The sequence below is a fragment of the Streptomyces sp. NPDC045846 genome (assembly GCF_056431605.1).
This window is the reverse complement of the sequence record NZ_JBWKKJ010000004.1, coordinates 566,299-622,426: the sequence shown is the minus strand read 5'-3', so window position 1 is coordinate 622,426 and position 56,128 is coordinate 566,299. Positions and strand designations below refer to the sequence as shown.

At 72.6% G+C, this 56,128-nt stretch carries 50 protein-coding genes and 4 tRNA genes (1 of these 54 cut by a window edge); 28 read left to right on the top strand and 26 right to left on the bottom strand.

Translation table 11 applies throughout. The features are described from left to right. Positions 1 to 97 precede the first annotated feature (97 nt). Positions 98 to 676 carry an HhH-GPD-type base excision DNA repair protein gene (locus AC07F3_RS15035; RefSeq protein WP_479114026.1) on the top strand — a complete coding sequence of 193 codons (579 nt, stop codon included), beginning with the start codon at positions 98 to 100 and terminating at the stop codon, positions 674 to 676. 449 nt (positions 677 to 1,125) lie between these two features. On the opposite strand, the gene AC07F3_RS15030 is transcribed toward AC07F3_RS15035, so the two are convergent. Continuing rightward, positions 1,126 to 2,868: a helicase HerA-like domain-containing protein gene (locus tag AC07F3_RS15030; RefSeq protein WP_479114024.1), complete on the bottom strand. Its 1,743-nt coding sequence runs from the start codon at positions 2,866 to 2,868 to the stop codon at positions 1,126 to 1,128. Positions 2,869 to 2,964: 96 nt separating this feature from the next. On the opposite strand from AC07F3_RS15030, the gene AC07F3_RS15025 reads away from it, so the two are divergent. Both AC07F3_RS15025 and AC07F3_RS15020 read left to right on the top strand, forming a co-directional pair. Then, positions 2,965 to 3,261 (top strand): type II toxin-antitoxin system VapB family antitoxin, encoded by a 297-nt coding sequence (locus AC07F3_RS15025; RefSeq protein ID WP_114038767.1) that lies wholly within the window; start codon positions 2,965 to 2,967, stop codon positions 3,259 to 3,261. A 113-nt stretch (positions 3,262 to 3,374) separates the two neighbouring features. Continuing rightward, a complete protein-coding gene (locus AC07F3_RS15020) occupies positions 3,375 to 4,001 on the top strand; it encodes a LytR C-terminal domain-containing protein (RefSeq protein ID WP_479114023.1) in 627 nt (208 codons plus the stop codon). A gap of 16 nt (positions 4,002 to 4,017) precedes the next feature. On the opposite strand, the gene upp is transcribed toward AC07F3_RS15020, so the two are convergent. Continuing rightward, positions 4,018 to 4,653 (bottom strand): uracil phosphoribosyltransferase, encoded by a 636-nt coding sequence (gene upp, locus AC07F3_RS15015; protein WP_114038765.1) that lies wholly within the window; start codon positions 4,651 to 4,653, stop codon positions 4,018 to 4,020. A 123-nt stretch (positions 4,654 to 4,776) separates the two neighbouring features. Here upp and AC07F3_RS15010 point away from each other — a divergent pair, with 123 nt between their 5' ends. The 9 genes from AC07F3_RS15010 (at position 4,777) to AC07F3_RS14970 (ending at position 10,301) form a co-directional block, all read left to right on the top strand. Then, on the top strand, positions 4,777 to 4,956 hold the full coding sequence (locus AC07F3_RS15010; protein ID WP_114038764.1) for a hypothetical protein: 180 nt from the start codon (positions 4,777 to 4,779) through the stop codon (positions 4,954 to 4,956). A 183-nt stretch (positions 4,957 to 5,139) separates the two neighbouring features. Beyond that, a complete protein-coding gene (locus tag AC07F3_RS15005; RefSeq protein WP_479114021.1) occupies positions 5,140 to 5,721 on the top strand; it encodes a tRNA adenosine deaminase-associated protein in 582 nt (193 codons plus the stop codon). Between the two features lie 44 nt (positions 5,722 to 5,765). Next, complete coding sequence (gene tadA, locus AC07F3_RS15000; protein ID WP_479114019.1) at positions 5,766 to 6,194, top strand: tRNA adenosine(34) deaminase TadA; 429 nt, start codon at positions 5,766 to 5,768, stop codon at positions 6,192 to 6,194. Between the two features lie 58 nt (positions 6,195 to 6,252). Next, a tRNA-Ser gene (locus AC07F3_RS14995) sits at positions 6,253 to 6,337 on the top strand. Between the two features lie 444 nt (positions 6,338 to 6,781). Continuing rightward, positions 6,782 to 6,943 (top strand): hypothetical protein, encoded by a 162-nt coding sequence (locus AC07F3_RS14990; protein ID WP_189389838.1) that lies wholly within the window; start codon positions 6,782 to 6,784, stop codon positions 6,941 to 6,943. A gap of 46 nt (positions 6,944 to 6,989) precedes the next feature. Next, on the top strand, positions 6,990 to 7,283 hold the full coding sequence (locus AC07F3_RS14985; protein WP_479114016.1) for a Dabb family protein: 294 nt from the start codon (positions 6,990 to 6,992) through the stop codon (positions 7,281 to 7,283). 240 nt (positions 7,284 to 7,523) lie between these two features. Next, entirely contained in the window at positions 7,524 to 8,399 is an 876-nt protein-coding gene (locus AC07F3_RS14980; RefSeq protein ID WP_479114015.1) for an RNA polymerase sigma factor SigF, read from the top strand. Positions 8,400 to 8,655: 256 nt separating this feature from the next. Continuing rightward, positions 8,656 to 9,507 carry an RNA polymerase sigma factor SigF gene (locus AC07F3_RS14975; RefSeq protein ID WP_479114014.1) on the top strand — a complete coding sequence of 284 codons (852 nt, stop codon included), beginning with the start codon at positions 8,656 to 8,658 and terminating at the stop codon, positions 9,505 to 9,507. A gap of 56 nt (positions 9,508 to 9,563) precedes the next feature. Next, on the top strand, positions 9,564 to 10,301 hold the full coding sequence (locus AC07F3_RS14970) for a hypothetical protein (protein WP_479114013.1): 738 nt from the start codon (positions 9,564 to 9,566) through the stop codon (positions 10,299 to 10,301). A gap of 279 nt (positions 10,302 to 10,580) precedes the next feature. On the opposite strand, the gene AC07F3_RS14965 is transcribed toward AC07F3_RS14970, so the two are convergent. Beyond that, complete coding sequence (locus AC07F3_RS14965) at positions 10,581 to 10,799, bottom strand: hypothetical protein (RefSeq protein ID WP_479114011.1); 219 nt, start codon at positions 10,797 to 10,799, stop codon at positions 10,581 to 10,583. A 235-nt stretch (positions 10,800 to 11,034) separates the two neighbouring features. Here AC07F3_RS14965 and AC07F3_RS14960 point away from each other — a divergent pair, with 235 nt between their 5' ends. The 3 genes from AC07F3_RS14960 (at position 11,035) to AC07F3_RS14950 (ending at position 15,032) form a co-directional block, all read left to right on the top strand. Continuing rightward, positions 11,035 to 11,529, top strand: coding sequence for a MarR family winged helix-turn-helix transcriptional regulator (locus AC07F3_RS14960; RefSeq protein WP_479114009.1), 495 nt, complete (start codon positions 11,035 to 11,037; stop codon positions 11,527 to 11,529). 129 nt (positions 11,530 to 11,658) lie between these two features. Then, positions 11,659 to 14,028, top strand: a complete 2,370-nt coding sequence (locus tag AC07F3_RS14955) for an MFS transporter (protein WP_479114065.1) — start codon at positions 11,659 to 11,661, stop codon at positions 14,026 to 14,028. A gap of 185 nt (positions 14,029 to 14,213) precedes the next feature. After that, positions 14,214 to 15,032 (top strand): YceI family protein, encoded by an 819-nt coding sequence (locus tag AC07F3_RS14950; RefSeq protein ID WP_479114007.1) that lies wholly within the window; start codon positions 14,214 to 14,216, stop codon positions 15,030 to 15,032. Positions 15,033 to 15,772: 740 nt separating this feature from the next. On the opposite strand, the gene AC07F3_RS14945 is transcribed toward AC07F3_RS14950, so the two are convergent. From AC07F3_RS14945 to AC07F3_RS14895, 11 genes are all read right to left on the bottom strand, one after another. Continuing rightward, positions 15,773 to 16,558: a TetR/AcrR family transcriptional regulator gene (locus AC07F3_RS14945; RefSeq protein ID WP_479114005.1), complete on the bottom strand. Its 786-nt coding sequence runs from the start codon at positions 16,556 to 16,558 to the stop codon at positions 15,773 to 15,775. A gap of 105 nt (positions 16,559 to 16,663) precedes the next feature. Further along, positions 16,664 to 18,175: an MFS transporter gene (locus AC07F3_RS14940; RefSeq protein ID WP_479114003.1), complete on the bottom strand. Its 1,512-nt coding sequence runs from the start codon at positions 18,173 to 18,175 to the stop codon at positions 16,664 to 16,666. 480 nt (positions 18,176 to 18,655) lie between these two features. Next, positions 18,656 to 20,761, bottom strand: a complete 2,106-nt coding sequence (locus tag AC07F3_RS14935) for an ArnT family glycosyltransferase (RefSeq protein WP_479114001.1) — start codon at positions 20,759 to 20,761, stop codon at positions 18,656 to 18,658. After that, on the bottom strand, positions 20,758 to 22,077 hold the full coding sequence (locus tag AC07F3_RS14930; RefSeq protein WP_479114000.1) for a bifunctional glycosyltransferase family 2/GtrA family protein: 1,320 nt from the start codon (positions 22,075 to 22,077) through the stop codon (positions 20,758 to 20,760). Before AC07F3_RS14930 ends, AC07F3_RS14935 begins: the two co-directional genes overlap by 4 nt. Positions 22,078 to 22,249: 172 nt before the next feature. Beyond that, on the bottom strand, positions 22,250 to 23,803 hold the full coding sequence (locus AC07F3_RS14925) for a sensor histidine kinase (protein ID WP_479113998.1): 1,554 nt from the start codon (positions 23,801 to 23,803) through the stop codon (positions 22,250 to 22,252). 6 nt (positions 23,804 to 23,809) lie between these two features. Continuing rightward, entirely contained in the window at positions 23,810 to 24,550 is a 741-nt protein-coding gene (locus AC07F3_RS14920) for a response regulator transcription factor (RefSeq protein ID WP_479113996.1), read from the bottom strand. A 90-nt stretch (positions 24,551 to 24,640) separates the two neighbouring features. Then, a complete protein-coding gene (locus AC07F3_RS14915; protein WP_479114063.1) occupies positions 24,641 to 25,480 on the bottom strand; it encodes an amidohydrolase family protein in 840 nt (279 codons plus the stop codon). Positions 25,481 to 25,595: 115 nt separating this feature from the next. Continuing rightward, entirely contained in the window at positions 25,596 to 25,946 is a 351-nt protein-coding gene (locus AC07F3_RS14910; RefSeq protein ID WP_479113994.1) for an antibiotic biosynthesis monooxygenase family protein, read from the bottom strand. Positions 25,947 to 26,067: 121 nt separating this feature from the next. Continuing rightward, entirely contained in the window at positions 26,068 to 26,943 is an 876-nt protein-coding gene (locus AC07F3_RS14905; protein ID WP_479113992.1) for a DUF2797 domain-containing protein, read from the bottom strand. Between the two features lie 88 nt (positions 26,944 to 27,031). Then, a tRNA-Arg gene (locus AC07F3_RS14900) sits at positions 27,032 to 27,104 on the bottom strand. A gap of 378 nt (positions 27,105 to 27,482) precedes the next feature. Further along, positions 27,483 to 27,576, bottom strand: a tRNA-Ser gene (locus tag AC07F3_RS14895). A gap of 225 nt (positions 27,577 to 27,801) precedes the next feature. Here AC07F3_RS14895 and AC07F3_RS14890 point away from each other — a divergent pair. After that, on the top strand, positions 27,802 to 28,239 hold the full coding sequence (locus tag AC07F3_RS14890) for an SSI family serine proteinase inhibitor (RefSeq protein WP_479113990.1): 438 nt from the start codon (positions 27,802 to 27,804) through the stop codon (positions 28,237 to 28,239). 151 nt (positions 28,240 to 28,390) lie between these two features. After that, positions 28,391 to 32,713, top strand: a complete 4,323-nt coding sequence (locus AC07F3_RS14885) for a response regulator (protein ID WP_479113988.1) — start codon at positions 28,391 to 28,393, stop codon at positions 32,711 to 32,713. Between the two features lie 228 nt (positions 32,714 to 32,941). On the opposite strand, the gene AC07F3_RS14880 is transcribed toward AC07F3_RS14885, so the two are convergent. From AC07F3_RS14880 to AC07F3_RS14840, 9 genes are all read right to left on the bottom strand, one after another. Continuing rightward, positions 32,942 to 34,597, bottom strand: coding sequence for a long-chain fatty acid--CoA ligase (locus tag AC07F3_RS14880; protein ID WP_479113986.1), 1,656 nt, complete (start codon positions 34,595 to 34,597; stop codon positions 32,942 to 32,944). A gap of 202 nt (positions 34,598 to 34,799) precedes the next feature. Continuing rightward, positions 34,800 to 35,345 carry a SigE family RNA polymerase sigma factor gene (locus AC07F3_RS14875; RefSeq protein ID WP_479113984.1) on the bottom strand — a complete coding sequence of 182 codons (546 nt, stop codon included), beginning with the start codon at positions 35,343 to 35,345 and terminating at the stop codon, positions 34,800 to 34,802. A 244-nt stretch (positions 35,346 to 35,589) separates the two neighbouring features. After that, positions 35,590 to 36,438, bottom strand: a complete 849-nt coding sequence (locus AC07F3_RS14870) for a DUF1906 domain-containing protein (protein WP_479113982.1) — start codon at positions 36,436 to 36,438, stop codon at positions 35,590 to 35,592. Positions 36,439 to 36,672: 234 nt separating this feature from the next. Beyond that, complete coding sequence (locus AC07F3_RS14865; RefSeq protein WP_479113980.1) at positions 36,673 to 37,839, bottom strand: lipid-transfer protein; 1,167 nt, start codon at positions 37,837 to 37,839, stop codon at positions 36,673 to 36,675. Next, complete coding sequence (locus AC07F3_RS14860) at positions 37,836 to 38,288, bottom strand: MaoC family dehydratase (protein ID WP_479113978.1); 453 nt, start codon at positions 38,286 to 38,288, stop codon at positions 37,836 to 37,838. Before AC07F3_RS14860 ends, AC07F3_RS14865 begins: the two co-directional genes overlap by 4 nt. Beyond that, positions 38,285 to 39,442 carry an acyl-CoA dehydrogenase family protein gene (locus AC07F3_RS14855; protein WP_479113976.1) on the bottom strand — a complete coding sequence of 386 codons (1,158 nt, stop codon included), beginning with the start codon at positions 39,440 to 39,442 and terminating at the stop codon, positions 38,285 to 38,287. Before AC07F3_RS14855 ends, AC07F3_RS14860 begins: the two co-directional genes overlap by 4 nt. Further along, a complete protein-coding gene (locus AC07F3_RS14850) occupies positions 39,442 to 40,449 on the bottom strand; it encodes a bifunctional MaoC family dehydratase N-terminal/OB-fold nucleic acid binding domain-containing protein (RefSeq protein WP_479113975.1) in 1,008 nt (335 codons plus the stop codon). Before AC07F3_RS14850 ends, AC07F3_RS14855 begins: the two co-directional genes overlap by 1 nt. Next, positions 40,446 to 41,609 (bottom strand): acyl-CoA dehydrogenase family protein, encoded by a 1,164-nt coding sequence (locus AC07F3_RS14845; RefSeq protein WP_479113973.1) that lies wholly within the window; start codon positions 41,607 to 41,609, stop codon positions 40,446 to 40,448. The genes AC07F3_RS14850 and AC07F3_RS14845 overlap by 4 nt, the downstream gene beginning before the upstream one ends. Positions 41,610 to 41,829: 220 nt before the next feature. Then, complete coding sequence (locus AC07F3_RS14840) at positions 41,830 to 42,141, bottom strand: hypothetical protein (RefSeq protein ID WP_479113972.1); 312 nt, start codon at positions 42,139 to 42,141, stop codon at positions 41,830 to 41,832. A gap of 489 nt (positions 42,142 to 42,630) precedes the next feature. Here AC07F3_RS14840 and AC07F3_RS14835 point away from each other — a divergent pair, with 489 nt between their 5' ends. Beyond that, positions 42,631 to 43,497: a bifunctional DNA primase/polymerase gene (locus tag AC07F3_RS14835; protein ID WP_479113970.1), complete on the top strand. Its 867-nt coding sequence runs from the start codon at positions 42,631 to 42,633 to the stop codon at positions 43,495 to 43,497. A 480-nt stretch (positions 43,498 to 43,977) separates the two neighbouring features. Here the strand turns inward: AC07F3_RS14835 and AC07F3_RS14830 are convergent, their stop codons facing one another. From AC07F3_RS14830 to AC07F3_RS14820, 3 genes are all read right to left on the bottom strand, one after another. Next, a complete protein-coding gene (locus tag AC07F3_RS14830) occupies positions 43,978 to 44,838 on the bottom strand; it encodes a helix-turn-helix domain-containing protein (protein WP_479113968.1) in 861 nt (286 codons plus the stop codon). Between the two features lie 658 nt (positions 44,839 to 45,496). Further along, a tRNA-Ser gene (locus AC07F3_RS14825) sits at positions 45,497 to 45,583 on the bottom strand. Between the two features lie 220 nt (positions 45,584 to 45,803). After that, positions 45,804 to 46,787 carry a hypothetical protein gene (locus tag AC07F3_RS14820; protein WP_479113966.1) on the bottom strand — a complete coding sequence of 328 codons (984 nt, stop codon included), beginning with the start codon at positions 46,785 to 46,787 and terminating at the stop codon, positions 45,804 to 45,806. 239 nt (positions 46,788 to 47,026) lie between these two features. Here AC07F3_RS14820 and AC07F3_RS14815 point away from each other — a divergent pair, with 239 nt between their 5' ends. From AC07F3_RS14815 to AC07F3_RS14770, 10 genes are all read left to right on the top strand, one after another. After that, positions 47,027 to 47,224, top strand: a complete 198-nt coding sequence (locus AC07F3_RS14815) for a hypothetical protein (RefSeq protein WP_479113964.1) — start codon at positions 47,027 to 47,029, stop codon at positions 47,222 to 47,224. Between the two features lie 237 nt (positions 47,225 to 47,461). Further along, complete coding sequence (locus AC07F3_RS14810) at positions 47,462 to 48,430, top strand: 2-dehydropantoate 2-reductase (protein ID WP_479113962.1); 969 nt, start codon at positions 47,462 to 47,464, stop codon at positions 48,428 to 48,430. 1 nt (position 48,431) lies between these two features. After that, positions 48,432 to 49,547 (top strand): NAD(P)/FAD-dependent oxidoreductase, encoded by a 1,116-nt coding sequence (locus AC07F3_RS14805; protein WP_479113960.1) that lies wholly within the window; start codon positions 48,432 to 48,434, stop codon positions 49,545 to 49,547. Between the two features lie 14 nt (positions 49,548 to 49,561). Next, a complete protein-coding gene (locus tag AC07F3_RS14800; protein WP_479113959.1) occupies positions 49,562 to 49,858 on the top strand; it encodes a 2Fe-2S iron-sulfur cluster-binding protein in 297 nt (98 codons plus the stop codon). A 47-nt stretch (positions 49,859 to 49,905) separates the two neighbouring features. Further along, on the top strand, positions 49,906 to 50,670 hold the full coding sequence (locus AC07F3_RS14795; RefSeq protein WP_479113957.1) for a hypothetical protein: 765 nt from the start codon (positions 49,906 to 49,908) through the stop codon (positions 50,668 to 50,670). Between the two features lie 97 nt (positions 50,671 to 50,767). Beyond that, on the top strand, positions 50,768 to 52,126 hold the full coding sequence (locus AC07F3_RS14790) for an ATP-grasp domain-containing protein (RefSeq protein ID WP_479113955.1): 1,359 nt from the start codon (positions 50,768 to 50,770) through the stop codon (positions 52,124 to 52,126). Between the two features lie 36 nt (positions 52,127 to 52,162). Next, a complete protein-coding gene (locus tag AC07F3_RS14785) occupies positions 52,163 to 53,512 on the top strand; it encodes an ATP-grasp domain-containing protein (RefSeq protein WP_479113953.1) in 1,350 nt (449 codons plus the stop codon). Further along, the gene (locus tag AC07F3_RS14780) at positions 53,509 to 54,789 is read left to right on the top strand and encodes an ATP-grasp domain-containing protein (protein WP_479113951.1); all 1,281 of its coding nucleotides are present in this window, start codon (positions 53,509 to 53,511) and stop codon (positions 54,787 to 54,789) included. The genes AC07F3_RS14785 and AC07F3_RS14780 overlap by 4 nt, the downstream gene beginning before the upstream one ends. Continuing rightward, positions 54,786 to 55,880: an LLM class flavin-dependent oxidoreductase gene (locus AC07F3_RS14775; protein WP_479113950.1), complete on the top strand. Its 1,095-nt coding sequence runs from the start codon at positions 54,786 to 54,788 to the stop codon at positions 55,878 to 55,880. The genes AC07F3_RS14780 and AC07F3_RS14775 overlap by 4 nt, the downstream gene beginning before the upstream one ends. Then, on the top strand, positions 55,877 to 56,128 hold the 5' portion of the coding sequence (locus tag AC07F3_RS14770; protein WP_479113948.1) for an MFS transporter. The gene runs 1,005 nt beyond the window's last position; only the first 252 of its 1,257 coding nucleotides appear in the window; its start codon is at positions 55,877 to 55,879; its stop codon lies off the right edge, out of view. The genes AC07F3_RS14775 and AC07F3_RS14770 overlap by 4 nt, the downstream gene beginning before the upstream one ends.

Below are 56,128 nucleotides of genomic sequence, written 5' to 3'. Positions count from 1 at the left end.
GAACGGGGTTATCCAGGACGGCTCCGATGCCGTGATCACACCAGCCACGACAAGATCATCTCACCTGTGACCTGCAGTTACGGGACAAGTCTTAGACATGAACACAACCCTTCGGCTCGCCCAGCAGCCCGAGGCCGACGAGCTGCTCGGCCGCAGCCCGCTGGCCGCCCTGGTCGGCATGCTGCTCGACCAGCAGGTCCCGATGGAATGGGCGTTCTCCGGCCCGTACACGATCGCCCAGCGCATGCGGGTGGACGATCTCGACGCCGGGGCCATCGCCGCGTACGACCCGGAGGCCTTCGCCGAGCTCCTCAAGGAGAAGCCGGCCGTCCACCGCTACCCGGGGTCCATGGCCAAGCGGATCCAGCAGCTGTGCCAGTTCCTGGTGGAGGAGTACGGGGGTGACGCGGCCGGGGTCTGGACGGGTGTGACCTCCGGGGCCGAGCTCCTGGCCCGGCTCCAGGCGCTGCCCGGCTTCGGCGAGCAGAAGGCGAAGATCTTCCTCGCGCTCCTGGGCAAGCAGCTCGGGGTCCGCCCCTCGGGGTGGCGCGAGGCCGCGGGGCCGTACGGCGAGCCGGACTGCTTCCGGTCGGTGGCCGACATCACGGGGCCGGAGTCTCTGACGAAGGTGCGGGCGTACAAGCAGGGGGTGAAGGCGGCGAAGCCGCCCAAGTAAACCCGGGGTGCCCTGGGCAACCCGGGCGGTTGAAGGGTTCCTGGGGGCTGCGCCCCCAGACCCCCTTCCCGGGGCTCCGCCCCGGACCCCGTTCGCGCCTTGAGGGCGCTCGTCCTCAAACGCCGGACGGGCTGGGTATGCCAGCGACCTCCCTGCCATTGGCCAGCCCCGGCCAAGGAGCAACCCCGCAGGGGCGCGGGGAACTGCGCGAGCAACCACACGCACCCCGCAGACAAAAGCGCATCTCAGGCCGCCCGAGAAAGCACACGCACTCGCCCACACCGCCCAAAGGCCGAGGCGCGTTCCAAGGGATGCGAGGAAACCGCGAGACCAGCCACACACCACCCACGGGCAAAAACGCATTCAGGGACGCGAGGAACCGCGCAAACAGCCCCCACCCCCAGGGTGAAACCTCCGGCACACCCCCGCGGCGGGGTGGGGCCGGGGGGCTACCTTCGGCGGGTTCCGAAGAGTGAGCGGGAGATCTCGCGGCCGAGCTGCGTCCCCACGGACCTCGCCAGCGAGCGGAAGATCCCGCTGCTCACCACCTGCTCCGCCAGCGACGCGTCCTTCTTCGGGTGGGCGGCGGGACCCTTTCCGGGGGCGGGGTGGTCGAGGGCGGCCGTCACCGCCTGGGCCTGCCTCGCCTGCTCCGCCGCGGACAGCTTCTCGAAGGCCGATTCGCGGTCGACCGGCTCCGCGTAACGACCGTACAGGAGCGAGGACTTGACGGCCTGGTCGAGCGCGGCCGGGTCGATGGGCGCCATCAGGGACCGCGGCGCGCGCAGCCTCGTCGCGGCGACCGGGGTCGGGGCGCCGTTCTCGCTCAGTACGGTGACGACGGCCTCGCCCGTGCCGAGCCCCGTGAGGAGTTCTTCGAGGTCGTAGGGGGAGCGCGGGAAGGTCCGTACCGTCGCCTTCAGGGCCTTGGCGTCGTCCGGGGTGAAGGCCCGCAGCGCGTGCTGGACGCGGTTGCCGAGCTGGGCGAGGACGTCGCCGGGGACGTCCTTGGGGGTCTGGGTGACGAAGAAGACGCCGACGCCCTTGGAGCGGATCAGCCGCACGGTCTGGGTGATCGACTCCAGGAACGCCTTCGAGGCACCGTTGAACAGCAGGTGCGCCTCGTCGAAGAAGAAGACGAGCCGGGGCCGGTCCACGTCCCCGACCTCGGGCAGTTTCTGGAAGAGGTCGGCGAGCAGCCACATCAGGAACGTGGAGAAGAGCTGGGGTTTGTCCTGGACGGCGGGCAGTTCGAGGACCGACACCAGGCCCCGGCCGTCCGGCGCGAGCCGCGTCAGTTCGCTCGTGTCGAACTCCGGCTCTCCGAAGAACGATTCCGCTCCCTGCTGCTCGAACGCGGTGACCGATCGCAGGATCACCCCGGCCGTCGCCGGGGACAGGCCGCCGATCTGTTTGAGTTCCGCCTTTCCCACGTCGGAGACGAGGAATCCGACGACCGCCTTGAGGTCCTTCAGGTCGTACAGCTCGAGGCCCTTGGTGTCGGCGTAGTGGAAGATCAGCCCCAGCGACTGCTCCTGGGTCTGGTTGAGCTGGAGCACCTTCGACAGGAGTACGGGTCCGAAACTCGTGACCGTGGCGCGCAGCGGGATGCCGGGGCCGATGCCGCCGAGCCCGTAGAACTCGCAGGGGAATCCCTCCGCCTCCCAGTCCTGGCCGACCTGTGCGGAGCGTTCGGCCACCTTGTCGCCGGGCTTGCCCGGGGCCGAGATCCCGGACACGTCGCCCTTCACGTCGGCGAGGAAGACCGGCACGCCGTTGGCGGAGAGCTGTTCGGCGATGAGCTGGAGGGTCTTGGTCTTGCCGGTGCCGGTGGCCCCGGCGACCAGGCCGTGCCGGTTGAGCATGGACAGGGGGATGCGGATCGGCGCGTCCGGCAGGCACTGGCCGTCCCACAGGAGGGCGCCCAGTTCCAGCGCGGGGCCGGTGAAGGCGTATCCGGCGGCGATGTCGGCGGCGGGCGGCGGCAGCGGTGCGGCGGCCGAGGTGGGCGCGGCAGCCGAGGCAGACTCGGCGAAAGGGGCTGACGCGGCGGCCGGCGCGGGCGCGGCGGCGGGGACGGGGGGCGTGGACGTTTCGGCGGGCGCCGGTGCGGGATCCGTCGCTCCGCTTACGTCCGGCCCGGCGCCGCCCGCGGGCCCGGGCGCGGCCGCCGTCTGGTCGCTGTCGGTCATGACCGGCCCCCTGCGTCGGGTTTCCTGCGTTTTGCCCAGGATTGCACTCGTGCTCCATGGCTGCGCCCGGAGCCGGTGGCCCGGTAGGCTTTCCGTGTGATCTTCAAGCGCATCGGAAGTTCCCGGCCGTACCCCGACCACGGCCGGGAGAGCACGCGGCAGTGGGCGGACGTGGCGCCGCGCCCGGTCCGGCTCGATCAGCTCGTGACCACCAAGGGTCAGCTCGACCTGGAGACCCTCCTCGCCGAGGACTCCACGTTCTACGGCGACCTCTTCGCGCACGTCGTGAAGTGGCAGGGCGACCTCTACCTGGAGGACGGGCTGCACCGGGCGGTACGGGCGGCGCTCCAGCAGCGCCAGGTCCTGCACGCCCGTGTACTCGAAATGGACTGAGTCCGACAGCCGGGTGAGCCTTTCGGACCCTTTGAGGCGCATACGGGCGCACACGCGCGCCAACCGTTGATCATTTAGTAGGCATCGTCCCGGGTCGGCACTACCCTGCGCCTATGAGCATGCTCACTCCCCCCGGCATGGGCGGAAAGTACCGCATCAAGGGTGACGCGTACCCGCGGATGCGACGTCCCCGTAAGCGCGGCCGACTGGTCCTCGCGCTCGTCGGCGCGGTCGTGGCCCTCGGCCTGATCGGCTGGGGGACGATCCAGCTCATCGACGTGTTCGGGGGTGGCGGCGGCAAGGCCAAGGCCTCCGCCGGGCACCAGAAGGACTGCCCGTCGCCAGTGGCGTCGGGCGCGCCGCAGGCGCTGCCCAAGCCCGCGCAGATCACCGTCAACGTCTACAACGCGACCCCGCGCGGTGGCCTCGCCAAGTCGGTGGCCGACGAGCTGAAGAAGCGCGGCTTCGCGATCGGCAAGGTCGGCAACGCGCCCGCCGAGTACGACAAGAAGGTCCCGGGCAACGGGGTGCTGCTCGGCGCCCCCACGGCGACCCGCGGCCCCTTCTCCGTGCTGGGCGCACAGCTCAAGGGCGCGGCCCAGAAGACCGACAAGCGCGACACGCCGGACGTCGACCTGATCCTGGGCACCACGTTCGCCGACCTGAACACGCCGAAGGACGCGGACACGGCCCTGGCCGCCCTGGCCAAGCCCGCACCCGCGCCCTCGGGGAAGTGCTGAGAACGGTTCGGGAGAGCTAGTCGGCGGTGCCGTACATCCGGTCGCCCGCGTCGCCCAGGCCCGGCACGATGTAGCCGTGCTCGTTGAGGCGCTCGTCGACCGAGGCGGTCACCACGGTCACCGGCGTGCCCGCCAGCTCGCGCTCCATGACCTCGACGCCCTCGGGGGCGGCGAGCAGCACCACGGCGGTCACGTCGTCGGCGCCGCGCTTGATGAGCTCGCGGATCGCCGCGACCAGCGTGCCGCCGGTCGCCAGCATCGGGTCGAGCACGTACACCTGACGGCCGGAGAGGTCCTCGGGCATCCGGGTCGCGTACGTGGAGGCCTCCAGGGTCTCCTCGTTGCGGATCATGCCGAGGAAGCCCACCTCGGCGGTCGGCAGCAGGCGCACCATGCCGTCGAGCATGCCGAGACCGGCCCGCAGGATCGGGACCACCAGCGGACGCGGGTACGAGAGCTTCACGCCCGTCGTCGGCGTCACCGGGGTCTCGATGTCCACCTGCTCGGTGCGCACGTCCCGGGTGGCCTCGTAGGCGAGCAGGGTGACCAGCTCGTCGGCGAGCCGCCGGAAGGTCGGGGAGTCGGTGCGCTTGTCGCGCAGCGTGGTGAGCTTGTGCGCCACGAGAGGGTGGTCGACGACATGGATCCGCATGACGTCCACAGTAACCGGGGCGTAGCGGCCCCGCGTCCCACCTGTTGTCGGTTCACGCTGGCGTCAAGCGCCCGAACGGGGGGAAGGTGGGAGGCAGGAACCGACCCGGGGCGGTGTGAGCCAATGCCGGACGAGCACGACGCGGAGCGACAACCGGAGAGCGACGCGGAGCGGCGGCGACGGCGCGCCCAGTTCCTGCGTGAGCTGCACGAGGCGAAGGCGCTGCGCGACCGGGTCCAGCCCCGGCGCGCCCGCGCGGCCCGTATGCGCCAGGCCATGCGCATGCGAACCTTCCGCTGGTGACCCGTGAATCCGGCGCTCTGGGGCCGGGATCGCGGCGATCGGGAAGCGTGACCGCGGCGGCCCGGAACCCGTGAAGACGGCGACCGGAAAAACGCAACCGCGGAAGAACTCTCGCAACCGCGGTGTTTTCTGCCACGATTCCGAATGAAGCCACAGCCGGGGGGACCCCCAACCGGCACGCCTATGACCAGTGGGAGAGTCACGGTGTACTTCGCCGCACTGCTCGCGCGCACCGAAGACGGGTGGGAAGCGAGCGACACAGAGCTCGACGATGTGGAGACGCTGTCCGATCTGGCCGATCTGGCCCGGGAAGCAGCCGCCGACGGGGCCGACGACACGGTGCTCGTCTTCATCGAGCAGGAGGACGCCTGGTTCGGCGTCGTCCGCGTCGACGGCGAGGAGGACCCCCGCGTCTTCGTCTCCAACGCCGCCGTCGCAGCCCGCTCCTCGTACGGGGCCATGCTCACCGACGAACTGCTCGGCCACGACCAGGACGACGAGGAGGACGAGCTGGACACCCTTGACCTCGACGGCACGGAGGACGGATACGACGACGAAGGGGACGAGGCGGTCGACGTCGCGGAGGAGCCGGACGGCGGGGACGACCCGTCGGACAGCGCCGTGCCGGCCGGGCCGCTCGGCGAGAGCGCGATCCTCGCCGACCTCGGGGTGAGCGAGCGCCGGCTCCTCGCCCTCGACGGCGACGCCCTCGTGACGATCGCGGACGCGCTGGGCGCCGCCGAGGTCCTGGAGGCCGTCCGCTAGTGCTCCACCCGCACGATCCCGTACGCGACCGATGGGCGGAGCCGATGCGCTCCGCCCTGGCCGGGGCGGTCCAGGCCGAGTCGGCCGGCGATGTGCCGGTCGGCGCGGTCGTGCTCGCCCCGGACGGCTCCCTGCTGGCGTCCGGGCACAACGAGCGCGAGGCGACCGGCGATCCGACCGCGCACGCGGAGGTCCTCGCGATCCGGCGCGCTGCCCGCAGTACCGGCGCGTGGCGGCTGACCGGCTGCACGCTCGTCGTCACCCTGGAGCCGTGCGTGATGTGCGCGGGCGCCATCGTGCAGTCCCGGATCGACCGGGTCGTCTACGGGGCCCGCGACGAGAAGGCGGGCGCGGCCGGTTCGCTGTGGGACCTCGTGCGCGACCAGCGGCTCAACCACCGTCCCGAAGTGGTCTCCGGCGTCCTCGAAGAGGAGTGTTCGGCACAGCTGACGGCCTTCTTCCGGCAGCGGTGACCCAGCTCTCGCCGAACCGATTTCAAACCACGGCCCACCTTGGGCTAAGCTCTCTCTCGGTAGCGTGTCCGAGCGGCCGAAGGAGCTCGCCTCGAAAGCGAGTGTGGGGAAACTCACCGAGGGTTCAAATCCCTCCGCTACCGCTTCAGAAGGGCCCCGACAGTGTCGGGGCCCTTCTCGCGTGCCGGGTCCGCCGCGCGCCCGTGGCTACGAAAGCCCGGGCGGATACGAAGAAGCCCCGGTCGGGGGGATGACCGGGGCTTCGACGTAGGGACGGGGGGAGCGGCATCGGGGGGACAAGCCGCTCCCCCCGACGAGAACAGAACCTGCAAGTCCTGCGCCGCAGTCAGGGGGGAAGCTCGCGGCGCGGACCCCGCAGTGAGGTCCTGTTCCTCGCCCACCGCATTCCTGCCAGATGTGGTGGGCTCAGGAACCATCCTGCTCCCGCGTCACGTGCGTACCGTCGAGCAAAGGGCCCCGATCGCCGGGCCCTTGGTCCCTAAAGGCCGGGTGAGGACCGGCGGGGCGGCGGTTAGACTCACCCGACCGCACAGGGTGGCGCCGTCGCCGGGGAGGGGCAAGGCACAGTGGACGTCAAGAAGGTCCTGCTCTACATCGCCGTGGTCTTCGTGCTCTACACGATCATCACGTCGCCGGTGCAGGCCGCCGGGATGGTCCAGACCGGGTTCGAGGGCATATCGAGCGCGGCCAAGGGCGTCGGCCAGTTCATGACCAACCTGGTTCGCTGAGCCGCTCGGCCCGCACCCCGTCGTAGCCGTAGTCGTAGGAGAGTTCATGATCCGCCACCTGGTCCTGTTCAAGCTCAACGAGGGCGTCGAGCGCGACGACGAGCGCGTCGTCGCCGGCGTGAAGGCCTTCGAGGAGCTCGACGGGCTCGTTCCCGAGATCGAGTTCTGGGAGTGCGCCTGGAACATCACCGACCGGCCGATCGCGTACGACTTCGCCATCAACTCCGCCGTGGCGGACGCCGACGCGCTCAAGCGGTACATCGAGCACCCGGCGCACCAGGCCGCGGCCGGCCAGTGGCGCGAGTTCGCCACCTGGGTGATCGCCGACTACCCGTTCTGATCCGTACGCGCGCGATCCGGCCCGCGGCCCGGGCCGCGGGCGACGTGGCCCCGCACCTGAGAGGTGCGGGGCTTTTCCATGCCCCGGCCGCCCTCGAACGAGGTCGCCCCACAGGGGCCATCTGCCCCAACTTGCCCTCAACACGTGGTTATACGGTGCTTGCACACAGTGGACATGTCTTGTGATGCTATGACCGCTTTTGACGGATGAGTTGACCGAGGACTAAGGGGTGGCGTGACCGTGCCGGCCAGTACTACGCCTCAGGTGCCGCCCCAGAACGAGCCCCAGGACGCCCCCGAAGTGCCCGCCCAGGAATCCTCGGAGGGCCCCAGGGGCCCCGTCAGAACCTCCACCAGGGGTGCGGACACCCGCGCCCTCACCCAGGTGCTGTTCGGCCAGCTCAAGGGGCTCACGCCCGGCACCCCGGAACACGGCCGCGTGCGCGGCGCGCTGATCGAGGCGAACCTGCCGCTGGTGCGGTACGCGGCCGCCCGGTTCCGCAGCCGCAACGAGCCCATGGAGGACGTCGTCCAGGTCGGCACGATCGGGCTGATCAACGCGATCGACCGGTTCGACCCGGACCGCGGCGTGCAGTTCCCCACCTTCGCGATGCCCACCGTCGTGGGCGAGATCAAGCGGTACTTCCGCGACAACGTGCGCACCGTCCACGTCCCCAGGCGCCTGCACGAACTGTGGGTGCAGGTGAACGGCGCCACCGAGGACCTGACGACCCTGCACGGCCGCTCCCCCACCACCGCCGAGATCGCCGAGCGGCTCAGGATCGGCGAGGACGAGGTGCTCGCCTGCATCGAGGCGGGCCGCTCGTACCACGCGACCTCCCTCGAAGCCGCCCAGGAGGGCGACGGGCTGCCCGGGCTGCTCGACCGGCTCGGTTATGAGGATCCCGCGCTCGCCGGTGTCGAACACCGCGATCTGGTCCGCCATCTGCTCGTACAACTGCCCGAACGGGAACAGCGGATCTTGATGCTCCGCTATTACAGCAATCTGACGCAGTCCCAGATCAGTCAGGAATTGGGAGTGTCGCAGATGCATGTGTCAAGGCTCCTGGCCAGGAGCTTCGCCCGACTTCGATCCGCAAATCGAATCGAGGCATAACCGGATCGAGTGATCCGGGCTCCCCTCCCGGTCCGGCAAAAAATTTCTGACCGAAAAACCCCACACCCCCTGTTTCCTGCACGTACTCGGACCCCTCTTGTCGACATGTCACTACAGCGTGTTGCCGACATGTGACATTCTGCGGAAACCGCGTTTGCCGGGGCTCCGCCTCCGGTATTCAGGTGGAGGCTGCTTCCTCCGATGGTCGTGGCCCGACGCGACCGTCCGCGACCGCCGCAACTTCAAGGGGGTTGGCATGTCCGCAGAACAGGGCAGCTCGAAGGTGCTCACGCTCACCAAGAGCGCACCCGTACCGACCGTGCGCCGACACGCCGCAAGCACCGCAGCCATCGACACCCGCACGCTGTCCCGCTCCCTGTTCCTGCGCCTCGCCACGCTGGACGACGACAGCCCGGAGCGTACGTACGTACGCGACACCCTCATCGAGCTCAACCTGCCGCTCGTGCGGTACGCGGCCGCCCGGTTCCGCAGCCGCAACGAGCCGATGGAGGACATCGTCCAGGTCGGCACGATCGGGCTCATCAAGGCGATCGACCGGTTCGACTGCGAACGGGGCGTGGAATTCCCGACGTTCGCGATGCCCACGGTCGTCGGCGAGATCAAGCGGTTCTTCCGCGACACCTCCTGGTCGGTGCGGGTGCCGCGCCGCCTCCAGGAGCTGCGGCTCGCCCTCACCAAGGCCAGCGACGAGCTCGCCCAGAAGCTCGACCGCTCGCCGACCGTCCCCGAACTGGCCGCCGTCCTCGGCGTGTCCGAGGAGGACGTGGTCGACGGGCTCGCGGTCGGCAACGCCTACACCGCCTCGTCGCTCGACTCGCCCGCCACCGAGGACGACGGCGGCGAGGGCTCGCTCGCGGACCGGCTCGGCTACGAGGACACGGCGCTCGAAGGCGTCGAGTACCGCGAGTCGCTCAAGCCGCTGCTGGCCAAACTCCCGCCCAGGGAACGGCAGATCATCATGCTCCGCTTCTTCGCGAACATGACCCAGTCGCAGATCGGCGAGGAGGTCGGCATCTCGCAGATGCACGTCTCGCGCCTGCTCACCCGCACGCTGGCGCAGCTCCGCGAAGGCCTCATCTCGGACTGAGGCCCAACCCGGCTCGCACCCTGGTTAATTGACGCACCGTCAGCCACACTGGCGCGATGCGACGACGTGCTGCGCTCATCGGCGTTCCGGCGGTGCTGGTCCTGGGCCTGGGCGGCGCCCTCGCGGCCTGCTGCGACGGGGGCGGGCGGCCGGGGTACGTAGCGGTCGGCGCCGCGGGCACCGGGCCCTCGGCCCCGGACCGGGCGGTGCCGCCCCAGGGGGCGGTGCGCCTGGTCCCGCTGGACGGTTCGGCCGCGCCCCCACCGTCCGGCCCCTCGGGCACGTCGGCCGGTACGCCTTCGACGCCGCCCACTCCCGGAAGCCCGGCCGGGCAGCCACCCGCCGCCCCGGTGTCGTCAGGGCGGCCCAACCCCCCTGCCCCGCCCGGCCATTCACCCTCGACGGGCTCTCCGGGCACGCCGGGAGCTCCCGCCTCCCCCAGCACCCCGCCCAGCACACCCTCCGGCTCCACCGGACCCGCGCCGGGGCCCGCGGAGCTCAGCCTCGGGGCGCCCAGCCGCGCGGCGGGGGATCACCGGTGGTGCGAGAACGTGACCGTCCCGTTCCGCAACAGCGGGGGTACGGCGGTGAAGTCGGGCACCGTGGTGTTCGCGACGCACATCATCGGGCTGCTCGGGGTGGACTGGGCGACCATCACGACGAGCCAGGCACTGCCGGTGCCGATTGCGGCGGGGGCGAGTGGGGCGCGGACGTTCGGGGTGTGTGTGGATGCGTGGCGGGTGCCGTTGGGGATGCATGTGGAGACGCGGTCCGTGACGGCCAGTTGGGGGTAGGGGGCTTTGACTTCCCCACCCCGCCCCTTCCCGAGACCCTCCGGGGGTTGGGGGAAGGGAAGGCGTCTCTTCCGGGGCTCCGCCCCAAACCCCGGCGGGGGCTGCGCCCCCTGCACCCCGCCACGCGAACCTCCGGGCGTGAGGGAGGCCGACCCGTCAGGCTCTGCCCGGACCCTGCGAACGCTGCGTGTCCTGCACCCCGTGACCCTCAGGACAGAGGGAAGGGAGCCGATCCGGGGCCGGGAGGGGAGTTCGTCTGGCGGGCTTGTGGTGGGGTGGTCAGCCCAGGGCCAGCCAGGCCACCGCTGCGAGGATCGCGAGGACCGCGATCACTCCGACGATCAGGCCGACGCGCGGGCCGGCCGGGGTCGCGGCCGGGGTTGCTGCCTGGCGGCCCTGCGGCGCGCCCTCGTCTACGAAGGCGCGGAACATCTGCGTGGAGCCCGCCGGGTCGTAGTTGCCCTCGGGACCCTGGGGTGCGTGGGGGTTGTGTGCCATGGGGCAGGACCCTAGCGAAGATGGGGATCGGGCCCAACCCCCGCCCCCGCGAGAGGGCGTTCACGGCAGGCCCCGAGACGTTCGGAGAGCGGGGCCGCACCGCCCCCACCTGCGGCTTGGGTTTCCATATGCGAAGGCTTTGCGTTTCCTTTGCCGCCGAGGCTCCGATTTAGTTTGCCTTCGGCAACCAACAATCTTATGGTTGCCCTAAGCAACAAGATGTCGGGAGGTGTCCATGGCCGCGCAGAGCCTCTACGAGGAGCTGGCCCGCCAGCTCAGCGCCATCGGTGCCGTCAAGCGTGGCCTCGCGCGGATCCTGCCGCCCGAGTGCCCGGCCGGCTCGGCCGCCGTGCTCACCCTCCTGGAGCGCCACGGCGAGATGCGGATCAGCAGACTCGCCGAACTCCTCGCGGTGGACATGTCGGTGACGAGCCGTCATGTCGCGCACGTCGCGCAGCGGGGCTGGATCGAGAGGTCCGCCGACCCCGCCGACAAGCGCTCGCGGATCCTGCGGCTCACCCCCGCGGGCCAGGCCATGATCGACGATCTCGGGCTGCGCACCACGGAGATGTTCGCGCACACCCTGCGGGACTGGTCCGACGACGAGGTCGGACAGCTCAACACGATGCTGGCGCGCCTGCGCGACTCCTTCGGGGACTGCCGGGCACCCCACCTCCGGACTCCGGAGGCCCCCGAGGCGCGGGCTCCCGGAGCCCGTACACCCGCTTAGCAACACACCCGTACACCTGCCCAACAGACGTACAAGACAAGGAACTTCATGGCTACGACCACACCGGCCGGTGTGCGGGGCGGCCACGCCAAGCACGGAGGGCACGCGCCCTCCGGCGACGGCGCGCCGATGTCTCACCGGCAGATCATGGAGGCGTTGTCCGGGCTGCTGCTCGGCATGTTCGTCGCCATCCTGTCCTCGACGATCGTCTCCAACGCCCTGCCGCACATCATCAACGACCTGGGCGGCGGCCAGTCCGCCTACACCTGGGTCGTGACGGCCTCGCTGCTCGCGATGACCGCGACCACCCCGCTGTGGGGCAAGCTCTCGGACCTCTTCAGCAAGAAGCTGCTGGTCCAGATAGCCCTGGTCATCTACGTGTCCGGCTCGATCGTGGCCGGTCTCTCGCAGAGCTCGGGCATGCTCATCGCCTGCCGCGTGGTCCAGGGCGTCGGCGTCGGCGGTCTCTCCGCGCTCGCCCAGATCATCATGGCCGCCATGATCTCGCCACGTGAGCGCGGTCGTTACAGCGGCTACCTCGGTGCCACGTTCGCGGTTGCGACGGTCGGCGGACCGCTGCTCGGCGGCCTGATCACCGACACCGACTGGCTCGGCTGGCGCTGGTGCTTCTACGTCGGCGTGCCGTTCGCGGTCATCGCGCTCATCGTGCTCCAGAAGACCCTGAAGCTCCCCGTCGTGAAGCGGGACGTCAAGGTCGACTGGACCGGCGCCTTCCTGATCAGCGCCGCGGTCTCGCTGCTCCTGGTCTGGGTGACCTTCGCGGGCAACAAGTACGACTGGATCTCGTGGCAGACGTACGCCATGGTCGGCGGCTCGATCGTGCTCGGCGCGCTGTTCGTGTTCGCCGAGTCGAAGGCCAGCGAGCCGATCATCCCGCTGCGCCTCTTCCGCAACCGCACCATCACCCTGGCCTCGCTCGCCTCGCTCTTCGTGGGCGTCGCGATGTTCGCGGGCACGGTCTTCTTCTCCCAGTACTTCCAGCTGGCGCGCGGCAAGACGCCGACCATGTCCGGTGTCATGACGATCCCGATGATCGGCGGACTGTTCATCGCGTCCACCGTCTCCGGGCAGGTCATCACCAAGACCGGCAAGTGGAAGGCGTGGCTGGTCAGCGGCGGTGTGCTGGTGACGGCGGGCCTCGGTCTGCTCGGCACGATGCGCTACGACACCCCGTACTGGCACCTCGCCATCTACATGGCGCTGATGGGCCTCGGCATCGGCATGATGATGCAGAACCTGGTCCTGTGCACCCAGAACCAGGTCTCCCCGGCCGACCTCGGCTCCGCCTCCTCCGTCGTCGTCTTCTTCCGCTCCCTCGGTGGTGCGGTCGGCGTCTCGGCGCTCGGCGCGGTCATGGCCAACCGGGTCACCCACTACGTCACCGACGGCCTCACCGCGCTCGGCCCGCAGGGCGCCGCGGCGGCCAAGAGCAGCAGCGGCTCCGGCACCATCCCGGACCTGGCCACGCTGCCCGCGCCGATCCGCACCGTCATCGAGAGCGCGTACGGCCACGGGGTCGGCGACGTGTTCCTGTACGCGGCGCCGTGCGCGCTGCTCGCCTTCCTGATCACGCTGTTCATCAAGGAGATCCCGCTGCGGACCCGTGCGGTGGGCGCGGACGGGGCCGAGGAGGCCCCCGCCCCGGCTCCCGCGCAGGTTCCCGCCCCGGCGGCGGTCGCGGCCCCGGTGGCCACCGAGGCGCCGGTCCTGGACGGCATTCCGGTACGCGGCACGGTGCGCGCGGCCGAAGGGGCGCCGGTCGCCTCCGCGGCCGTCACCCTCATCTCGCTCGGCGGCAGCCAGCTCGGCCGCGCGGTGGCGGGGCCCGACGGCGGGTACCTGCTCGCGGCGCCGGGCGCCGGTTCGTACGTCCTGATCGCGGCCGCCGACGGCTTCCAGCCGCAGGCCTCGACCGTGGTCGTGGGCGCCGAGGCGCTCGCGTACGACATCCTCCTGTCCGGCACCAGCGGTCTGACGGGCGCGGTGAAGGCGGCCGAGACCGGGGCGCCCGTCGAGGGCGCGATGGTGATCGTGACCGATGTGCGCGGTGACCTGCTGGCCACCGGGAAGTCGGGCGCTGCGGGCGAGTTCACCTTCGGTGAGCTGGTCCCGGGCCAGGTCACGGTGGCGGTCAACGCGGACGGCTTCCGCCCGCTGGCGCTGCCGGTGGAGATCGCGGGTTACGGCGTGACCCGTGTCGAGGCCGCGCTCCAGGCCGGTGCGCTGGTCCAGGGCACGATCCGGGGCGGCGCCGACCGCCGCCCGCTGGCCGACGCGCGGGTCACGCTGCTCGACGCGGCGGGCAACGTGGTCGCGGGCGCGACGACGGGCGACGACGGCGCGTACGCCTTCGCCGACCTGAACGCCGGCGAGTACACGCTGATCGCGACCGGCTACCCGCCGGTGGCCGGTTCGCTGACCGTGACCGGCCGCGGCGTGGACGGCCACGACGTCGAACTCGCCCACCCGGGCGAGTAGTTGGGGGGCGCCCGGCCGGGCGCCCCCGCAGACCCCCGGACGCGGCCCGCTTCGAGCGGAGGCGGTCGCGCCCGGCGTGGAAATGGGCCCCGGGGATGGGGCGGCGGGCAGGGGACGGCCGGCCGTCCCGCCCCCGGGGCCCGGCCTTTGCACTTGGCCTTTTGCACTTGAGGAGAGAAAACGGGATGGGACTGCGGGCACAGGTACGGACGCGCGACGGCTGGGCGGTCTCGCACGCCGTGGTGACGATGACCGACATGACCGGCACGCAGGTGCTGCGCGCCTCGGCGGCCGAGGACGGCTCGGTGTCGGCGGACGCGGCGCTCGCGCCGGGCCCGTACACGGTGATCGTGACGGCTGTCGGGTACGCCCCCGCCGCCTCCACCGCGCTGGTGACGGCGAGCGGCCGGGCCGAGGTCGGCACGGTGGTGCTGGCCAGGCAGGGCGGCGTCGAGCTTCCGCCGCCGGGGCCCTGGACGATCGACCCGGCGCACTCGTCGGTCGGCGCGGTCGCCCAGCACCTGGGCATCTCCAGCGTGCACGGCCGGTTCGGGGAGTTCGGCGGGCGCATCGAGATCGCCGAGGACCTGGAGAAGTCGCGGGTGGAGGCGGTCATCGGCGCGGCCTCCATCGACACGGGCAACGCGATGCGCGACGGGCATCTGAAGTCCCCGGACTTCCTGGACGTCGAGCGCTTCCCGGAGATCACCTACCGCAGCACGGACCTGGTCCCGGCCGGGCCGGACCGCTGGACGGTACGGGGTGGGCTGTCGCTGCACGGCGTCCTGCGCGAGGTCGACCTCGACCTCACCTACCTGGGTACGGGGCCGGATCCGTGGGGCGGGGTGCGGGCGGCGTACCGGGCGACGGCGGAGCTGCGGCGTGAGGACTTCGCGATGTCCTACAACCAGGTTCTGCAGGCGGGGATCTCGGCGATCGGCACGACGCTGCGGGTCGAACTGGACATCCAGACCGTCCAGGGCGAAACCCTGCCAACCCTCTGACCCCGGCGCACCCCCGGCCCCCTGGCCCGCGCCCCCTGCGGCGCGCGGGGGGCCACTCGCGCAGTTCCCCGCGCCCCTGGCAGGACCGTGCTGGCCAGCATGGACATCCTCAGCAGTAGGGTGCTGGCCCACGCTGGCGACCTCAGCCCGTCCGGCGACTTCAGCAATACGGTGCTGGACCACGCTGACATCCTCAGCCCGTCCGGCGATTGAGGACGAGCGCCGTTCAGGCGCGAACGGGGTCTGGGGCAGAGCCCCAGGGCCCCTGCGGACCGTGCTGGGTCGCTCGCGCAGTTCCCCGCGCCCCTGGCAGGATCGTGCTGGCCGGCATGGACACCTCAGCCCGGTCCCCGCGCCCCTGGCAGCGTCATGCTGGCCGGCATGGACATCCTCAGCAGCACCGTGCCGGACCACGCTGACATCCTCAGCCCGTCCGGCAATTGAGGACGAGCGCCGTTCAGGCGCGAACCGGGGTCTGGGGCAGAGCCCCAGGCCCTCTGCGGACCGTGCTGGGCCGCTCGCGCAGTTCCCCGCGCCCCTGGCAGGGTCGTGCTGGCCAGCATGGACATCCTCAGCCCGGTCCCCCAGCCCCTGGCAGCGTCATGCCGGCCCGCATGTACACCTCAGCGGTCCCCCAGCCCCTGGCAGGGTCGTGCTGGACCACTCTGGCAACCTCAGCCCGTCCGGGGGTTGAGGGCGGGTGGCCTTGAGGGGTGGGCCCGGGTTGGGGTGGGGGTCGGTCAGGCGGGGTCTTGGGTGCTCAGTGCTTCGATTCCGGCCACCAGGAGCGACAGCGCGAAGTCGAAGTCCCGCTGCCGCATCTCCCCCACCGTGTCCCCACCCCGCGCGGCCATCAGCTCGGCCGCGTCCTCGAACTGCGCGCGGTACGCGGGGCGTTCGTCGAGCGCGCCCATCGCCTGGGCGAAGTACTCGTCCTGGGTGAGCCCGGCGTCCGCGCAGCGCCGTACGAACGTGCCCTCGATCGTGCCGAACCCGTACACGAACTGGAAGACCGCCGCCATCCCGCCCATCTGCCCGTGCGGCGGCAGCCCGGTGCGGGCCAGGAGCCGCTGGGCCGCGCTCGCGAAGGCCATCGCGTGCGGCCCGATGTTGAGGTAGCGGCCGATCAGCGCCGAGGCCCAGGCGTGGCGGACGAACACCGCCCGGTAGCCGCGGGCGATGGCGCGGAGCTGGTCGCGCCAGTCGGCGCTCTCGTCCGTCATGTCGGGCAGCTCGATCTCGGCGAACACCGAGTCGAGGGCGAGTTCGAGGAGGTCGTCCTTGGTGTCGACGTACCAGTACAGGGACATCGCGGTGACACCGAGCTCCGCCGCGAGCCGCCGCATGGAGAACTTGGCCGATCCCTCGGCGTCGAGGAGCCGTACGGCCTCGGCGGTGATCCGGTCCCGGTCGAGCGCCGGGCCGCCCTCGGGCGCCTCCGAGCGGCGCACCCGGTGCTCTGCCTTGCTCCCGAGCCACACGCTGGTACGCGCCGCATCCTTCGCACGGTCCGCCGCCGACACCATCGCCGCCCTCCTCGGTTCTGTTGGTCCTGCCGCCCCGTCGGGGCCCTGTGCACCGGGCCCCATCAGGGGCATGTCCGGAATTCGGGGACGCATCCCCCGACGATGCTATGCGGCGGGGGCCGCGTCGGCGGGCGCGGCCGCGCTGCGTTCCGCGCGGTGCAGCAGGACCGCCGCGAGCAGTCCGCCGGCGAGCACCGCGACCGCGCCCACCAGCTGGCTGGTCTCCAGGCCGGAGGCGAAGGCGTCGGCGATCCGGCGGCGTTCGGCGTCGCCGCGGGCGGCGGCGAGGGCGGCGGGCAGCGAGGCCGCGGCCACCGGCACGAGCGCCGCGAACCGCGAGTTGAGCACCGCGCCGAGCACCGCCACGCCGAGCCCGTTGCCGAACTCGCCCAGGGTGCCGTTCACCCCCGCGCCCACGCCCGCCTTCTCCGGCGGGATCGCGCTCATGATGGCGTTGGCCATGGCCGGCATGGAGAACGCGATGCCCGCGCCCATCACGACCAGGCCGAACAGCGTGCCGCCGTAACTGTGCCCGCCGAGCAGCGCGATCGAGGCGAGCCCGGCCGCGTTGGCGGTCATGCCGATGGCGATGGCGCGCGGGGTGCCGACCTTCACGACCAGCTTCGCGCCGACGCCCGACATGTTGAGGACGACCACGCTCAAGGCGAGCGGCGCGGTGCGCAGCCCCGCCTCCAGGGGACCGTAGCCGAGCACGAACTGGAGGTGCTGGGTGAGCAGGAACAGCGAGCCGCCCATGCCGAAGGCGACCAGGATCGACCCGGCGACCGCGCCGATGAACTTCTGGTTGCGGAAGAAGTGCATGTCCAGCATGGGGTGCTCGATGGACAGCTCCCAGCGCACGAACGCGCCGAGGAACACGACGCCGACGGCCGCCGAGGCCAGCACGTGGCCGGAGAGCCAGCCGTGGCCCGGCCCGGAGATGATCGCGTAGACCACGCCGGTCATGCCGACCGTGGAGAGCAGCGCGCCGAGCAGGTCGGGCCGGTCGCCCTGGGGGTTCTTCGACTCGGGTACGAGGGCGAGCACGGCGACCAGGCCGAGCACCGCGACGGGGATGTTGACCAGGAAGATCGCGCCCCACCAGAAGTGGTCGAGCATGACGCCGCCGATCAGCGGCCCGGCGGCGAAGCCGAGCGAGTTGACGGTGGCCCAGATGCCGATGGCCTTGACCCGGGCCTCGTCGTCGAAGATCTGGACGACGACGGCGAGCGTGGTGGTCATCAGCAGCGCCCCGCCGACGCCCATGCCCGCGCGGGCGGCGATCAGCTGTCCGGAGTTCTGAGCGAGCCCCGCGGCCAGCGAGCCCAGGCCGAAGAGCGCGAGGCCCGCCGCGAGCATCTTCTTGCGGCCGTAGCGGTCGGACGCGCTGCCCGCGGTGAGCAGCAGTCCGGACTGGACCAGCGAGTACGCGTTGATCATCCACTGGATGTCGGCGGTGGACGCGCCGAGCGAGGTGGTGAGCGAGGGGATGGCGACGTTGAGGACGGTGTTGTCGAGCAGCACCGTGAGCTGGGCGACACAGATGACGCCGAGGATCAGCCAGCGCTGCGGATGTCCGGTGGGGGTGGTGGAGGTCTCGGCTGTCGTTGCCGTCATGGCGGCTCCCTGGCTCCTTATACGGTGTAAATGAGCGAGCGATGTACACCGTAAGGGAACTCTTCTACGCCGTAAAGTGATTTACGGCCGCTAGCGTTCCGACGTGGACCTGACAATGCCTCCAGCTGCTGCGAAAGCGGCGGGCGGACAAGGGCGGGCGAGGAGACCACCCCGGCAAGGCTTGCCGAACTAAACCGTGGAATGCGTCAACTGGCGCTGGCAACAGGCTCGTTGACGCCCACGCTCGCGGCTCCGGCGCATGCGACCCCGGGCGCCGGGGCTCAGGTGCCGCCACGTGTGGCGACGTACGACATCCACGCGGGGCCGGAAAGGACGGCGTCTTCGACGGGACCGGCAGACCGCCGCCGCCCGGGTGCACCGCCCGGGTGCACCGCCAAGGCGGTGGTCGAGGCGCTTTCCTCGGACCACCGCCCCCTCGCCGCCCAGCCGCCGATCCGCCGCTGAGAGGCCTCCCTACCGCTACCTCACCGGCGAGGTCAGGTCGTAGAAGGTGGCGGTGCCGACGGTCACCTTCTTGAAGGAGGACTCGACCCAGGCGCTGATGGAGGTTCCGCCCGCCCGGCCGCCGCCGCCCGCCATCCCGCCGCCACCGGAGATGAAGTAGTGGATCTTCCCTTCGGACACGTACCTCTTGAACTGGGCGAGCGTCGGCGACGGGTCGCTTCCGTTGAAGCCGCCGACCGCCATCACCGGTTTCTGGGTGGCGAGTTGGTAGCTCGCGGCGTTCTGCGAGCCGATGGCGGCCGCGGCCCAGGTGTACCGGTCCGCGTTCTTCTTCAGGAGCGCCTCGGCACCGGCGCTCACCTTGGCGCCGTCGAGCAGCCCGCCCATGCCGCCGCGCTCACCGGGGGCGCCGCCCCAGCGGCCCTGGGCCCCGTTCTGCCCGGGCGCCTGTCCCGGGCCGCCGCCGGGCAGGCCCTGGCCCTGGCCGAAACCGCCGGGACCGCCACCCGGCAGCCCGGGGAACTCCCGGCCCGCCGCGCCGCCGAACCGCATCCGGCCGCCGCCCCCGGGCCCGCCGCCCCTGCTCGCCCCCGCGGGACCCGCCGTCACGATCGAGCCGGTGTGCCCGGTGTCGAGCGTGCTCGCCGAGTACGCGGCGGGCCCGGCCAGCGAGGCCACGAGCCCGGCCCCGGCCACCCCGAGCGCCACCCGGCGGTTCAACCGGCCCACGAGCGCGAGACCGGCCGCCGCCGCGAGCCCGCCGACGAGCACCGCCCAGCGCAGCCACGGCAGATGGTCGGGGGTACGGCCGAGCAGCACGTACGACCAGACGGCGGTGGCCGCCACCGTCACCCCGAGCGCGAGCGCCGCCCCCAGGCGCGAGCGCTCCTCCCACAGCACCGTGACGCCCATGCCGACGAGCGCCGCGATGTAGGGGGCCAGGGCCACCGTGTAGTACTGGTGGAAGATCCCGGCCATGAAGCTGAAGATCACGGCGGTCATCAGGAGCGCCCCGCCCCAGGCGAGGAAGGCGCCCCGCGCGGTGTCCGTGCGCTTCGCCCTCCAGGTGACGGCGAGGCCCGCGACCAGCAGGATCAGGGCCGCCGGGAGCAGCCAGGAGATCTGGCCGCCGACCTCGGAGTCGAACATGCGGCCGATGCCGGTCGCGCCCCAGCCACCGCCGCCTTGGCGCAGGCCCGCGGGGAGGTCCAGGCCCGCGGGCCGGGCCCCGCCGCCGACGCTGCCCGTCTCGTCGCCGCTGATCCGGCCGAGCCCGTTGTAGCCGAAGGTGAGCTCCAGGAAGGAGTTGTGCTGCGAGCCGCCGACGTACGGACGTGACGACTTGGGCCACAGCTCCACGAAGGCCACCCACCAACCGCCGGAGACGATCAACACACCGGTGGACAGGACGAGTTGACCGAGCCTGCGGCGCGGCGAGGTCGGCGCGCACACCGCGTACAGGACCGCGAGAGGCGGCAGGATCAGGAAGGCCTGGAGGGTCTTCGTCAGGAACGCGAGGCCGATCGCCACCCCGGCCCACACCAGCCACTTCGTGCGGGCGTCCTCCAGGGCGCGCAGCACGCAGTACACGGTGACCGTCATCAGGAGCGCGAGCAGCGCGTCCGGGTTGTTGAAGCGGAACATCAGCGCGGCGACCGGCGTCAGCGCGAGCACCGCGCCCGCGATCAGCCCCGCGGCCGGGCTGAACCGGCGCCGCACCGCCGCGTACAGGACGGCGACCGTGCCCACGCCCATCAGCACATCCGGCAGCAGGATCTGCCAGGAGCCGAGGCCGAAGAGGCGTACGGACAGAGCCATCGGCCACAGCGCGGCCGGGGGCTTGTCCACGGTGATCGCGTTGGCGGCGTCGAGGGAGCCGAAGAAGAAGGCCTTCCAGCTCTGGCTGCCCGCCTGGACGGCCGCCGAGTAGAAGGAGTTCGCGTACCCGGAGGCGCTGAGGTTCCAGAGGTAGGCGGCGAAGGTGACGGCCAGGAGCGCGAACAAGGCGGGCCGCGCCCACGCCGGGTCGCCGGGCCGGCCTCGCCACAGCCGGACCCGGGCGGCCCGCCGCGCCGCCGCGGCCCCCTCGCGCGTGTCGGCCGGACGGGAGGTCGTGGTCATCGTGCGTTGTCCTTCGGGTCGGGGTCGTGCGGGGCGGTCTCGGGGGCGGGGGCCGCCCGGTCGGGGAAGACCCAGGCGCGGAAGAGCAGGAAGCGAAGGACCGTCGCCGCGAGGTTCGCCGCCACCAGGACGGCCACCTCGGTGGAGTGCGCGGCATCGGCGTGGGCGGCGTCGAGGGCCGCGAGCGAGCCGCTGGTCAGCGCGAGCCCGATGGCGAAGACCGCGAGGCCCTGCGCCTGGTGGCGCACCGCCCGGTCCCGGCCGCGCACCCCGAAGGTGAGCCGCCGGTTGGCCGCGGTGTTGGCCACCGCCGACACCAACAGGGCGGCTCCGTTGGCGAGTTGGGGGCCCGTCGCGGTGCGGGCCAGCGAGTAGAGGAGCAGGTAGAAGAGGGTGGAGAGCGCACCGACCGCGCAGAACCCGACGAGCTGGCGGGCCAGCCCCCCGGGCACCCCGCTGAGCCCCCGGTCCCGGGGGTCGTCGCCGAACGGCCGCGAGAGCCGGTCCAGGGGCAGCGCGCCGACCGCGAGCGCCCGCCCGATGCGCCACACCCCCTTGAGGTCCTCCATCGCGGTGCTGACGAGGTGCACGGTGCTGGCCGGGTCGTCGACCCAGTCCACCGGCACCTCGTGGATCCGCAGCCCGGCCCGCTCGGCGAGCACCAGCATCTCCGTGTCGAAGAACCACCCGGTGTCCTCGACCATCGGCAGCAGCCGCTGCGCGACATCGCGCCGGATCGCCTTGAACCCGCACTGGGCGTCCGAGAACCGCGCCGCGAGCGAACCGCGCAGGATCAGGTTGTACGTACGCGAGATGAACTCCCGCTTGGCGCCGCGCACCACCCGCGACGAGCGGGTCAGCCGCGAGCCGATGGCGAGGTCCGAATGGCCGGAGATGAGCGGCGCGACCAGCGGGAGCAGGGCGTTGAGGTCGGTGGACAGGTCCACGTCCATGTACGCGAGCACGGGCGCGTCCGAGGCCGACCACACGGTGCGCAGCGCCCGCCCCCGCCCCTTCTCCTCCAGCCGGAAGGCCCGCACCTCGGGGATCTCCCGCTCAAGTCGCGCCGATATCGCGGGAGTCGCGTCGGTGCTGGCGTTGTCGGCCACCGTGATCCGGAAGCCGTACGGGAAGGTCCGCGCGAGGTGTTCGTGCAGCCGCCGCACACACCGCTCCAGGTCCCGCTCCTCGTTGAAGACCGGGACCGTCACATCGAGGACGGGGGCGCCGGACGCCCGCACGGGCAGGTGCTGCCGGGCCGGGAGCGCCGCCGGATGCGGCGGATGCGGCGGGCGGGGCGCGTCCGCGGTGCGCACGGTGCCGGGGGCGTCCGGGGCCCTCAGGTCCCGGGTGGCGTCCGCGTCCCGCGCGGCCCTCGCACCCCTCGGGTCCTGTGTGTCCCGCGGGTCCCCCGGGTCCCTCGGGTCCCTCGGGTCCCTCGTGGCAGAAGGTTCGGTTCGCATACGGCGACCCTCGCGGGGGCCGCTGTCACACCTGTGTGGTCGGCCTGTGCCCGGCCTGTGAGAAGCGGGGCGGGGCGACGGGCGGGCTCGGAGCGGGCAGGTCCGGCAGGGCGTGGCCGTCGGGGAGCAGCACCGGCAGGTGGACCCCGAACACCGTCCGCCCGGGACCGCTCCGTACGCTCACCCGGCCGCCGTGCGCGGTGACGACGGCCTGCACGATGGCGAGGCCGAGCCCGGTGGACCCGGCGTTGCGGGAGCGGGAGGCGTCGCCGCGGGCGAACCGCTCGAAGACGTGCGGGAGCAGCTCGGGCGGGATGCCGGGCCCGGTGTCCTCGATCTCGATGACGACCTCCGGCCCGCGCACCTCGACCCGCGCGGTGACGGCCGTCCCCGGCGGGGTGTGCGTACGGGCGTTGGCGAGCAGGTTGACCAGGACCTGCTGGAGACGCCCCCGGTCCCCGCGCACGGTGACCGGCTCCCCGGGCAGTTCGAGCAGCCAGGTGTGGTCCTGCCCGGCCGCGTGCGCGTCGCCGACCACGTCCACGACGAGCGAGGAGAGATCGGTGCTCTCGTACGAGAGCGGGCGTCCGGCATCGAGCCGCGCGAGCAGCAGCAGGTCCTCGACCAGGCCGGTCATGCGGGCGGCCTCCGACTCGATGCGGCCGAGGGAGTGCCGTGTGTCGGGTCCGATGTCCTCGCGGCCGCGCCGGGTCAGCTCGGCGTAGCCGCGGATGGAGGCGAGCGGCGTCCTCAGCTCGTGGCTGGCGTCGGCGACGAACTGTCGCACCCGCGTCTCGCTCTCCTGCCGCGCGCTGAGCGCCCCGTGCACATGGTCCAGCATCCGGTTGAGCGCGGCGCCCACCTGGCCGACCTCGGTGCGGGCGTCCGCCTCGGCCCCCGGCACCCGCTCGTGCAGCGCCACCTCGCCGCTGTGCAGGCGCAGTTCGGCGACCCGGGTGGCGGTCGCCGCGACCCGTCGCAGCGGCCGCAGGGCCACCCCGACGATGGCCGCGCCCGCGATCCCGGCGGCGACCAGCCCCGCGGCGGTCACGCAAATGACCACGAGGACAAGGGTGTTGACGGTGGAGTCGAGCCGGTCGGTGGGGAAGCCGAGGACGAAGGTGCGGTCCGCGTCCCACACGGCCCGGTAGTCGCCGAGTCCGGGGATCGTGACGGAGTGCACCCGGCCGTCCTGCGGGACGGCGGCCAGTGCCCTGGCCTGCTCGTCGGGCAGCGGCCGGGTGCGGCTCTCGCCCTCCTGCTCCGGCTGGGTGCTCCGCAGCCCCGTGAGCGCCCCGCCGGGCAGCACCGCGGCGCCGATCGTGTGCAGGGGCTGCCCCGGCCTGGAGACGATGAAGTCGAGCCGGCTCCCGTCGGACGGGCCCTGCCCCGGGCCGCCGTGCCCGGGCCCGCGCATCGGGAGGCCCGCGCGCAGCTGGTCGTCCAGCTGGCGCTGGAGGTTGGCGCCCATCGCGAGGACGGTCACCGTGCCGATGACGGCGCCCACCACGGCGAGCAGCACGACCGCCGACACCACCAGGCGGGTGCGCAGCGACCAGGACCGCCGGAGCCTGCCCACGTACTCCTACTCTCCGGGCTTGATCAGATATCCCGCGCCGCGCCGGGTGTGGATCATCGGCGAGCGCCCGGCGTCGATCTTGCGCCGCAGGTAGGAGATGTACAGCTCGACGACATTGGCCTGGCCGCCGAAGTCGTACGACCAGACCCGGTCGAGGATCTGCGCCTTGCTGAGCACCCGGCGCGGGTTGCGCATGAGGAAGCGCAGCAGCTCGAACTCGGTCGCGGTGAGGTGGATGTTGACCCCGCCCCGGGTCACGTCGTGGCTGTCCTCGTCGAGCGTGAGGTCGCCGACGGTCAGCACAGACTCGCTGCGCAGGGCGGCCGTGCCCGAGCGGCGGATGAGCCCGCGCAGCCGGGCCACGACCTCCTCCAGGCTGAACGGCTTGGTGACGTAGTCGTCGCCGCCCGCCGTGAGCCCCGCGATCCGGTCCTCCACGGAGTCCTTGGCCGTGAGGAAGAGCACCGGCACGTCCGGGAGTTCGCGGCGCAGCCGCCCGAGGACGGCGAGCCCGTCCATGTCGGGCAGCATGATGTCGAGGACCACGGCGTCCGGCCGGAAGTCCCGGGCGTCGCGCACCGCCCCGGCCCCGTCCCCGGCGCTGCGCACGTTCCAGCCTTCGTAGCGCAGCGCCATGGAGAGGAGCTCGCTGAGCGGCGCCTCGTCGTCCACCACGAGCACTCGGACGGGACTCCCGTCCGGCCTGAGCATTTCGGTCCGCCCCTGGGGCGAGGAGGTAACGGTCATGGCCCCACCCTGTGAGCGGGCCCTGAAAACATCCTTGCCCGATCCTGTGATTTCCCTGAGAAAATCCCCGGGCCGCCGCCGTACGGGGCCTCAGCCGGGCAGCCCGAAGAGCCGGGCGCCGTTGTCGTGGCAGACCGCCCGGAGCCAGTCGTCCCCCAGGCCGAGCCGCTCCAGGGCCTCCAGCTGGTGGAGGTAGGGGTAGGGAATGTTCGGGAAGTCCGTGCCGAGCAGGATCCGCTCCCCCAGGTCGAGCAGCCGCCCCCGCTCCCGCGCGGGGAAGGGCGCGCCGCGCTCGCTGAAGTCGGTGAAGGCCATGGTGGTGTCGAGCATCACCGAGCCGTACGCCTCGGCGAGGTCGAGGAAGTCGGCGTACTCGGGCATCCCCATGTGCGCGACGATCAGCCGGAGACGGGGGTGGCGGGCGAGCACCCGCCCGACCGGCCCCGGCCCGGTGTGCTTGCCGGGTGCGGGCCCCGACCCGCAGTGGATGACGACGGGCGTCCCGGCCTCGGCGAGCAGCCCCCAGACGGGGTCGAGCAGCGGGTCGCCGGGGTCGTAACCGCCCACCTGCACATGGGACTTGAAGACCCGGGCCCCCGCGTCCAGCGCCGCCCGCACATAGCCTTCGGCGCCGGGCTCGGGGAAGAAGGTGGCGGTGTGCAGGCAGCCCGGGGTCCGGGCCGCGAAGGCGGCGCCCCACTCGTTGAGCCACTCGGCCATGCGGGCCTTGTGCGGGTAGAGCATCGAGGTGAACGCGAGCACCCCGAACTCCTCCCGCAGCAGCCGCACCCGCTCCTCCTCCGCCTCCCGGTAGGTGATGGGCCACTCGACCCCGCCCACGAGCTCCCCTGCGGAGTCGAAGTACTCCCACACCTTCCTCAGCACCCGCTCGGGCATGAAGTGGGTGTGCACATCGACGAGCCCCGCCAACCCGAGCCGCCCCCAGAACGCCCGAACCCCCTCGCCCTCACCCCGGGCATCCCCGGGGTCGGCGGCACCGGTCCCCGCCGCGCCGGGGAGCCCGGCTGCCTCTCCGGCGGCGCTCTCAGCCGCGCTCAAAGCCGTAGCTCCGCTCGACCCTGGCCACGTGGACGCTGTAGCTCTCGTACCAGTGGTCCCGTCCGTTCCTCTGTGCCCGCTGGTGTTCGAGGCGGCCGCGCCAGGCGGCGATGGCCTCCTCGTCCCGGAAGTACCCGACGGTGATCCCGAGCCCGCCCGGGTTCCGCGCGCTCTCGTAGCCGAGGAACCCCGGTATCTCCGCCACCAGCGTGTGCATCTCGGCGGCGGTCTCGCCGTATCCGTTGTCGCCCTCGGTCCGCACGGAGGTGAACACCACGGCGTAGTAGGGCGGTTCGAGTCCCGAGACCGGACCCGGTACCTGCGCTTGATCGCTCATGCCCCCACCCTCGGCCGCCCTCGCGGGCCCTGTCCAGATTCCTTGCCGGAAGGGATCCGAAGGGGATCCAAGTCTTGACCCGCCCCGCTCTCCCCGGGGCCCGGCCGCCCCCTCGCGGTCCTCAGAACAGCAGGTCCTGCACCCCGCCCTCCTTGGGCAGCGCGCGGACGGGCACACTGACGCCCTCTTGTGCCCCGGCGGGGACGGCGGCGAGATCCCACCCGCTCATGAGCCGCGTGTCCAGCACGAGGACGCCCGCGTCGCCCGCATCCAGGTGGAGGTCGGGCCCGGCGGCCGCGAGGAGCCTGCCGCCCAGCACCCCGCCGTCCACCAGCTCCGTGACCACGCCGGCCGCCGGAGGGAGCCCGGAAAGCCCGAACGCCGCGCCGTGGTCGACGACTTCACACCCGATCCGCTCCAGCGACTCGGGCCAGCCGGACAGGGCGACGGCCCGAGCGTGCAGCGAGGCGACCTCCGCCGCGCGCTCGGCCACCCCGGGCAGCCGGGCCCGCACCGCCCGCTTCTCGGCGTACGGAATCCGGTCCGGCACCCCGAGCGCCGCCCTGAGCAGCTCCTCGCAGCGCCGGGCGGCCATCAGCGGGCCCCGCCCGAGCCAGCCGAAGGCCACCGCCCCCTGTTCGAGCAGCCGGGCCGGACCCCGCTCCTCGGCGGTGATGCCGACCTTGACCATCCCGCTGCCGAACCAGGCGAGGTAGACGCGGTAGGTACGCGGATCATCGACGTAGGTGTCGGCCGCGACGGAATGCGCCCGGTCGAGCCGCGCACACTCCGGGCACCGCGCCTGCGTCCCGCGCCCCGGCACCGGCGCCGCCACCGGACAGGGATTCCCCCGCGCCCCCACACAGCGCCGGACCCCCACGACCCGGAACGCCACCGCCCGCCCGAACGAGAGCGGGCTCTCCCGCCCCTCCTCCCACACCAGCCGGGGCCCGCCGGCCCCCCACCGAACCCCGGAACACCGCCACAACCCAGCCACACCCCGAAGCTACCCGCCCCCACTGACAACGCCGGGGCCCCGGGAACGCGAGAAGGCCCCCGGATCTCTCCGGGGGCCTTCTTCGCTGTGCACTCGGCAGGATTCGAACCTGCAACCTTCTGATCCGTAGTCAGATGCTCTATCCGTTAAGCTACGAGTGCTTGTGCTTCCGGGGTTTTTTCTGCCCCGTCGGCGTTGCGAGAACAACATTACATGACCTGCGCCGTGACGCGAAATCCATTGCCCCCACAGGCTCTGACCTGCGGAAATGCCCCTGCGTGAGCAAACCGGGGGGCGCGGGGCCCGGGCGGGGAAAGCACTGGGCGGGGCCGGAACGGGGCCCGAAGCGGGGCCAAGGCGCGGTGCGCGCGGTCAACGGCGGGTGCGGGCAGTCCATCGCGGGAGCGAGCGGTGACGGTTGGGCGCGTGGTCAACGGCGGGTGCGGGCGGAGGACCGCGGGCGCGCGGGCTCAAGGGCGGGTCAGGGGGCCCGGGAACGGCCGAAGCCCCGGCCGTGGGGCCGGGGCTTCGGGTGTTGCTGGCGGAGGCGGAGGGATTTGAACCCTCGATGGGCTTTAAAACCCAAACCGCATTAGCAGTGCGGCGCCATAGACCGGACTAGGCGACGCCTCCAGCACACCGTCGCGTGTGCGAGTGGTGCGTGCAGATGATGACACAGCCTTGCGGGCCGTCACCAATCGCCCCCCACGGTACTAGGCGGACCGGCACCAGAGCAAAGGCGTTCGTGTGGCGCAACGCCGGGCGTTGACGCGCGTTAGACCTCCAAAGACCCCGGGCGTCCCCGGGAGACCGAGAGTCCGCCGAAAGTCCGTCCACACGCCTGGAGATACGAGACTCATGCTGCGCCGCCTCGCCGTCACCGCCGCCGCCTCGCTCACCGCGCTCGCCGCCGCGCCCGCCGCCTCCGCGGGCCCCCTGCCCGTGCCACTGCCGCTGCTCGGCGACGGGCACACCGAGGACCGGCTCACCGTCACGATCGACCACAACCCGGGAGTCGAGGGGACGTACACGCTCGAATGCCACCCGGCGGGCGGCGACCACCCCCGCCGTCAGCAGGCCTGCGACAAACTCGACTCCCTCACGACCTGGGGCAAAGACCCCTTCGCGCCGGTACCCAAGGACGCGGTCTGCACGATGATCTACGGCGGCGCGGCCACCGCGCACATCACCGGCAGCTGGGCCGGGCGGCCCGTGGACGCGACGTACAGCCGGGCCAACGGGTGCGAGATCTCGCGGTGGGACAACATGCTGCCGGTGCTGCCGAGCGCCAGGTAGGGCACCCTGTACGCGCTCCCCGCGTACCCCTTGGTCACACAACCTTGGTGAGAGCTCCCCCTCATCCGCCGTCGCTCGCACACCGCCAGCCTTTAGACTCCCTCCCAGTGACAGGCCGCAAGGTGCAGTGGTTCAGGGAGGAAGCGTCGTCGTGAGCAGCAGGCCATCCCGAGGCGCTGCTCGCCTCGCAGCCATACTTGACGCCCTTCCGGACGGGCTCCTGCTCGTCAACTGCAACGGCACGGTCGTCAACGCCAACACCGTCGCCCTGGAGATGCTGGAGGCGCCGGGTACCGGGCTGGTGGGGCGGGGAGTTCTCGACCTGCTGCCCTCCTTCGACTCCAAGCTCATCCCCGGCTCGATGCGCCGGCCCGAGAGCGAGGACGAGCAGGGCCGCACCAAGCCGACCCGGATGATCGCGCGCCGCACCGACGGCACCGAGTTCCCGGTCGAGGTGACCAGCGCCAACCTGGAGGACGGGCGCGACGCGTACGCCTCCTACGGCAGCGGCGGCGGCCCCGGCTCGTACTCGGGCGACGAACTCCTCATGCTGGTCGTACGGGACCTTTCGGGCACCGTCGACACCGAGGCGGAGCTCGCCCGTTCGCAGCGGCAGACCGAGATGATCCTGCGCGCGGCGGCCGAGGGCGTGGTCGGCACCGACACCGACGGGCGCGTCGTCCTGGTCAACCCGGCGGCCGCGCAGATCCTCGGCTACCGCGCCAGCGACCTCGGCGGGCAGGAGCTGCACCCGCTGGTGCTGCACTCGCGCGAGGACGGCGAGCCGTTCCCGTACGAGGGGAGCCCGCTGGCCGACACCCTCAAGTCCGGGCGCAAGCACCGGGTGCGCGGGCAGGTCATCTGGACGAAGAGCGGCGCCCAGGTCCCGGTGGACCTGACGACCGCTCCGGTGCGCGACGGCGACCTGCTCGTCGGGGCCGTCATGACCTTCACCGACCGGCGCCCGTACGAGGAGCAGGCCGCCAAGCACGCCGAGGTCCTGGAGCGGGAGACCAAGCGCTACGACGCGCTCGCCGCCCGGCACCAGCAGCTGCTCTCGGTGCTGGCCGGATCGCTGCGCGGGCCGCTCGACGAGCTGCGGGGCGAACTCGCCGCGCTCGCCGCCGACGACGCGGGCCAGCTGTGGCCCGAGGCCAACCAGGTGCTGCACCACCTCGCCGCCGGGTACTCGCGCATCACCACGCTCGTCGACAACGTCCTCGGCTACCAGCGGCTCGACGCGGGCAGCGAGGAGCTCAAGAAGACCAAGGTGCTGGTCGATTCGGTGGTCGGCGCGGCTGTCGACGGCGCCGTCGAGCTGATCGGGCCGGGGCGGGCGCAGTTCGCGGTGCACACCCCGCCCATCGAGGCCGAGGTGGACGGGCCGCGCCTGTCGACGGCGCTGGCCCACCTGATCGCGGACGTGGCCGGGGTCGACGCGACGGGCAAGGCCCCGGTCGCCGCCGGCGGCTACATGGACTCCACCGTCGTCGTCGCGGCCGCGGTGCGCGGCGAGGTCGTACGTCTGGAGGTGCGCGGGCCCTACCCGGGCGGCGACCCGGTCCACGGGCCCATCGTGCGCGGCATCGTGCGGGCGCACGGCGGCGTCCTGCAGACCGTGGACGTGCCGGGCATGAGCGGCTCGGCGTACGTGCTCGAAGTGCCGCTCGGCGCGGGTGCCGGGACGGTCGAGGCCCCGGTGGCCCCCCGGCCCGACGAGGCGCTGCTTCCCGCGCAGCAGGACGGCGGCGGACGCAGGCGGGCCCGGCGGGCGTCCACGGACGCGTTCCTGGAGAGCGCGGTCACCGAGGAGGCGTCCCCGACCGGGCGGCGCCGGGCGCGGTCCGAGTCCGGCTCCGGGTCCGGTTCGGGCGGCGGGGACGGCGACGGCGGCCCGGACGGTGACCGAGCCCGGATCCCGGCCCAGCAGATCGCCTCCGGCGGCGAGAGCGCGGGCAGCGGTCCCGCGGGGAGCGCCGGAGTTCCGGGCGGCGGGGCCGCGTCCGGGTCGGGACGGCGGCGTGGGCGGCCCAGCCCCGCCGAGCAGTCCGTGGCCCGGCCCACCGGCCAGGCCGTGCGGCAGGGCATCGAACAGGGCTCGGCGCAGGCAGCCGAAGGGTCCGTCGTCACCGGCGCGGAGAGCGCCCGCGAATCGTCCGGCATGGGCCGGGCCGCGCTGGGCGAGACCGTGCCGCCGCAGGGTGTGCCCACCGAGGCCACCGGCCGCCGGGCCCGCCGCGCGCTGCCCGCCCCCGGCGCCGCCGACGCCCCGGCCACCCCCGCGGACGCCCCCGCCGAGCCGACCGGCCGCCGGGCCCGCCGAGCCCTGGGCGCCGCGCCCGGCGGAGCGGGTGCCGCGGCGGGTGGTGCTGCTGCGAGTGGTGGTGCGAACGGCTCTGCTGGTGCTGCGAGTGGTCCTTCGCGTGGTCCTTCGAGTGGTCCTGCCGCGGGTTCGACGGGTGGCTCCGCGACCAACTCCGCGAGCGGGCCGGACGGAGCGGTTCGGACGGCCTTCGCGCTGCCGCCCGCCGACGCCGACCGCGCACCGCATCCCGGCCCCGTGCCCCCGAGCCCCCTTCCGGCCCCGGGCGCGGTCCCGGCCCCGACGTCGGGAGCGGCTGACGTGTCCGCGCCCGGAACGGGGCGACATGGCTCCGCCCGGGCTGCGGGTGCCGGGCACGTGGGTGCCGGACCCGTGGGCGCTGGGCACGTGGGTGCTGGGCATGCGGATGCTGGGCACGTAGGTGCTGCGCACGTGGACGCTGGGCACGTAGGCGCACCACACGCAGGTGCTGCGCACGTGAACGCTGGGCACGTAGGCGCACCACACGCAGGTGCTGCGCACGTGAACGCTGGGCACGTAGGTGCTGGGGCTACGGGTGCCGGAGCCATGGGTGTTGAGCCCATGGGAGCCGGACACACAGGCGCGGGCCCTATGGGCGCCGGACCCACGGGCGTTGAACCCACGGGTGCTCGACCCATGGGGGCCGGACACACGGGCGCGGGCCCTATGGGCGCCGGGCCCACGGGCGTTGAACCCATGGGTGGTGAACCCACAGGGGCTCGGCCCATGAGCCCCAGCCACACAGCTGCTGGCCCCGTGGTCGCCGGACCAGTGGGCGCCGCGACCACACCCCCTGCCCCCACACCCCCCGCCGCCGAGGCCACCCCCGTGGCCCCCCGGCCCAACACCCCCGCCCCCGGCGACCCCGTGGCCGAGCACACCCCGCCGCAGCCGCACCCCGCCGAGCGGCCCGAGTGGGCCGCCCGGGCGGTTTCGGCGCCGGGTGCGCCCGGGCCCGTACCGCCGCAGGCCCAGAACCCGGTCCAGGGCAACCAGGCCGCGCCCGCCAAGCCCGCTCGGCAGCCGCTTCCCGCCGAGACTCCGCCGGGTGGCATCCCGATGGTCGGCGGGGACACCCAGGGCCGGGCGTTCAGCGTGCGGGCGCTCGGGCAGGGTGCGCCGTTCGGGCAGACGCAGGCGCAGCCGAACCAGACCTCCGGCGGTTCCCTCGGCTCCGGGCGGCGGCGCAAGCTCGGCACGCCTCCCGAGGGCGTCGAGCGGCCCGCCGAACCGGCCGCCGTCCGGCCGCATCCCGTACTGCCCTCGCCCCCTTCGGAGGGCCGGGGCCGCGCGTACGCCATCGGGGCGCCCGACGAGGGTGCCGAGGGTCCCGAGCCGCTGGACGGGCCCGGCGGCGCCGTCGAGGTGGCCAACCGGCCGCAGCCGCAGCCCGTCGACGACGAGCTGCCCCCGGAGCCGCTGGACAACCCGCGCCGGCTGCTGGTGTGGCCCGCGCCGGACGTCTCGACCCAGCAGGCGCTGAGCGAGCGCGGCTACCGGCCCGTGGTCGTGCACTCCCGCGAGGAGGTCGACGCGCAGATCGCGGCGTTCCCGGCCGCGCTGTTCGTCGACCCGCTGACCGGCCCGATCACTCGGACCGCGCTCCAGTCGCTGCGCCAGGCGGCGGTCGCGGCCGAGGTTCCGGTGCTGGTCACGGCGGGTCTCGGCCAGGCGACGCGGGAGGCGGCGTACGGCGCCGACCCGGCCGTCCTGCTCAAGGCGCTCGCGCCCCGCGACAGCGAGCAGCACCCGCCCCGGGTCCTGCTGATCGAGGAGCACGAGGAGATCGCGCTCGCGCTCACCGCGACCCTGGAGCGGCGCGGCATGCAGGTCGCGCGGGCCGCCACCGACTCCGAGGCGGTCACCCTGGCCGCCCAGATGCGGCCGAACCTGGTGGTGATGGACCTCATGCAGGTACGCCGCCGCCGGGCCGGAATCGTCGACTGGCTGCGCGCCAACGGGCAGTTGAACCACACCCCGCTGGTCGTCTACACCTCGGCCGGCATCAACCAGGCGGAGCTCCCCAAGCTCTCGTCCGGCGAGACGGTCCTGTTCCTGGCGGAACGGTCCACCAGCGGCGAGGTACAGGGCCGCATCGTGGATCTGCTGGCGAAGATCGGCACCAACTAGCCGCGTTCTGCGGCTGGTTGGGGTTTCCGACCCCGGGCGGGGTCGCGCGGACGCGTGCGCAGGCCGACGCGGTCGTGGTTCGCCGTGCACCGCTTCCGGGACGCGGTCGTCCTCGAAGGCCGACCGGGCTCCCCCCGGGGTGGGTCGGCTTCTTCGCCCACCCAGGGGCCATGCCGAATGAGCCGGCCGCCGCGCCGCCGGCCGAGCGGCCGAGCCGCCCGGGCGCGGCTAGCGCAGCTCCGTCACGTCCAGCTCGCCGTCCGCGTACTGCCTGCGGATGACCTTCTTGTCGAACTTGCCGACGCTCGTCTTCGGCACCGACTCGACCAGCGCCCACCGCTCCGGGAGCTGCCACTTGGCGATCTTTCCGGCGAGGAAGGCCTTGAGGGCGGCGTAGTCGGCGGTGGCGCCCGGCTTCAGCACGACGGTGGCGAGCGGGCGTTCGCCCCACTTGTCGTCCGGGACGGCGACGACCGCCGCCTCGGCGACCTCGGGGTGCGCCATCAGCGCGTTCTCCAGCTCCTGGCTGGAGATCCATTCGCCGCCGGACTTGATGACGTCCTTGGCGCGGTCGGTGAGGGTCAGATAGCCCTCCGGGCTGATGACGCCGACGTCCCCGGTGCGCAGCCAGCCGTCCGGGCTGAACTTGTCGGCCGGACGGAAGTCCTCGCCGCCCACGCCGCCGAAGTACGCGCCCGCGATCCAGGGCCCGCGCACCTCCAGCTCGCCCGCCGACTCGCCGTCCCAGGGCAGGAACGCGCCGTCCGGCCCGGCCAGCCGCGCCTCGACACCGGCGGGGAAGCGGCCCTGGGTGATGCGGTACGGCCATTCCTCCTCGGCGCTGAGCCCGGCGGGCGGGTTCGACATCGTGCCGAGCGGCGAGGTCTCCGTCATGCCCCAGGCGTGGCAGAGCCGTACGCCGATCTTGTCGTACGCCTCCATCAGCGAGGGCGGACAGGCCGCGCCGCCGATCGTGACGTTCCGCATCGAGGTGAGGTCGCGGGGGCGGGCGGTGACCTCGGCGAGCAGGCCCTGCCAGATGGTGGGGACGGCGGCCGCGTGCGTGGGCCGCTCGCGCTCGATCATGTCGGCGAGCGGCGCCGGTTGCAGGAAACGGTCGGGCATGAGCATGCTCACCCCGGCCATGAAGGTGGCGTGCGGCAGGCCCCAGGCGTTCACATGGAACTGCGGCACCACGACCAGCGTCGTGTCCCGGTCGGTGAGCCCCATCGACTCGGCCATGTTGACCTGCATCGAGTGCAGGTAGATCGAGCGGTGGGAGTAGACCACGCCCTTGGGATCGCCGGTGGTGCCGGAGGTGTAGCACATGGCGGCGGCGCCGCGCTCGTCCAACTGGGGCCAGTCGTACGTGGTCGGGCGGCCCGCGAGCAGCTCCTCGTACTCGTGCACCTGCGGGCCCGCGCCGTCGATGTCCTCCAGGAGGGAACGGTCGCCGGGGCCGCTCACGACGACGTGCTCCAGCGTCGGCAGGTGCGGGAGCAGCGGGGCGAGCAGGGGCAGCAACGAGCCGTTGACGATGACCACCCGGTCGGCCGCGTGGTTGACGATCCAGATCAACTGCTCGGCGGGCAGCCGCAGGTTGAGGGTGTGCAGCACCGCGCCCATGGAGGGGATCGCCAGGTACGCCTCGACGTGCTCGGCGTTGTTCCACATCAGCGTGCCGGTCGCCTGGCCGTCCTCGACGCCGAGCTCGCGCAGCGCGTGCGCCAGCTGAGCGGCCCGGGCACCGATCTCGGCGAAGCTGCGGCGGTGCGGCTCGGCCTCGCCGGTCCAGGTCGTGACCTGGGACTTGCCGTGGATCGTCGACCCGTGGGTCAGGATCCGCGAGATCAGCAGCGGTACGTCCTGCATGGTGCTCAGCACGGCGTCCTCCCGGTGAGCGCTGCGGCGCGCTCGATGGCGATAGGGGTGTGCCGATTCTGCTCACGTACCGCGCGGTATGTCACTACCCGGGAGTAGTTTCGGCCGTGCTTCCGCGAAGTTACCTGCGGAAACCTCGGATCGCCGTGGGTTCCGTGGCCCTGACCGTCACCGCGTGTGACCAGGGTGGGTGCCGGGGCGGCCGTCAGCGTATGGGTTCGAGCTCCGGGTCCTCGCGGAGCTTGCCCAGCGCGCGCGAGACCGCGCTCTTGACCGTGCCGACGGAGACTCCGAGCACCTCGGCGGTCTGCGCCTCGCTCAGATCCTCGTAGTAGCGCAGGACGACCATGGCCCGCTGACGGTCGGGCAGCTTCATGACCGCCCGCCACATCGCGTCGTGCAGCACCTGCTGATCGGCCGGGTCGGGCCCGGGCACGACCTCCGGCTCGGGCATCTCGTCACAGGCGAACTCGTCGACCTTGCGCTTGCGCCACTGCGAGGTGCGGGTGTTGAGGAGCGCGCGGCGCACGTACCCGTCGAGCGCCCGGTGGTCCTCGATCCGGTCCCAGGCGACGTACGTCTTGGTGAGGGCCGTCTGCAAGAGGTCCTCGGCATCGCTCGGGTTCGCGGTCAGCGAGCGCGCGGTGCGCAGCAGCACGGGGCCCCTGGCGCGGACGTACGCCGAGAACGACGCGTACGCGTGGTACGGCGTCGCCGCTCGGGAGGCGCTGGTGCAGACGGGCGTTGTCATGTCTCCACGCTATGAGCGCGAAGGCCCCGGGGGATCGGCCCCAGGTCCCGAAGCGGTGTCCGCCTCAGGTTGTAGGGGTGGGGGTGGCCACACCTCCTGAAGGTGGAGGACGCATCCCCGGCCCTCAGGGTTCATCGGCCGCTCCGTCGCCGCCCTCACGGCCTTTTCCAAGATCGCGGACGGCGTACGGGGCCCCTCGCGTCCGCTCGCCGACCGGCCGGGCGACGAGCGGACGCGCTCTGGCTCAGTCGATGCGGGCCACCGGGGCGTCCACCTGGTTGCGGTCCACGACCAGCCGGTATCCCCCGTGCGACTCGGCGGTGTCCCCCGCGTACTGGTGGATCCGCATGTGCTGCCAGCCGTCCTTGCGCAGCGCCGCCTCCTGGTACAGCGCGGGTCCCCCCGTGTTCCAGCGGGCGAACCAGATCGCCGCCGGCAGGTCCCGCACCCCCGCCAGGCGCGCCTGCTCCATCTGCCGTACGCCGGACCCGGCGCTGCTGTAGAACCCGGGCAGGTAGCCGCGCCCGCGCACCTCCCGGTTCCAGGCGCGCACGAAGTCCAGCGTGGTCCGGGCGCACGACGCGTTGCCCAGGTTGTACGCCTCCAGGTCGAGGTAGAGCGCGCTGCCGGGCAGGATGCCGAGGTCCCACGCCGCCTGGACGGCCTGGGCGCCCTCGGACGCGCCCTGCTTCACGGGCTGGTTGCCGATCCGCACCCCCTTCTTGTTCTCGGCGTACACGCACGGGGCCTGCGAGCCCACGAAGACGGGCAGCACCTGCCAGCCCATCTCGTGCACCTGGGTCACCCAGCTCCTGTTCAGGTTCCGCTGGACGGCGCAGTGGCGGCCGCGGCCCGCGTAGTAGATGCCGACGGCGCGGTACGGCGAACTCCGCCAGCCCCGCATCGCGGCCAGCGACGGCGTGTTGCAGGTGTCGAAGGCGGCGCCCCTGAAGGGCACGGTGGCCACCTCCGCCGCCTGCTCGTCCTGCTCGTCGTCCCAGGGCGGGGACGCGACGGCGGCCGGGGCGAGCAGCGTGACGAGGGCGAGCAGGGTGGTGGCGGAACAGGCGAGGGTCAGTCTGAGACGGCGCATGGCCCGAGTGAACGGCCGCCCGTCCCAACCGGCCACCGCTCGGCCCACCCCCTCGCCCGTCCGGGCGCAGGATCAGCCGTCCGCCCCAGTCCCGAGCCCCCGAATGCTCCTCGCGCGCCAACCCCGCTTCGCGCTGCGGCCCGCTGACGGCCGCTCAGCCGTACATCCCGGGCCCCACCCGGTTTCTGACACCGGGTCGGCACGCACCGAGGCCGGTCCCCTCCTGACGCACCCTCAGTCCTCCCTGCCCAGGACCAGCCCGGAGGTGGGGACGCCCGTGCCGGCCGTGACCAGGACGTGGGCCGCGTCGGGTATCTGGTTCACCGAAGTGCCCCGGAGCTGGCGGACCGCCTCGGCGATGCCGTTCATGCCGTGCAGATACGCCTCGCCCAGCTGGCCGCCGTGGGTGTTGAGCGGGAGCGCGTCCGCCGCCACGAAGTCGGCCGCCTCACCCGGTGTGCAGAAACCGAACTCCTCCAGCTGCATCAGCACGAATGGCGTGAAGTGGTCGTACAGGATCGCCACGTCCACCTCGGCCGGCGTCAGCCCGGACGTCCGCCACAGCTGCCGTGCCACCACCCCCATCTCCGGCAGACCGGTCAGCCCGTCCCGGTAGAAGCTGGTCATCCCCTCCTGTCTGCGCCCCGCGCCCTGGGCTGCGGCGGTGATCACGGCGGGCCGCTGCCGCAGGTCCCTGGCCCGCTCCGTGGTGGTGACGACGATCGCCTGACCGCCGTCCGTCTCCTGGCAGCAGTCCAGGAGTCGCAGCGGCTCCACGATCCAGCGCGAGGCGGCGTGGTCGGCCAGGGTGATCGGCTTGCCGTGGAAGTAGGCCGCCGGGTTGTTCGCGGCGTGGCGGCGGTCGGTGACCGCCACGTGCCCGAAGGCCTCGGGGGTCAGGTTGTAGGTGTGCAGATAGCGCTGAGCGGCCATCGCGACCCAGGACGCGGGGGTGAGCAGCCCGAACGGAAGCGACCAACCCAGCGCCGCCCCCTCCGCCGACGGCTCCCGGTGCTGCACCCCGGAACCGAAGCGGCGGCCCGAGCGCTCGTTGAACGCCCGGTAGCAGACGACCACTTCGGCCACCCCGGTGGCGACCGCGAGGGCGGCCTGCTGCACGGTGGCGCAGGCCGCGCCGCCGCCGTAGTGGACGCGCGAGAAGAAGGACAGCTCACCCATGCCGGACGCCTGCGCGACCGTGATCTCGGGACTGGTGTCCATGGTGAAGGTGACCAGGCCGTCCACGTCCGAGGGCGTGAGCCCCGCGTCGTCGAGCGCCGCGTGCACCGCCTCGACCGCCAGCTTCAGCTCGCTGCGCCCCGAGTCCTTGGAGAACTCGGTCGCCCCGATCCCGACCACGGCCGCCCGCCCCCCGAGCGAATCCCCCTTGCGTACGCTCATGACGCCGCCCCGGGCCGGGCCGGATCAGCCGAACCAGCGGCACTGGCGGGGCCGACGGGGTCGGCGCCGCCGGGGACGTCCACCCGTACGGTGCCGGTCACGTGGTGGCCCAGGCCGTTGGCGCCGGTCACCCGCACCTCGGCGACCTCGCCCTCCACCGCCGTCACCGTGCCGGTCAACGTCATGGTGTCACCGGGGTAGTTGGGTGCTCCCAGCCGTATCCTCACCGACCTCAGCCGGGCCGTGGGCCCGAAGTGATCGGTGATGTAACGCCCCATCAGACCATTCGTGGTCAGGATGTTCATGAAGATGTCGGGGGAGCCCTTCTCCCGTGCGATCACCGGATCGTGGTGCACGTCCTGGTAGTCGCGGGAGGCCACCGCCCCGGCCACGATCAGCGTCCGCGTGATCGGGATCTCCAGCGGCGCCAGCTCGTCTCCTGCCCTCATGCCCCCACCCCCTCGTCCATCGCCGCTCCCACCCCTGAGCCCACCTCCACGTCCCGCGCCGACCGGGCCCGCACGAGCCCCGGCTCCCCGGCCGGCGCCCCTGTCGACCTGCCCCGCGGCCCCTCCGCCAGCCTCTCCTTCACTATCAACTCGCCCAATTCCGATAGGAGTTCACCCCCGCACCCCAGATACGCGTCCAGCTGCCGGCCCCACAGGAAGTGCCGGTGGACGGGGTGTTCCAGGTCCGCGCCGAGACCCCCGTGCAGGTGCTGGCCCGCGTGCACGACGCGGGTGCCCGCCTCCGCCGCCCACCAGGCCGCCGTCAGCGCGTGCGTCCCGTACCGCAGGCCCTCGTCCCGCCGCCAGGCCGCCTCGTAGGAGGTGACCCGTATCGCCTCGGTGTCCATGTACGCGTCGGCGGCCCGCAGCAGGACGGCCTGGTTGGTGGAGAGCGGACGCCCGAACTGCTCGCGCGTCGTGGTGTGCCGGACCGCCCTGGCCAGCGAGCCCGCGCAGACCCCGGCCTGGAGCCCGGCGAACGCGGTGCGGGCGGTGGCCAGCACGTCCTCGTAGGCCCCCGCGCCGCCCACCCGCTCGGCCGGGGTGGCGGCGAGGGTGAGCCGCCCGGCCGACCAGGGTGCGGTCGTCTCCACCGGTTCGGTCTCCGTCTCGGCGGCGGACACCAGCCAGAGCGCGCCGTCCTCGTCGGGCAGCAGCACATGGGTGGCGTCCCGCAGCCACGGCACGAGCGGCACGACACCGGTCAACTCGCCCTCGTTCGTGGCCCGCACGCGCCCCGCCGAGGCGGGAAAGGCCCCGGTCGCCACCGCACTGCCCTCACGCAGGGCGGGCAGCAGCCGCTCGCGCTGCTCGGCCGAGCCGTGTGCCGTGAGGGCCAGGATCCCGTAGACGCAGCTCGCCGCGAACGGGACCTGGGCGGTGGTTCTGCCCTGCTCCTCCAGGGCGAGGACCAGGCCGAGCAGGCCGACCTCCTCGACGGCCGCCACGAGCCCCGCCCCGCACAGCGCCTTCCACAGCTCGCTGTCGGTCCCCGTACCGGCGGCCGTGAGCCGCTCGGGTGTCGACAGGTCGGTGAAGATCCGCTCGGCCAGCTCGCGGACCGCCGACTGCTCCTCGGTGGGCGTGAAGTCCATCAGGCCGCCTCCGCCCGGAAGACGGGAAGCTCCAACTCGGCGTCGGCGCGCAGGAATTCGAGACGTACCGGCATCCCTATCCGCACTTCGTCGGGCGCCACCCCCACCACATTGCTGACGATCCGCACCCCTTCGGCGAGCTCGATCAGGCCCACCGCATAGGGCGGGTCGAAGGCGGGGAAGGGCGGGTGGTGCATCACGACGTACGAGAAGACCGTCCCCTCGCCGCTCGCCTCCACGGTGTCCCATCGTGCCGAACCGCAGGCGTTGCACCCCGGCAGCCAGGGGAAGCGCAGCTCGGCGCAGTCACCGCAGCGCTGGATGAGCAGGCGGTGCTCGCCGACGCCCGCCCAGAACCCGGCGTTGTCCCGGTTGACGACGGGCCGGGGCCGCAGGGGCTTGGGGCCCGCTTGTTCCCCCTCCGGCGCACCCTGTGCCTCCCCCGCCTGCACCGTGGACCCTGTTGTCCGCGGTCGGCCGGATTCCTCGCGCGGGCGCGTATGCCGTTGTGCGGGCGCGTACTTGAGGATGCGGAAGCGGTGCGTCCCCGCGAGTGTGCCGTTCGCGCGGACGTCCATCCTCGTGGTGACGAAGTGCCCGGTGCCCAGTTTGGTGGTCTTGCGCGCGGAGATCGCCTCGATCACCGCGTCATAGCTGACGCGGTCGCCCGGCCGCAGGTCACGGACGTACTCCTGCTCGCAGTCCGTGGCCACCACCGAGGTGTATCCGGCGCCGTCGAGCAGCTCGAACAGCTCGTCGTAGCCGGAGGCGCGGCCCGTGCCGTCACCGTGCCCGGAGAGGCCGCCCATCGTCCAGGCCTGGAGCATCGTGGGCGGCGCTATGGCGTCCGGCCCGGTGTAGGCGGGATGCCCGTCGCCCATCGCCTCGCACCAGTGCCTGATCATCGGCGCGTTGACGAGGTCCTTGCCGACCCCGCCGGTCGCCGCCGGCTGCCCCTCGAACTTCTTCAGCCGGCCGAGGAACTCCTCCTCGTTCACCCCGCTCACCTCTTCCCCCGTGTCATCCCGAGCCGCATCGTGGCGACGATCTCCCGCTGCACCTCGCTCACCCCGCCGCCGAACGTGTTGATCTGCGCCGCCCGGTTCATCCGCTCCAGCTCCCCGTCCCCGAAGGCGCCGGGCGAGCCGCCCCGGATCAGGCCCGCGTCCCCCACGATTTCCCGACACATTCGATACGTTTCGACCGCGGACTCCGTTCCCGTGAACTTCACGCCGCTGGCGTCTCCCGGCGCCAGCCGGCCCGCCCCCACATCGCCCACCAAACGCCAGCTGAGCAGGCGATTCACCGCCAGCCGGGCATGCGTGGCGGCCACCTTCGCCTTCACCCATTCGTGGTCAACCGGGCGCCCGGAAGTCACCGGATCGGGCGTACAGGCATACGCGAGCGCCGCCTCGTAGAAGTCCTCGGCCTGCATGCCGATCGCGGCGAGCGCGACCCGCTCGTGGTTGAGCTGGTTGGTGATCAGCCCCCACCCCGCGTTCTCCTCGCCGACCAGGTTCCCCACCGGCACCCGGATGCCGTCGTAGTACGTCGCCGTGGTGGTCAGGCCGCCGACGGTCTCGATGGGCGTCCACGAGAAGCCGGGCGCGTCGGTCGGCACCAGAATGATCGAGATGCCCCGGTGCTTGGGGGCGTCGGGGTCGGTGCGGCAGGCGAGCCAGATCCAGTCGGCGTTCTGGGCGTTGGAGGTGAAGACCTTCTGCCCGTCGATCAGCCAGGATCCCTCGTCGCGCACCGCCCTGGTACGGAGCGAGGCGAGGTCGGTGCCGGCCTCCGGTTCGCTGTAGCCGATGGCGAAGACGAGGTCGCCGCTCAGGATCCGGGGCAGGAAGAACGCCTTCTGCTCCGCGCTCCCGTACTTCATCAGGGTCGGGCCGACCGTGTTCAGGGTGACCATGGAGACGGGTGCGCCCGCCCGGTAGGCCTCGTCGAAGAAGACGAACTGCTCGTCCGCGCCCCGCCCCCGGCCGCCGTACTCGACGGGCCAGCCCAGCCCGAGCAGCCCGTCGGCGCCGATCCGGCGCAGCAGCGCCCGCTGTCCGGCCGCATCCGCCCCGTGCAGCGGCCCGTCGGGCATCAACTCGGCGAAATAGGCGCGGAGTTCCGCGCGCAGCCGCTCCTGGGCTTCGGTCGGGGCGAGGTGCACGACGGCGGCCTTCCGTGCGGACGGACGGATCCGTGGACCGGCCCGGACGTACGGGCGCGATCCCGGATCAGGGTTTCTGACTGTCCGTCAGATAGCGCCCCGCTGTCAATGGTCGGGGAGACCGCCCCCGCATGCCAGCGGCCCGGGCGACCGTGCCGAAGCACTGTCACCCGGGCCGCCGATCACCCCATCGACCGGACCCTGCGGCTGGGGTGGCGCCTCACCACAGGCGGGAGAAGTTCACGGCGACGTTTCCGTTGCCCTGGTTGATCGACGTGAATGCCGAGCCGTTCACCTGAGCGGTGTTGCTCTGGTTGGTGGCCCCGGCCCCGACGGCCTGCTGCTGCGTGGTGGACGAATTTCCCCGGTTGTCGTGCCCGACCCCGCTGCCGCTGACGGTCGCGACCGCCGCGTTCGATCCGTGGCCCGCGATGGATCCGTTGTCGGCGGTGGCGACACCCGAGAAGAGGGCGGCGGCCAGAGGCAGCGCGGCAACGGCGGCGAGGACGCGGGCGGTACGGATGCTTGCCATGTCAATTCCTCCAGGAACCAGAAGTACTGCGGGTAGTTCGGCTCGTTCCAGGTCGTAAGTACGGCCTGGTCCAAGGCGGTTGGCCGACCGCCCCGGACGCTGTGACGACGTCGCTGGATCAGAGTTGCCCACCGAATCCCCGGCGAACCAGTCATCGGGGAACCTTTCGCCCGCAAGCGTGAGGACTTGTCGATAAACCCTCAATGTCGCCTCAAAGCGCTGCCCAGGATCGGTTTGCGGCGCCGGAACCGTGCCCTCCCGATGGGAGAACCGTTTCGGCCCGGATTCGGCCAACCTTTCCCGTCACCGGTAGCTCACCTGGCGGCCACCCCAGGACCACCCGGCCGTCGCCCGGCGGCGATGGGGTCGACGGCAGGCCGGGGACGGGGCCCGCGTGGCTTCCAGCGCCACCCCGGGCGCCCGGCCGAGTCCTGCCGGTCACCCCTGAAAGGGATTCCCTTTCTCGAACATTCGTACGAACATGGAGTCATGGCCACCATCGACCGGCAGGCCGCCACCCTGGCCCTCGCCCACGCCCTGTCCGCCGCCGAGCGCGGCCTGCCCGTCATCCCGCTGTCCCGCACCAAGCTCCCCGCGCTCCCCTCGCCCCACCGGGACGAGGCCCAACCGGTGCTCTGCCGGGGCGAGTGCGGGCTCCCGGGCCACGGGGTGCACGACGCGACCACCGACCCCGTCGTGGTCCGCGCTCTGTTCGCGGCCGCGCCCTGGGCCACGGGGTACGGCATCGCCTGCGGCCGGCCCCCGCACCACCTCATAGGGATCGACCTCGACACCAAGCCGCCGGAGGCCGATGCCACCGCGGCGCTCCAACACCTGGCGCTGCGGCACCTGTTCACCATTCCGGAGACCGTGGTGGTGATCACTCCGAGCGGGGGTCGGCACATCTGGCTGACCGGCCCGTCGGGCACGGTCGTGCCGAATTCCGCGAGCCGCCTCGCCCCCGGCATCGACATCCGGGGCGCCGGCGGCTACCTGGTGGGGCCGGGATCTCTGAGCAGTCGGGGCGTCTACCGGCTGGCGCCCGGCACCGCCCACCTCGGCCCGGCGCCCTGCCCCAGCGCCCTCCTCGACCTGCTCACCCCGCCCGCGCCCGCCCGCCACCACCCCCACAAGCAGGGTGATCACCAGGGGCGGGGCCTGGTCCAGTTCGTGCTGGCCGCGCACGAGGGCCAGCGCAACACCCGGCTGTTCTGGGCGGCCTGCCGCGCGTACGAGAACGGCATCGGCGCGGAGCTCACGGGCGCGCTCATCGCGGCGGCGATCCGCACCGGTCTCACCGAACGCGAGGCCCGCGCGACGATCGCCTCCGCGGCCCGCATGAGCGCGGCCAGGTGAGGAAGGGGGCGTAACCCCGCACCGGCCGGGACGCGGTTCTGCGCGGTGCTTCGGCTCGCGGTGCGTGGTGTGGCCCGGTGAGGGGGAGGGCGGCAACCGCGGAGCCAGGGCCCGGCCGCCGTTCCGCACGGCACGGGCTCGCAGTGCGCGGGCCGCGGTGTGGCGCAGGTGGGGAAGGGGACGGGCGTAACCCCGCACCGGCCCGACCGCTGACCTGTGCGGTGCTTCGGCTCGCGGTGTGCGGGCCCCGGCGGGCGCGGCAGAGGCTTCCCCCGAAGAACCTCCGCTGCGCCCGCCGGGTGCGGACACGTCCCGATCGGCTGGGAGCACGACCCCACCAGCTCGCCCGGACGAAGAATCCGTCCCCGTGACGGGAACTCTGGCCCATGTCGCCGCATGGGGTCTTGTACAAAAGCGCGGCCTTGCGAGCGGGAGCGGCCGCCCGCGCTCCACACCCGAATCGGCCCGGCGATTCCCGGCTCAGCCCGCCAGCCATACGCTCGTGTCGGCCCGCGACGCCAGGAAGCGGCCGGGGGTCACGCCGGTCAGGGCCGTGAACTCCCGGCTCAGATGCGACTGGTCGTAGAAGCCGCAGGCGAGGGCGGCCTCCGTGGGCCGGGTGCCGGTGGTCAGCAGCCAGGTCGCCCGGCGCAGCCGCAGGATCCTCGCGACCCGCTTGGGCGTGAGCCCGAACTCCCGCCGGAACAGGGTCTCCAGATGGCGGATCGACCAGCCCGTCCGGGCGGCGACCTCCCGGATGGGGAGCGTCCCCGAGCTGCGGACGAGCAGGTCCCAGGCGCCGCGCGCGCTCGTCGCGGGGGCGCGCGAGGCGTCCGCGTCGGCGGACCACTGGAGCAGCGCGCGGTCGAGCAGCGCGAACCGCTCGGGCCATCCGGGCGCGGCCGCGAGCGCCTCGCGGAGGTCGGCCGCCCGCCCGCCGAGGACGTCGGCCGGATCGGTCACGGTGTCCGCGAGTTCGCCCAGCGGGGTTCCGAACAGCCGTTGCGCGGCCCAAGGAGCGAGCGTGACCTCCACGCCGTGCAGCCGCCCCGCGTGCCCTAGGACCCTGGCCCGGCCGTGCAGTCCGGACACCACCGAGGTGTGCACGGCCGTCCCGCCGGGGCGCCGCCCGGCCTGGCCGACGCGGATCTCGTCGCCGAACCCGATGAGCAGCGACACCTTCCCGCTCGGTACGACCAGCCGTTCGCGCGGCCCTTCACCGGCCAGCCGGAACCCTCGGTACGCGCCGACGCCCGGCCGCAGCCGTGCGTCCGGCAGCGCGTAGACCCTGCTCTCGTCGCCGCTCCCCGTACTGCCGGACCGGCACGTTCCCCCGCTCACCCACAGCTCCTCGCCCCGGGACCACCCCGGACGAATCCACTGTCGGTGCCCCTTCGCCCCAGGACCAGACCCGACGGCATCCCAGGGACGCGCACCACCATCCCAAGCCTGTGACCTGCGAAGACTCCGGTTTCACCGGGGAGGTACGGGATGCGCGCGGGGAAGTCGTTCTAGCGCGTCAGGCGATTGTCGGGCCCGTCGTGTCCCGGATAGTCGGGGTCGTCCTCGCTGGTCGGCAACGGACGATGTCCCTCGGACCAGTCATTGGTCCATCCGCAGACGCCGCACGCGTAGCGGCCATCGAGTCCCGCCACGCGGGTACCGCACTTGCGGCAGTCCGCCTCCGTGATCTCCGGAGTGAAGACGGGCTCGGGTTCGGGTAGCGGTTCCAGTTCCGGCGGCCATGGACTCATCCATCGGAGCGTACCCGGCAGGCCGCGGGGCGACCCCGGAAGATCGGCCGCGGTTGCCCCACAACCAGCTTCCGCGGTCCTTGTGATGGCGCGGCAGTACGCGGAAGCCGTCTTCCGGTCGGCGCACCCGCGAGAGCCCGCCGAAGCGATCAAGTCCCGTGCGGATCAGGGTGAGACAGCAGGCACGAAGAAGGGGCGCCCCGAAGTCGGAGCGCCCCTTGACCAGCGCGCACGCTGACCTGCTGCGGTGGGTGTGGGATTTGAACCCACGGTGACATCGCTGCCACGACGGTTTTCAAGACCGTTCCCTTAGGCCGCTCGGGCAACCCACCCACGCCCCGCCGACCAGCGGCGTAAGCGGCTACAGCCTACCGGCCGCGGTCCACTCCGTGGGCCCTCGGCCCATGCCTGGGCCGTGGGGTTCGGATTCCGCCTCAGGAGGGAGGGTTCGACGGTGGCGTGGCCGGTCCCGGGACCCGTGCGGAGGGCGCCGAAATCGTCACGAGTCCCGGGGTCGTCACGGGGCCGGGGCCCCGCGGGCGTCATGGGGTGTCAGACGTCCAGCCAGCCCGCGCGGCGGGCGTAGCTTCCGGCCTGGAAGCGGCTCTGGGCGTTGAGTTCGGCCAGCAGCTCCGCGACATGGCGGCGGTAGGTCGTCGTGGACATCGACAGGCGGCGGGCGGCGATCTCGTCCTTGAGGCCCGACTCCAGCATGCGGACGACGGAGCGGCGCAGCTCGTCCTTGGGGGAGCTCGGTGCCACGGCGTCGGGGGTCTCGCCGAAGGGGCGGGCCGAGTCCCACGCGCTCTCCCAGGAGCGGTGGAGGTAGCGCACCATGGCGGGGTCGCGGACGATCAGCGCCCCCTGGCCGGGCGGCAGTTCGGGGTCGGAGATCACCGCGGTGCCGGCGTCGAACAGGAGGAGCCGGTCGGGGACCTGGCTGACCGTGCGGAATTCCACGCCCAGCCCGGCCATGCGGGTCAGATGCTGGCGCATGTAGCCGTGCGACAGCACGGAGTGCGGGTACAGGGTGCGGCACAGAACGCCCCGGCTGACGGCCTCGGCGGTGCGCCGGTAGCCGTCCTCCAGGGCTTCCTGCGGCGGCACCTGGGGGTGGGCGGCGAGGATCTCGACCCGGGCCGAGTCCGCGATGCGCTCCAGAGCGGCGCGGATGGCGTCGAGCGTGCCGAGGTATTCGACCGGGGCCTTCGTGAAGTGGCCCTGCCAGACCTCCTCGAAGACCGGCTTCATCACCATCACCCGCGTGCTGAGCTCGTCGGCCCGCTGGCGCAGCCGCCGGATGTCTGCCTCGATGGGCCCGACCAGATGCGCCACCGCGACTTCGGGGTTGCTCGCGAGGTATCCGCCGCAGCCGTCGGTGGCGGTGTCGCCGCTTTCGCCCCGCGAGGAGGCCTGGGCCCGTCGGGGCCGCACCAGGTGGAGGGCGGTGAGATCGGCGACGGCCGCCCAGACCTCCTGCGCCGGGCGCCCCAGTTCGACCGCGGCGAGCGCCGGGTGGAGCACTCCGGTTTCCAAGGCCGTGCGATAAAGCTTTACATGCAGTTCATAAACTTGCGGAATATCCGGTTCCGATGTCTCTTCTGTCGGATTCTTCACGATCTCGACCCCCGTTGTGTGTGGGTGGAACTCGTCAGTCATTTGTCGCCACCGGATCACGGTGGCCTTACCGCTGCCGCTCCGGCAAGCTGATCTCGGAGGGCAGCGGGTTGGGCTCTCCGAGAATCACACCGGAATTATTGGGGGGTTGTTCCATAATGAACCGCAGCCGTATTGCTTCTGGATTCCTGCGCACGCTCTGCGCATCGGCCGTACTCTCGCTGGCCGGATTCGCGGCCCTTGGCGGGCACGGCACCGACGGGCGGGGGGCATCGAACACGGTCGCGTCCACGCCGCAGAAGCACACCACGGTGGCGCTGGCCAGCGATGTTATTTGGCACGGCACGGCAGCCTGACCGGAACGGTCACGGGGACCGCGGTTCCCGGAGCCGCAGGGGGCGGCCCGAGGGCGCGACATGGCGTCAGCGGAAACAGGCCCGCGCCCTATAAAAGCGGCATGGCCTCATGACGACATACCCGCACGTTCATGCTGGACCTTCCCCCGGCGCGTCCGTTCACATTCGAAAGCGCATTTATGAGTGCCTCGAAATAGGGGCACTTGCAACGCGTGGACTATATCAGAGGAACCTCAAATGAGAACGGATGCTTTGATGGAGGAAAGGGGCAGCGGCATCAAGGCGGCTGTGATCGGTTCCGGCGGTATCGGAGGTTACTTCGGCGCCCGGCTCGCCGAGGCCGGGAACGCGGTGCATTTCGTGGCGCGCGGCCCGCACCTGGCCGCGCTGCGCGAGCACGGCCTCACGGTCACCGGACCCGACGGCACCGTCACCCTGCCCCGGGTGGCCGCCTCCGCCGACACCGCCGCGGTCGGCCCGGTCGACCTCGTCGTGCTCGCCGTGAAGACCTGGCAGCTGGAGTCGGCGCTCCCCCTGCTCGGTCCGCTGATCGCGCCCGGCACCGCCGTTCTGACCCTGCAGAACGGCGTCACCGCCCCCGAGGAGACCGCCGCCGCGGTGGGCAGGGACGCCGTCCTGCCCGGTCTGGCGAAGGTCATCACCCTGCTGGAGCGTCCGGGCGTGATCCGGCACGTCGGCGGGGAGGGCTCGCTGACGTTCGGCGAGTGGGACAACCGGGACAGCCGGCGGGTGCGGGAGCTCCGCGACGCCTTCGCCGAGGCCGGTGTGCCCGTCACGGTGCCCGCCGACATCTGGCCCGAACTGTGGGCCAAGTTCCTCTTCGTCGTGGCCTTCGGCGGACTCGGCGCGGCCACCGGCGGAACCTTCGGGGACCTGCGCGCCCGGCCCGGCACCCGCCAACTCCTCGCCGACGCCATGACGGAGATCGCGCGGGTCGCCGCGGCGCACGGCGTCGCGCTGCCCGACGGCGTCGTCGAGGACACCCTCGCCTTCGTGGACCGCCAGCCCGCCGCGGGCACCTCGTCGCTCCAGCGCGACATCGCCGCGGGCCGTCCCTCCGAACTCGACGCCTGGACCGGGGCCGTGGTCCGGCTCGCGGACCGCTCCGGCGTGCCCGTCCCGCTCAACCGAACCCTGTACGAACTGCTTGCCCTGCGCGAGGACCGAGCCCGAGAGGAGGCCTGACATGACCGCGCCCCACACCACCGCGCCCCCCACCACCGCGCTCCCCACCACGGCGCCCCCCGCCACCGCCCCGGGCGCAGCCTCGCACCACACGAGCGACCTCGTCGTCATCGGCGCGGGACCGGCGGGCCTGTACGCCGCGTACTGCGCCGGGTTCCGGGGCCTGAGCAGCACGGTGGTCGACACGCTCGCCCACCCCGGCGGGCAGATCTCCGCGCTCTACCCGGAGAAGTTCCTCTACGACGTCGCCGGGCACCCCGCCGTCCGGGGCCGCGACCTGGTGGCCGCACTGCTGGCCCAGGCCGCCCCGTTCGAGCCGCGCCAGCTGCTCGGGCAGACCGCCGACACCCTGACCCGGGACGGCGGGGACTGGCTGGTCGGCACGGACGCGGGGAGCGTGGTGCGCACCGGGGCCGTCGTGATCGCCGCGGGTCTCGGCAGCTTCCGCCCGCGCACCCTGGCCTGTGCCGTTCCGTACGAGGGCCGGGGCGTGGCCTACCACGTGGCACGTCTGGAGGACCACCGCGACCAGGACGTGGTGGTCGTCGGAGGAGGAGACAGCGCCGTCGACTGGGCGCTCGCGCTCGCTCCGCTGGCCCGCAGCGTCACCCTGGTGCACCGCAGGGGTGCCTTCCGCGCCCACGCCTACAGCGTCGCCCAGCTCCACGCCTCCTGTGTCGAGGTGGTGACCGACGCCCAGGTGACCGCCTGTCACGGCGCCGGCCACCTGGCGCGCGTGGAGATCACGCGGGCCGGCACCGTCCTGGACCGGCCGGCTCAAGCCCTGGTCGCCGCGCTGGGCTTCTCCAGCACGCTCGGGCCGATCGCCGAGTGGGGGCTCGACCGGGAGAACCGCCAGATCCGGGTCGACCAGGCCATGCGCACCAACCGCCCCGGCGTGTACGCCGTCGGCGACGGCTGTACCTATCCGGGCCGGGTCCCGCTCATCTCCGTGGGGTTCGGGGAGGCCGCCACCGCCGTCAACCACGCCGCCGTGGACCTGCGCCCCGGCAGCCGCCTCGCCCCCGAGCACTCCTCCGACGCCGTCCCCTCCCCGGGCCGCCCCGTCCACCGGGACGGCCGCGCGGGAAGCGGACAGCTCCTGACGAACGCCTAGGAAGCCGCACCCCGATGATCCTCAAGAAGCTCACGCTGGAGCCGCAGGGCCTGGAGGTCATGCTGCCGGCCGGCTCCCGCCTCACCGACCTCGAATACGAGCTGCCGCAGCGCGTCATCCCCTTCGGCTGCCGGTCGGGGGCGTGCGGCGCCTGTGTGGTCGAGGTCCTGGAGGGCGCCGATTCCCTCGGCGAACCCGACCTCGACGAACTCGACTTCCTGGAAGACCTCGGCAAGTCCGGCGGCCGTCACCGCCTGGCCTGCCAGTGCCGCCTCCTGGACGCCGCGACGCTGCGCGTCGTGGACAACTGACCCAACCGCCAACACATCCGCACGGAACCGAAGGAACAACCACCGCCATGAGCAACCGAGTTGTCAACGTGGGCTACGAGAACCGCGTTCCCTTCCTGAACGCGGCGGCCTCCGCCGAGCTGCGCGCCGACATCGACCGGCAGATCGACCAGCAGGTGGACGAGTGGTACGCCAACGTGCCGCACGCCGCCCACCTGGAGAGCAAGAACGTCGACTCGGCCTACTACAAGCGCCACCTGGTCGAGACGGCGTGGCGCATCCGCCTGCTGCGCGTCGCCGAGTCGAAGGCACTGGTCGAGATCGCCAAGCGCAGCCCCGAGGCGGCGCAGGTCTGGGCCAACTACGAGCAGGAGGAGATGCTCCACGACGAGCTCTTCATCGACGACCTCGCGAAGGTCGGCGTCTCCCGCGAGGAGTTCCTCGCCACCGAGCCGTACCTGTCGACGAAGCTGCTCACCGGCTACTTCTCCTACCTCCTGGACCACGAGGGCCCGCTCGGCGTCGTCGCCTACTCCTACCTGGTGGAGTACGTGAACGTGAAGCTGGAGCCGCGCAAGCTGGTCGCGCTCAAGGAGTCCGTGGGCGAGAAGAACCTGGCCGGACAGATCAGCCACTCGCACACCGACATCAACGACGACCACCCCGGCGAGGTCTGGGCGGCGCTGCGCTTCCTGATCCGCGGCGACGAGGACATCGCGGCGCTCCGCACCTACCTGCGCGAGCACCAGTCGATCCTCGCCTCCTACTACAAGGAGCTCTACGAGGACACCATCCTCGGCGCCGAGCAGGCCGCGGAGCCGGTAGCCGTCTGACCGCGCGCCACCGCCGGGGACACCGCGGGCACCGCTCACCGGCGGCCCGCCCGCCGTGTCCCCGGCGGGGCCACCCCCACTCAGAAAGGACGGCCGGGTGAGCCACCCCACCGCCCCCGAGGACCAGTCCGCGGACCGCGGCGGCGTCCTCCTGCTCAGCCACGTCGGCTTCTCCTTCCTGGAAGACCTGATCGGGGCGCTCGACAGCCGCGGGCTCAAGACGTACGTCCTGACGTCGCTGCCGCTGCCCGAGCACCTGCCGGGGCGCCTGGAGGACCTGGCGGCGAAGGCGTACGACGTACGGGCCACCGACCGTCACGCCCTGACGCGCGACGACGTCGAGGAGCACCTCGCCGCGCTGCGCCGCCGCGGCGAACGCGTCCTCGGCTGCCTCACGGTCTGGGAGGGCTACCGCCATCTGATGGCGCACGCCAACCAGCTGCTCGGCACCGCGGACTTGACGGAGCGTCAGGTATGGGCGCTGCGCGACAAGCTCGCCCTGCGCAACGGCCTCGCCGACGCCGGCCTCAGCCGTGCCCGCGCGGTGGCGCTGACCCCCGAGTCCCTCGCCGACCGTCAGGCCGCTCAGGGCCGCCACTTCGTGAAACCGGTCAGCGGCATCGCCTCGTTCGGCACCTTCCCGCTCGGCGCGGACACCACCTGGTCCGACATCGAGCGGATGGCCGAGGAGGCCCGCCGGGACCCGGTCTACGCCTCGGCGTTCGGGGCCGACGTGCCGTTCCTCGTCGAGGACTACCTGCCGGGACGCGAGTTCAGCTTCGAGGTGCTCGTCGCCGACGGCACGGCGCACGTGGTCGCGGTGCACGAGAAGTGCGAGGTCACCGAGACCGCCGGAGCGGTCCTGGAGAACGCCTGCACCAGCCCGCCCCACTCGCTCGGCGCGGACCAGCTCGCCGCGGGTCACGCCTGGGTGCTCGGCCTCCTCGCCCACCTCGGGCTGCGCTGGGGCTGCTTCCACATCGAGGCCCGCCACCACGAGGGCCGCTGGGAGCTGATCGAGGCGAACCCCCGCGTCGGCGGCGCCCTGATCTCGCACAGCGTGAAGGCGCTCACCGGCACGGACGATCTGCTCGGCCTCTGGATCGACCTGCTGCTCGCCGCCGCGGACCCGGCCGCCCTGCTCCGCTTCACCCGGCGGCTCGCGGCGATCTCGTACGCCCCGGACGGCACCACCCCGGCCACCCGCGCCACCTTCTTCCGGGTGTTCTTCGCCGAGCGGGGCCGCATCACCCGCATCGGCCTGGCCCAGGAGCTGCCCGTACCGCCCGTCGTCGTGCAGGTGCTGCTCAAGGAGGGCGACCGGATCGACTCCGACGCGCGCGAGGTCTTCCTCGGCCAGCTCCTGTGGAGCGTCGCCCGCGACGAACAGGAGCAGCTGCTTCCCGAACTGATGCGGGCGTCCCAGGACGCCATCGAAGTCCACTACGCGATCTGAGACGCCCGGCAGATCACCCGAAGGCAGGAGACCACGATGCCGCATGCCCCGGCGCGGTTCTTGATAATCGACTACAACCTGAGCCGCATCGACGACGTCCGCCGCATGCGGGACCACGCCCACCGGGCCCACGACGCCCCGGTCACCCTGGTCCGCGCCGCTCCCACCGACGCGGACCGGCTCATCTGCGACGAGGTGATCGACCTCGACCCGCTGCGCGCCGACTTCGCCGAGGCCGGCGAGAAGCTGCTCGGCGCCCGGCGCGAGGAGTTCGGCGCGGGCATCGTCTTCTCCGACAACGCCGTGCGCGGCGGCGCCGAGCTCCTGACGCGCCTCGGTCTCGCGGTGGACGCGCCGGACCTGGCCGAGGGGGCCTTCTGCAAGCTGGCGTACCGCCGCGCCGAGGACCGGGTGCGTCAGGCGCTGGCCGCGCAGCGGGTCCTGGTGCCGGGTTTCGCGCGCGTCGAATCCCTGGCGGAGCTGCGCGCGTTCGCCCGTAGCCACCCCGACGGCTTCGTGGTCAAGCCCACCAAGGAGGGCAACAACCGCGGCGTGGTCCTCGTCCGCCCCGGCGACGACCTGGCCGCCGCCTTCGCGGAGGTGGCGCCCTATCTGTCCGGCGGCCTGATCTGCGAACAGCTCATCCCCTACCGCCGCGAGTACTCCTACGACGGCCTGGGCCCGCTGTCGTTCGTCACCGAGAAGCTGAGCGCCGCCGGCCGCTATCCGGTCGAGGTCGCCCAGGTGCTGCCCGCCCGGGTCGGCGCGGTGGGCCGGGCCACCCTGGAGCGGGCGGGACGGCAGGCCAACGTCCTGGTCGGCCAGTGCGACGGCCCGTTCCACAACGAGATCAAGCTGAGCGACGACGACCGGTACGCGGCGGTCGTCGAGCCCAACCGCCGCCCGGCGGGCATGAAGATCTGGTCGCTTGCGCACTGGGTGTACGGCATCGACCTCTACCGGGCCTGGGTGGACTCGGCCTTCGGGGCCGACCTCCCGGCCGGCCTGCCCGACCCGTCCTGCTCGGCCGCCACCGTGATGCTCGGCGTCACCGAGGACCGGCTGTTCAGCCCCGACGACGTACGGCCCGGAGCCACGCCGTTCGAGGACGCGCTCGCCGCCACCGCCGCGACGCTGGGCCTGCGCCCGGGCGAACTGACGGCCCGTGACTTCGGCTGGCTGGCCGCGGAGCGGCGCCCGCTGCACGCGGTGCCGCGCGACAACGCCGACTTCGCGGCCCAGGGCTGCCTGACGCTGCACACCGACCGGGTCGACATCCGTGACGTGGTGCGGACCCTGCGCCAGGTCTGGCCGGCCGCCCTGGACGCGAGCCGCGGCCACGACCGCGGCCGGGCCCACGCAACCGAGCTGGAGACTTGCCGATGAACATCCTGATCCTGCACCGCATCCCGTACGCCAAGATCGAGTACGCCCGGGGCATCGACCACACCCGGCACCGGGTCACCTACCTGGGCACCGGCCCGGCCCTCGCCACGCTGCCTCAGGACCTGGTGTGCGAGCGGGTGGAACGGCCCGGCGAGCGGGGGACGTTCGACGAGGCGGCCGCGTGGCTGGACGGCTCGGGGCGCGCCTTCGACCGGATCGTCTCGCTCTCCGAGTACGAACTGCTCGACGCGGCCCGGCTCCGCGAGCGGTACGGGGTGCCCGGCGCCCCGGTCGACCAGGTCACCCTCGCCCGGGACAAGGTCCTCATGAAGCGGGCCGTCGCCGAAGCCGGCCTGCGGGTGCCCCGCTTCCTCCCGCTCGCCTCCTTCCTGGAGCACGGCGGCCGCGCGCCCTGGAGCGGGGCGACCGTCCTCAAGCCGCACCGGGGCGCCTCCAGCGTCGACGTGACGGTGTTCGGCAGCGCCGCCGAAGCCCACGAGGCGCTGCGCGACGGTCGCAGCGGCGTGGCCGCGCTCGACGCCCGGGACCGGGCGGGGGCCGTCGACGACTTCGAGGTCGAGGAGTTCGTGGAGGGGCCGGTCCGCCACTACGACGGTCTCGTCGAAGGCGGCAAGGTGCTCGCCGTGGGTGCCAGCGAGTACCTCGGCACCTGCCTGGCCTACGCGCAGGGCCTGCCCATGGGCTCGTTCCAGATCGACTGCCCCGACCCGGTGCGCGACTGGGTGGCCGCCGTGCTCGCCGCGGTCCGCATCGAGGACGGCAGCTTCCACCTCGAAGCGATCGTCCACCAGGGCGAGTTGGTGTTCCTCGAGGTCGGCAACCGGGTCGGCGGCGCCGACGTGGTCGGCGTCTTCGAACGGGCCACCGGCATCCACCTCCCCTCCTGGGAGTTGCGGATCCTGCTCGGCGAGCGGGTCGCGGCACAGCTGCCGGCCCCGTCCGCCACCGGCTCCTGGTACGGGTGGTTCGTCCATCCCGGCCACCACCTGGCAGGCCAGGCCTTCGACGGCTTCGACGGGGCCGAGGCGTTCCGCACCGCGCCCGAGACGGTCACCTGGCACGAGCTCGCGCCGGGCTCCCCCCTGCCCGGCCACGTCACGTACGGCGCCCACGAGACCGCCCTGGCCGGGATCGCGCGGACCGCGTCGCCGGAGCACACCCGGCGGTGGATGGCGGACCTCTTCCGCTCCTTGCGCCTTCGCACCACCACCGGCGACGCCGGTGCCCTGAAGCAGCAGAACGGAGTACAGGCATGACCGAGCTCAGGATCCACTGGGGCTCAGCGCTGGACAGCGGGCAGAAGAAGAGCACCGAGAAGTACCGCTCGGACGTGCTCGACCTGGACGGCGCGGTGGAGTTCGCGCAGGAGGCCGACGCCCTCGGCGTGGAGTCCCTGCTGATGGCGCAGAGCTACAGCCTGCCCGATCCGCTGCCCCTGCTCGGTGCCCTGACCCGGGAGACGGAACGGGTCCGCTTCATCCTGGCCTACCGGCCGGGCCTGCTCTCCCCGACGCTCTTCGCCCAGCAGGTCAACACCGTGTCCTGGATGTCGCGGGGACGGATCGCGCTCAACCTGGTCGCCGGGATCTCCCCCGTGGAGCAGGCCTACTACGGCGACTTCCTGGCGCACGACGACCGGTACGCGCGGGCCGGCGAGTTCCTCGACGTGCTGCACCGCCTCTGGCGCGGCGAGACCCCGCTGTCGTACGAGGGGGACCACTACCGGCTCCACGACGCCCAGTTGGGGCTCGGCTTCCACGGCGGCGGCCGGCCCGAGATCTACATCAGCGGAGCCTCCGAGGTCGCCCAGCACACCGCGCTGACCTACGGCGACTGCTGGTTCCGGTACGGCGACACACCGGCCGCCATCGCCGGGGCGACCGGACCCTTCACCGAGCGGGGCGTCGGCGTCGGCCTGCGGATGCAGGTGCTGGCCCGCCCGACGCGCGAGGAGGCGCTCACCGACCTCGCCGAGGTCATGCGCGACACGGACGAGAACCACCGGGCGTTCGTGTCCCGGTTCGTGGCCGCCGCGGACTCCGCCGCCGTCAAGAACTCCCTGCGGCTCGCCGAAGAGGCGGACCACGGCTGGATGTCGCCCGTCCTGTGGTCCGGGGCGGTCGCCTACCGGGGCGGGCCCGCCCTGTGCCTGGTCGGCAGCTACGCCGAGATCGCGGCCGAGCTCATGGCGTACAAGAGCTCCGGGGTCACCCAGTTCATCTTCTCGGGCTGGCCCGCCCGCGACGAGATGCGCCACTTCTACACCGGGGTGCTGCCCCTGCTCCGCGAGCTGGAGCGCGCCGCGGAACAGCGCGCCGCCCGCCCGCGGGAAGCGGTCGCACGATGAGCGGGACACGGCCGCGCCGGGCGCTGTTCGCCGCCGGGGTGCTGCTCGGCCTGATGGCCGAACAGCTGGTCCTGTTCAGTGTTCCGCTGCTCATCTTCCAGAACACCGGCAAGGTCTCCACGCTCGGCTTCGCGTACGCGCTGGAGTGGCTGCCCTGTCTGCTGGTGTACCCGTTCGCCGGGCTGATGGCGGACCGGGACGGCGGCCCCCGGCTGTTCTCCCGCGCCAACACCGCGCGCGGCCTCGTC

What these genes read in the sequence shown, in the direction of transcription:
- AC07F3_RS14860 (WP_479113978.1), bottom strand. Translation starts at nt 38,288, where the DNA reads ATGAGGGCAGGAGACGAGCTGGCGCCGCTGGAGATCCCGATCACGCGG.
- AC07F3_RS14835 (WP_479113970.1), top strand. Translation starts at nt 42,631, where the DNA reads ATGGCCACCATCGACCGGCAGGCCGCCACCCTGGCCCTCGCCCACGCC.
- AC07F3_RS14855 (WP_479113976.1), bottom strand. Translation starts at nt 39,442, where the DNA reads ATGGACTTCACGCCCACCGAGGAGCAGTCGGCGGTCCGCGAGCTGGCC.
- AC07F3_RS14800 (WP_479113959.1), top strand. Translation starts at nt 49,562, where the DNA reads ATGATCCTCAAGAAGCTCACGCTGGAGCCGCAGGGCCTGGAGGTCATG.
- AC07F3_RS14960 (WP_479114009.1), top strand. Translation starts at nt 11,035, where the DNA reads ATGGCCGCGCAGAGCCTCTACGAGGAGCTGGCCCGCCAGCTCAGCGCC.
- AC07F3_RS15020 (WP_479114023.1), top strand. Translation starts at nt 3,375, where the DNA reads ATGAGCATGCTCACTCCCCCCGGCATGGGCGGAAAGTACCGCATCAAG.
- AC07F3_RS14970 (WP_479114013.1), top strand. Translation starts at nt 9,564, where the DNA reads ATGCGACGACGTGCTGCGCTCATCGGCGTTCCGGCGGTGCTGGTCCTG.
- AC07F3_RS14795 (WP_479113957.1), top strand. Translation starts at nt 49,906, where the DNA reads ATGAGCAACCGAGTTGTCAACGTGGGCTACGAGAACCGCGTTCCCTTC.
- AC07F3_RS14940 (WP_479114003.1), bottom strand. Translation starts at nt 18,175, where the DNA reads ATGACGGCAACGACAGCCGAGACCTCCACCACCCCCACCGGACATCCG.
- AC07F3_RS14910 (WP_479113994.1), bottom strand. Translation starts at nt 25,946, where the DNA reads ATGAGCGATCAAGCGCAGGTACCGGGTCCGGTCTCGGGACTCGAACCG.
- AC07F3_RS15010 (WP_114038764.1), top strand. Translation starts at nt 4,777, where the DNA reads ATGCCGGACGAGCACGACGCGGAGCGACAACCGGAGAGCGACGCGGAG.
- AC07F3_RS14780 (WP_479113951.1), top strand. Translation starts at nt 53,509, where the DNA reads ATGAACATCCTGATCCTGCACCGCATCCCGTACGCCAAGATCGAGTAC.
- AC07F3_RS14920 (WP_479113996.1), bottom strand. Translation starts at nt 24,550, where the DNA reads ATGACCGTTACCTCCTCGCCCCAGGGGCGGACCGAAATGCTCAGGCCG.
- AC07F3_RS15035 (WP_479114026.1), top strand. Translation starts at nt 98, where the DNA reads ATGAACACAACCCTTCGGCTCGCCCAGCAGCCCGAGGCCGACGAGCTG.
- AC07F3_RS14965 (WP_479114011.1), bottom strand. Translation starts at nt 10,799, where the DNA reads ATGGCACACAACCCCCACGCACCCCAGGGTCCCGAGGGCAACTACGAC.
- AC07F3_RS14955 (WP_479114065.1), top strand. Translation starts at nt 11,659, where the DNA reads ATGTCTCACCGGCAGATCATGGAGGCGTTGTCCGGGCTGCTGCTCGGC.
- AC07F3_RS15005 (WP_479114021.1), top strand. Translation starts at nt 5,140, where the DNA reads ATGACCAGTGGGAGAGTCACGGTGTACTTCGCCGCACTGCTCGCGCGC.
- AC07F3_RS14875 (WP_479113984.1), bottom strand. Translation starts at nt 35,345, where the DNA reads ATGACAACGCCCGTCTGCACCAGCGCCTCCCGAGCGGCGACGCCGTAC.
- AC07F3_RS14935 (WP_479114001.1), bottom strand. Translation starts at nt 20,761, where the DNA reads ATGACCACGACCTCCCGTCCGGCCGACACGCGCGAGGGGGCCGCGGCG.
- AC07F3_RS14775 (WP_479113950.1), top strand. Translation starts at nt 54,786, where the DNA reads ATGACCGAGCTCAGGATCCACTGGGGCTCAGCGCTGGACAGCGGGCAG.
- AC07F3_RS14975 (WP_479114014.1), top strand. Translation starts at nt 8,656, where the DNA reads ATGTCCGCAGAACAGGGCAGCTCGAAGGTGCTCACGCTCACCAAGAGC.
- AC07F3_RS14945 (WP_479114005.1), bottom strand. Translation starts at nt 16,558, where the DNA reads ATGGTGTCGGCGGCGGACCGTGCGAAGGATGCGGCGCGTACCAGCGTG.
- tadA (WP_479114019.1), top strand. Translation starts at nt 5,766, where the DNA reads ATGCGCTCCGCCCTGGCCGGGGCGGTCCAGGCCGAGTCGGCCGGCGAT.
- upp (WP_114038765.1), bottom strand. Translation starts at nt 4,653, where the DNA reads ATGCGGATCCATGTCGTCGACCACCCTCTCGTGGCGCACAAGCTCACC.
- AC07F3_RS14890 (WP_479113990.1), top strand. Translation starts at nt 27,802, where the DNA reads ATGCTGCGCCGCCTCGCCGTCACCGCCGCCGCCTCGCTCACCGCGCTC.
- AC07F3_RS14865 (WP_479113980.1), bottom strand. Translation starts at nt 37,839, where the DNA reads ATGAGCGTACGCAAGGGGGATTCGCTCGGGGGGCGGGCGGCCGTGGTC.
- AC07F3_RS14840 (WP_479113972.1), bottom strand. Translation starts at nt 42,141, where the DNA reads ATGGCAAGCATCCGTACCGCCCGCGTCCTCGCCGCCGTTGCCGCGCTG.
- AC07F3_RS15030 (WP_479114024.1), bottom strand. Translation starts at nt 2,868, where the DNA reads ATGACCGACAGCGACCAGACGGCGGCCGCGCCCGGGCCCGCGGGCGGC.
- AC07F3_RS14785 (WP_479113953.1), top strand. Translation starts at nt 52,163, where the DNA reads ATGCCGCATGCCCCGGCGCGGTTCTTGATAATCGACTACAACCTGAGC.
- AC07F3_RS14985 (WP_479114016.1), top strand. Translation starts at nt 6,990, where the DNA reads ATGATCCGCCACCTGGTCCTGTTCAAGCTCAACGAGGGCGTCGAGCGC.
- AC07F3_RS14805 (WP_479113960.1), top strand. Translation starts at nt 48,432, where the DNA reads ATGACCGCGCCCCACACCACCGCGCCCCCCACCACCGCGCTCCCCACC.
- AC07F3_RS14870 (WP_479113982.1), bottom strand. Translation starts at nt 36,438, where the DNA reads ATGCGCCGTCTCAGACTGACCCTCGCCTGTTCCGCCACCACCCTGCTC.
- AC07F3_RS14815 (WP_479113964.1), top strand. Translation starts at nt 47,027, where the DNA reads ATGAACCGCAGCCGTATTGCTTCTGGATTCCTGCGCACGCTCTGCGCA.
- AC07F3_RS14950 (WP_479114007.1), top strand. Translation starts at nt 14,214, where the DNA reads ATGGGACTGCGGGCACAGGTACGGACGCGCGACGGCTGGGCGGTCTCG.
- AC07F3_RS14810 (WP_479113962.1), top strand. Translation starts at nt 47,462, where the DNA reads ATGAGAACGGATGCTTTGATGGAGGAAAGGGGCAGCGGCATCAAGGCG.